The following is a 57,671-nucleotide window of genomic DNA, read 5'->3' as shown; positions in this document are numbered from 1 at the left end:
TTGGAGGACTGCATTTCGAAGTGAAGTTTTAAAAGCGCTATGACTACTGTTAAAGCATTATCGTAATTGTAGTATCTTTCTAAAGATATTATGGCTCTTAAATAAAAAGTATTATCTTCATTATCGTGAATGATTCTATACCTCTTGCAATGATGTTCCTTCGTTTTTAACAGTTCTAAATTCTGATCCAAAATATCTTTGAAACCTTTAACGATCAGTTTACAGGCATATTTGTCTATTTCATAAAGACTTGAAAAAAAATCTCTTTCACCTGAATGAATTGGATATGCTTTGAAAGAATCAATATTAAGATTATTAAGATATTGGTTAGTTGTAAGATTATTGAATTTAATCCCAAAACCTCCATCATAATCAAAATTTAAGTCCTTTAGGTCACTTATCAAGTCTTCTTTAACATATTTTTCATTTATGTTTTTAATCTTTGTGAAAAGTGATTTTGCCCCTTTTATATTTATTCTCGTGATATCATTTTGATCAATATTAAAATACTCTAAAATATCATTGTAATAATCGCTTTTTTTGATCAACTCCAATAATTCATTAATTTGAATTCCATCGTCTCCATTGAAGAAATTTTCTTTTTCAAGGTTTTGTTTTTTAAATTTTTCCATACATAAATTATTTTATTATTGAACTAGATGAGGATTTTAAAACTATTTGATTAAATTTCTACTTTTTATAAATTTTTTTAGATCAGTTTGGAGAATGTTAACTTAGTTTTTATGCTCCAAAAGATTAATTATTATTTGGATGTATTGTATTGTAAACTATCTTGATAGTTTCTAATTTTTTATTAAATTTCTCATAAACATAGTGATATGACATATAGAAAAAATTGGTATACATTCAACTTTAACAAAATATGTAGTTTTACTACTTATTTTGTTAAAGTTATATTATGATTAATCAATTATATTTTAGCCGGATGATCCGACGACTGTTGAATAGTATAATAATACCCTTGTTGGAAAGCCTTTTTGAGATATCATTTTTCTGGCAAAACTAATAAGTCTCAAGAAGCTTATATTACTTTATAGCGAGTTGTTTAATAAAGATATAGACTGAAACGTTAGGTTTTTTATACATAATTTTAAGGTTATAAAAGAATCCGAGGGAATCATAGACTTCGCACCGAATGAAATCCCAAATCCTATTATTCGTATGAAAAAGATCTAGAAGGGAATAGATTTACAGTCTTACCTAAAGAAGTCATTAAGTGGAATTTATTTAAACTTTCGATATTTTAACACATTATGCTTAAAAACTACCTTTTTTGTTAAAGATTAGTGACTTACAAACGACTAATCAATTTTAATCTATAAGTTCGTATTAGAATTCCCATTAATCATTTTTAAAACTAAGTGTGTGTGAAATTTTTTGAAATTTAGAGTCAGAATATTTATAATAACTAGCAAACATTATTAAAATTTTTGACTGTACTTAAATGATTCTTACAGATAAATATTTTATCATTAAAAACTGGGGATATGTTTGAGAGGAATGAGTCCAAAATTTATATTTTTCGAAAAAATTAGTGATTATCATTCTACCTTATTGGAAATGTTTATTAATGTAAATCATACTCGTGCAAATTTTCGTAGCGCTAAATTTTTTACTTTTTGTGGAAAATATGTACCATCCTATAATACGATAGAAGATAAATTTGTAATTATTGTTTTTATAATGATTTTGTAGCAAAGTTAGTGATTTACGAATGTTAGATATTGAATAGTAATTTGGTAGCAAAGATTTTACAGAAAAAATTATTTATTAAAAAATTATATTAACGGGACAAATAATAGAAGAAAGATTTTAAAATTATTGCATTACTATTTTTAATGGTTGTTCAGATGTTATAAACTTGATATTAAAACAGAAAAGTTTTCTGATTGATAAAAAATATTTTATATTTTGTAAGATAATTTTTAATTATGTAAATATTATATGATTTTAATCGCGCATATCTACCAGTATTTAAGCTGTTTTGTGTGATTTAGTCATATATATGAGGAAGTTCGAGGAGAAATTTTGACCGACTATATTGATTATTAAAGAGTAAAATAACATTACAAAGATGATGTCTCAAGGAAAAAATCAAGTAGTTTAAATAAAAAGGTTTTAAATTTATTTTAATCTGACAACGGGGCGGTACATTAACCAAATTTTAATAGTACCTAAAGTTATCGTCCTTTCGGTATTCCGAATTAATTTAATGGGAAGTAATTTCGTATATGAAAAAATTTGCACTTTTATTTAGCTTATTTATTTTTTTATTAGTTTCGTGTTCTAAAGAAGAATTACAAACAGAAAATACAGATTTAGTTGCATCTGAAATGTTAAACAATAAAAAAATTAGACAGAATCCAAATATTTTAAATTCTGATAAGTATCAAAAAATTGATGCTATCAATAAAGAAATAAACAAAAAAGGGATTTTTTATTTTGAAAAACAACAATCTTCTACTTATAAAGTAACTTCAACAAGAGGTTTATGGTATAGTGGAGGAGATTGTGCTACTTACGGTACTATTTATACAGATGATGTTTCAGGAGATACTATTTTTGTACCGGCAAGTGCTGCAACGCAATTACTAATGAATGTTTGTGGTTTAAGCAACGTCGCTAAAATTAAAGGTTAAAAATTATGATCAAAAATATTATTTACTGTACATTAATTATACTTTTAACAATAGGTTGTGCTCAGAAAAAATACCATTTAAAGAAAGATTTAATAAATTCTTCTAATTCTATATCCCTAGACGCGTATGAAAGCAAATATGAAACAAATAGAATAAAATCTAGAATAAATTCAATAGGATATAATAAAATTAGTTTAGATGGTAAAGAATATGATATCACTATGTTTAAATCTATTGTAGATACAATTAAAGATGATTATAGTATCGAAGTAGATAATAGTAAGAAAATCGTCAAAATCATCAGAAAACGTTGATAATAATTTGTTGGTATTTATTTCAAAGTAGTTTTTAGTCAAAAGAAAACTACTTTGATTTTTTATACCGACGAAAAAATTTAAAAGCAACAAAAAGATATAAAGATTAAAATTAAATCTCCTTAAGATTACAGTTTGTCAATATTTCGGGTTTTAAATAAGTAGTGTATGGTTTTATACTTGCTTCTGCAAAAAAAATTAATTATCAAGAATATAACAGCTCAAGTTCTTTGAATCTTTAAGCTACAATATATTCTATAGGATAGAATGGTAAACAAGCTAAAAGTACTAAAAAATTGATCGATTTGGATAACTTAATAAAAGTTATGTTAAATAATTTATAAGGGTGTTTAGTGAAATGATAGATATATTTTTTTGCTATAAAATATCAATATTTAAGTATTTACTGCAAGTAAATATATGCAATTGTTAAAGCATAGGTTATATTTTTAGGTAGATTTAGTTCTAAAATATTAAGGTTAAAGGTTTTTAAAATTTAAAATAAGACTATTGAAATTTTTTAATTTTAAAATTGGGTAAACCGAACAGATAACTACATAATAGCACCTTTTTGACAGAATTTCGTAACTTATTTATGCCTGTACTATATTTCTAATGAATTTTGGATTACTTTAAAGTTTTGTTTCTACATTATATTATGAGTCAAAACAAATGATAACAAAAGGATACTCAATTCTTCAACACCAAATAAGCAAGCCCAGGATCACCTAACAAACGCTCCATTTCAGACTGCATGATCTCTTGAAAATCCTGTTTTACCTGCAAATAATTTCGTTGTACCATTGCGGTATCAATCTTCCGAATTATCGCAATATCTTTATAATTAGCCTCTTCTTTTTTAGCGCATTATGATTTTAATTATTTCACAATGAATCTTTTTTAGATCAATTTTGCAGTTAGGATCATCGGCAACCATTCTGACAAATTTACCTGAACTTAGAGACGAAATTTTGGAAGGAGGGACGGCTGACTCTAATTGTTTGGAACGGCTGATGGAAGTTTTGCCGCTATTTAAAGATATCGATTCTCTGCCCTGCATAATTTTGCCAAAGCGCTCTGACAATTGCTTAGCTGTGTCACCATTAACTTGACCGCTCACAATATTTCCGGTGATGTTCATAATCACATCCGCTTGTTCTCGACCATAATCTTTACGAAGCTGACTGAAGTCTTGAATCCCCAAACAGGTAGCTACTTTATTGCCTTGGGCTGTGGTAATTAGACTGTCTATATTGTTGAGATAGATAGTAGGGAATTTATCAAAGATCAGACTACTTTTTAGTTTTCCTTTTGATTAACGAGTTTTACCAAACGAGAAACATATAGGGACAACACTGCACCATAAATTTGAATTTTCTGGTGATTGTTGCTTATACAGACAATCTTTGGTTCTTTCGGATTATTTATGTCTAATGTAAAGTCATTTCCTAATAAGACATAATACAATTGGGTCGACGAAAGTTGGGCCATTACAAATTTAGTGGAAGCAATTTGTCGCTCCAATTGTTCCATAGCATCTTTTAGATAAACAGAGGAATATTTAGAGATTAGGGTTAAAAAGTAAAGAGGTCAAAAATCTAGTATTAACTTTAGATTTTTGACCTCTTTTCAATATCATTTTGGATTTCTAAATAAGTTTGTACTCAACCGGACTTAATCCATTTCATTAACTCATGTCTGTAAAAATAAATGCGTTTACCTTGTTTATTGACGTGGATTTCCTTTTTTAAATACTTTACTATAGATTGTTGATACCGTTAGATTTAAAAGTTTTGATGCTTTTTGAATGTTTAGAATTTCGTCAATATTTTCTTCTACAATAGACAATCTTATAAAAAAGTTTTTCCAAATGCTCCAATTTATAATCAATTTTATTAATCATTACAGGTATTTGATCAAAAGTAAATGGCTTCATGGTGATCGGTTATTTAAATTTCACGTAAAAGTATTGACTACCGACTTTGGAGATAAAAGATATCCTTAAAAGAGACAGTTTGGCTTTTAATTTCTAATGGTTGCCGCTTACAAGACTATATGAATCCATTAAGGAGAAATGTTTGCTATAACTTTCGGTTTAGTAGCCCTGTCCGATCAGAAATTCCCAAGATAAAAAAATCAGAGGGCTACAAAGGACAGATTGTGATTTACTAGATGTGATGAAGAGTGTGCAAGATACAGAAGACCTAAATAAGTTAGGTGTGCAAGGTGATTTTCAAATTGGATAATTGGTAGTAAGGAAAAGTTGGCTTTTAATCTTTGTTGGGAGTTTGTCAATAAAGGTTCGTACGCACTAATACTTAATTAGGCAATTAGGACAGGCACATATCCTGCCTGCTCTTTTAAATCCTCACATCATGATACAAGTAGAACATAAAGACGGAAAAAATATAACAGTTACCAATTTCCCCGAAGCCTTAAAACAGGCAGACTATTTCACAGATTTTGCCAATACCCATAAATCCTTTAAGCGGTTTGACCAAGATCGGCAAGCCTATTGGTAAGACCTCTATGAGAAGTTACTACTGTTTTTAAAGGTAACCATGGACTAAGTAAAAAAAATCTGAGAAGTCCTAGAGGGAATAGTACAAATGGATCGTTTTGTTTATTAGAATAATTTATTAAAAGACTATTTCTAGCGTAGTTCCATTTTCTGAACTTGAAGTAATTTTTAATTCACCCTGTAATATTTTGGTTCTGTCTTTGATGTTTTTTAACCCTATTCCGTATTTTACTTTTTCAGGATTAAAACCAATACCGTTATCCCAAATGCGAATGGTTATTTTATCTCCTGTCTTTAGTAGCATTATGAAACATCTTTCAGCTTGTGAATATTTATTACTATTTTGTATGGCTTCTTGTATGATTCGATAAATATGTATTTTGTTTGCACTCGTTACGGCCGACCAATCGATATATTTATCTACAGATAGATCAAAGTTAGTATTGTATTGGTTTTGTTGCGCATCGATTAAGGATATCAGAATCTCAGGTAAACTTTTATCGTCAAAAAGAAGATTTTGAGTCAAATCATGGGAAACTTTTCTTATTTCTTGCTCTGTTTTTTCAAGTTCATTTATTAGTTCCTGCTTTTTATTAGGAGAAGTCGATTCTAATTGCATTAAATTAAATCGGGTGGTAAAAACGCTATTTACTATGCCGTCATGTAATTCCATCGCTATGCGGTTTCTTTCTTCATTTCTTGCTTGTTCCGTTTCAGATTGCTGTGCCAGCATCAGCTGATATATTTTTTCATTTGCTTCTTGCTGTTCTTTAATAAATATTAACTCTTTGTTTTTCGATTTTAGACGATATAAAGAGAAAAAGCCCCCTAATAAAATTATTATGATTCCAGACCCAAAAATAATGGAGGTATTTTTTTTGGATAGTATTTCATTTTTTTCCTCTATTAAGTCCGTTTCATAGGCTATTCTAGCAAATTTATTTCGGGTAATTCGCTCCACATTTTGAATGCTATCATTTTCTTTGATGTATAAATTGGAATAATAGATTTTGTTTTTGGAGTCATTTTCAGTTAACAATTTTAAAGATTGAATGATATCGTAATTACTTTTAATTTTTTTTGATAATGAAAGTCCTTCTTTTAAATATATTAATGCTTTAGTAGTATCCTTTTTGTAGAGATAATATTCTCCAATCCTTATTTTACTAGCCACAATACCTGGTAATATTTGAAGACTGTCTCGGATTTTTAAAGATTCAAAAAACAAAGTATCGACGCCGTCATTCAACCCTAATTTCATTTTTGAATATCCAAGATTGCTCACTAACATGGCATATAATTTCGGATAATCATGTTTTAAACTTTTAGTTTTTAGACCCATTTCATATAATTGAATAGCCTCTTCATATTTCCCCATTTTCTCATAGACTCTACCCATATTATTATAACAAGAGGTTCTTGAATTTATAATTTTATCTTGTGGATAATTTTCAATTTCTAATTTATCCAATTGTTTTATAGCTAATCTAAAATATTCCAGAGATTTAGTATAATTATTTAGCTCTTTTAATGAAATGGCAATCGTATTATGACATTCATAAATCAATCTGGTATTGCTAGTTTTTGATAGTAACCTTAAAGCCGCTATTGCTTCAATTTCACTTTCGATATAGTTTCCTGCTTCGTATAATATTCCTGCTTTATAGAGTGAAACTCTACCTGAATTTAAAGTGTCTTTTATTTTAGTGTAAATTTTTTCTGATTGTGAATAGTAGTAAAAAGCACTGTCCAATTGTGTTTTATCCTGATAATACTCTCCTGTATAGTATAATGATTTTGCTATTTGAGTACTATCTTTATCCTTAACAGATAAACTATGAACCTCTCTTGTTGCATTTAGATACTTATCAAGTGAATTATTATCATAATATTTAATAGCAAGTTTAAAGTATGAATTTCTTGTAATAGAATCGTTTTTAGAATTCCGTAATTTTTGGTAAATAACTTCCATGTATTTTTTCTCTTCATCGATTTTCAACGAGTTACTGTCCATCTTTTCAAAAAGCTTTACAATGTCATCACGTTTTTCAAACTCAACTTTCTTGTTCTGACAAGATACCAATAGCAGAACTAAATGAACAATTATAGCTATCTTTAATTTCGTTTTCAATTTTTAAAATTTTATAAATCGAATCAAAAATAAAGATTAAAAACCAGACAATCATATTTAAAATTTATTGTCTGGTTTCTATTGTAATTTCTATCCCTTAGTCTTGTCTTTACTATCATCGCCATTATAAAGGCTGGTCGAATTTGTTATATTCAGTGAGTCTTTAATTTCAACTGAAAGGATTTCAGGATTAATTTTATTTGTAAAGTCTTTGGTTTCATCAATAGCATCTGATGTGCAGGATGATACAATAATAGCTGCAACACAGCTCATAGCAATTAATAGCTTTTTCATAAAAAGTGTTTAAAAAATTAGAAATATTTTACACAGGTACTGATCCAAAATGGAGTACCTTTTTTTAAGAAAAGCTGGGAAATAGCTATTCTGATAATATTGAGAATGACACCGCATAAAGGCAGATTTTCCCCATTCTCAATATTTATTTAAAAGCTTCTGTTGCGTTATAACTGGGGCAAATTAACGGGTAAAAAACCGTGTTGTTTTCTGTTTTTGGGAGGTTATAGTGAACCAGATTACTACAATAGTTTAAGAGTGAATCTAAATGGTGAAACCATGTATTTTGAGAAAGAAATTTTATCAGGACTAAATATTTGTTTTTCTGATAATGGCATCAATATTATCCCTATAGGTTAGTGAGAAGGGTAGAATTTCATTGTAATTAAGGTAGCATTTTGATTTGCTGAAATGTATTCTGGATACATGATTAATGTTGACAATGTAACTTTTATGAATTCGCAAAAAATGGAATGGTAAAGTATTCTCAAAATGCTTTAAAGTCTTATAAGCATTTACGGTTTTGCCATTGTATAATTGAATGTCTGTTGTGTTGTTGTCCGCTTTTAAATAGGCAATATCTTGTAGCGCCACAAATTGATAATCGCTATAGGATTTAATGCAAATAGTTGTGATGCTGGCGGGTGGATTTCTTTTTTCAAACCTAAAAAGACTTTTTCCTAATTGATGCAAGAGCAATGGGTCTACTATATAGTCGGAAAATCCCGATTGAATAGCTTCAAGGGCATAATCTGGAGATGAAGCCAATCCGATAAAATAGGGCACTGTGTCAACATATTGGAATAGTTCAGATATCGTTGTGAATGATAAATTCCCTTCATTAGATTTGATAGGAATTCTTTTCAATACGAGTTGTGGTTTTACTTTTATAATTTGATTTATGGCAGTTTGACTATCTTTGACAATACCAACACAAAAATAATTTGGGAAATTTTCGAAGAGCTCTAAAGTTTCCTTAATTGTGGTTGTGTTATCGTCAATAATGAGAAAAGAAAAACGCATACTGTAGATCTAAAATAAGAGTATTGCAATCTAGACAAGTGCCTATTTTTTTTGTTGCAGAAAAACTACCTATTTTGTTAAAGTTAAATAATCCAATCCATGAATATTTTTTTAGTAGATGATCATCCGATGACTGTAGAAGGCTATAGTAATGCTCTTTTAGCAACTCATTTTGGATTGCGTAACCCTATTTTTACAAAAGCTTATAGTTGTGAAGAGGCCTATGCTACTTTGTTAAAAAAAATATCTCTAAATGAATTATTTGATATAGCCATTATTGATAAAGGCTTACCGGGTTATGATACTAAATCTATCTTATCTGGTAGTGATTTAGCCATTTTAATACGAGAAAAGATGCCTAATTGTAAAATTATTATGATTACTGCCCATACCGAAGTTATCATAGTTTATGATATAGTTAAAAAAGTTCGACCTGAAGGACTGATCATAAAAAACGATATTACACCTGAGAAATTGCAACAAGCCGTAATAGATATCATTGCAGGGGAGCAGTATTATAGTACTATTGTAAAAAGATGCATCAATGAAATATGGAAAAAAGAATTAATGATTGAAGATTATAACCGTCAAATTCTTCTCTATTTGTCAAAGGGCTTTAAAATAAAAGAGCTTGAAAGTATTATACATCTTACTACAAGTACTATTCAAAAACGTATTATCCGCATGAAAAAAGCTTTTGATGTTACAGACGATACTGGTCTGGTAAAAGAAGCCATAAAACAAGGATTTATTTAATACTTCTTCTGAAATTTTAACATATTTTACTCAAAAACAACCTTCTTTGTTAAAGGTTGTTATCGCTGTATCTACATTCTAAATTCTTCTTTATATTTTCGGCAGGGAATTATCTTACATTCGTTTTTTTTATAAACCAAGTGCACGTGGCGGATTGAAGAGGATGATTGAGAGAAAATTTTTATTGAGTAAAAAAAAATATTAATCATTTAAAAGATCAGAAAAGATGTCTTTAAAAGAAAAATTAAAATTAGCAGATTTTGAAAGTAGTTATGAAAAACTTTCAAAAAGTAACCTTTCAAAAATTTTTGGTGGGTCTTCATGTACAACAGGTTCAAGTTCAGGGTGTGATGCTACAGCTGTATGTACTTGTCCTAAAAAACCACCAGTAATAAAGCAGATAGTATCTGACAACTAACTATTTTTGGCAGAGGTTATCATAATCAATGATCACCTCTGTTTTTTTAGCTTAACTTATAAATTCCAATGATAATTTTTTACAAAAATAGAATATGTTTAAATTTAATTTAGATGAGAATATAGATAGTAGTTTTATTGAGGCAGATTATTTCTATTCCATTTACCAGACGAATGATTTTTTGGAAAAAAAAATAGCTACTATGTTATTAGATATTGAATGCTATTTGGAAGATTCCAATTATTTCAAAGAGCAAATAAAAAATCAAATTATAATATTTTTAAAAGATAATTTTTTATCTTTTGTACTTGTTCATGAGTATGAAATTGCAATAAAAAGTTCAATTTTAGAAGAATTGAAAGAAGAGGATAATTTTAAAAATTTTATTATACTTACATCAACTAAAGATTGGCTTGAATATTTTTTTGAGAAATATCCAATAATTGAAACCCGAATTGAAAATTTTATAAATAAAGCTGTTTCATATTTATTATTTTTTTTAAACAAAATTAAATCCGATTATTCCTCTTTTGATTTGAGTTTTCGCATTAAAAGCAAAATAAAAGACGTAAAATTGTTTTTAGGAGATCTTCACAATGAAAATAAATATGTATTGAGAATAGATTTTTCAGAAAATACTTCTTTATTTTTTAAACCAAGAAATTTTTATAATGAGATGTTTTTCGAGAAGGTAGTCAATTATTATAACCAACTTTCGTCAGGAATATGTTTTATTATTCCAAAATCAATTTCAAAAGAAGATTATTGTTGGGTAAGTCAACTTGAATACAAAAACGAATTCAATAAAGAAGAAGAAGTTTCTGATTTTTTTTACAATCAAGGAAAATTATTATTTATATTCCATTTATTAGGTTCGACAGATATTATACCGGATAATTTAATTATTTCTAACAATAATCCAGGGTACTTTGATTTAGAATGCTTAATATCAAAACCAAAGTTATTATTAAAAGAGAGTCTCAAATATATGTTTGAAGAAAGTGTTATGAAAATTGGAATGCTACCTGATTGGATGATAAATAACACTTTTGAAAGAGATATTTTATCATCAACCTTTTTTGCTCTCAATTCGCAAGTAATTAAATCGAAGGTTTGGAAAAAAAACTTGAAAAATTTTGAATATATAAACTCAATTGAAGTCTTTTCTAAAGAAGAAGATAAACATTTACCAAAATTAAATAATAGCCTAATTGAATTAAATGAAAGTAGTATAGATAAAGTAATAGAAGGCTTTACTTATCTTTATGATTTAACAATAACAAAACGAGAGCAAATAAAAATTTTTTTTTCTGCGAATTCAGATTTTCTAAATAATAAGTTTAGAGTTATTTTGCATCCGACTTCAATTTATTCTTTGTTGTATAGAGAAATAAATATACCCGAATATTTACAGAATAAGGCAGATATAGATTCGATCATTGAAAATCTAGTTGAAGTTTCAAAAACGGATAATTATTTGATTGATAAAAATACCTTAGTTCAATCAATTAAAGACCAAATATTTCAACTTGACATCCCATATTATTGGTTTGATGCAAAAGGAATATTGTATGATGGACACAACAAAATTATTAGCAATGATTGGAAGTTTAATTCTACAGAATTTATTATTGAAAGACTAGAAAATTTATCTGATTCTAATTTAAGATTCCAGTCGGAAATTATTCGAAAATCTTGTGAACTTGCTTTAGAAATAAAAGAAGTTAAATTTGGAAAAATTAGTTCAATTGATTCTGATAAAGAATGTTTTATTAAAGGAATGAATTACAATAGCAAATCTGATTTATTGAGGAATAAATTATTAAAATCTGCTATTAAGATTGGAGAAGCATTAAATAACAATCTTTTTGAAAGAAATGATAAAATTAACTGGATCTCTAAAGTTAGAGACCCAGCTGATGGAAGATACAATATTTCATTACTTAACTATGATTTATATGATGGTCAGTCAGGTGTTGCATTATTCTATTTGTATCTCCACAAGTATTCAAAGGTATTAAGTTTTAGAGACAATGCGTTAAAAATATACAATCAGTTAGAAGAGGCTACAAAATCTAGGTTGCAAAGTGATTATTATAAAAATATATCCGAAGAATCTTTAAGTGATTTTCCTATTTCACCATATTCTTATCCAATGAGTTTTGTGTATTTGAGTATTCACATAAAAGAAGTTTTGGGAGATGAGTATGTCAATTGGGATACTATTGATGGTATTTTTGATGAAATATTAACAATTATACCACAAATAAAAAATTGTGATTACTTACTAGGTTTATCTGGTTTAGTAGATTTTTTATTGAATATGAAAAAAGAAATCAATATAAAAAAATTAGCATCTAAAATTGATGAAATAATTGTCATTTCATTGATGAAAATATCAAATGAAGCAGATGTAACATCAAGTTATGCCTCATGGGCATTTAATGATTTTGGAACTGAAGGTAAAAATAGATTGGGTGGTTTTTCACACGGGACTGCAGGTATATCTTATGTTTTATTTAAGGCATCTGTCCTATTGAAAAATGAAGATTTAAAGAAAACAGCAACACTTGCTTTAAACTTCGATAGGAGTTTTTTTGATGATGAAATCATAGGTTGGTTAGATCGACGAGATTTAGGAGAAACTTTTGACTCAGGGTCATGGTGTCACGGATCGGGAGGTATTGGACTTGGGAGATTACTGACCAGACAATTTTTTAATGATGATTTGTTAGAGAAAGAAATTAATATTGCTAAAAACAATCTATTGAAAAAGGGGTTTTTAGGAAACCAATGTATTTGCCATGGAGATTTTGGCAATCTAGAAATACTAAGAGCTTTAAATGATGAAAAGGAGATTGACGATTATGTCTGGAATTATTTAGATAAATTATGTGATGAATTTAGCGAAAACAAAACTTTTAAATGCGGTGATGGAGGACAAATGGAACTATTAGGGTTATTTATGGGTTACAGTGGATTCGGTTATCAAATGTTACGCTTTTATGATTGGAAAAATACTCCTAGTGTCTTATGTTTAGAAACCCCAAATACCTTAAATGATGAATTGCATCAATAACATTATTAAACTTTTAATACTACTTTTTAGTTTACAATCTTTTTCCCAAAAAATTGAAACAAAACTTGCTGGTGGAATTAATGTAAAAGATCAAAATATTAACTCTGTTTTCAATTTATGGAAAAATTACCTATCTGCAAATCCAGATAAGATTTATGACAACCCTTTTTGGAATGATTTAGAGAAAAAGAAATATAAAAGTTATGACTTATTAAAATCAGAAGGTTTTTTAAATCCATCACTTTATGCATTAGAGCCGAATAATATGGTTTTATATATAAAAGAGGCTGGAGATGACTATTTAATTCATTCAATGTATTACTGGATTAATGAAGATAGTACATTTAATCCTTTAGCCATAACAAATGTGGTAGCAAAAAAAGAAAATGGTAATTTTAAATTATATAATTATTTGCCTTTATATACTGTAGGATGGAAAAGTAAGCAAATTGGAATTATTGATTATCATTTTCATGAAGATTATGTATTTGATGAAGATGAGGCTTTAAAAGCTAATAATCTCTTGAAAAAGTTAAATGAATTATTTGATTTGAATTTAATAAATGTAACATATTATATAGCAAGAAACTGTGATGAAATTCACAAAATGAAGGGCTATGACTATATAGTTTCTATGGGGCGAACTCCCAATTTATGTGGTTTTTATGATGATTTAAATAATATTGTTTACTCAAATGCTAAAGTGGGAGAATATCACATGCATGAATTAATTCATGTGATAAATAATAAGTATATAAATGCGAATTACTTATTGTTATCAGGATTGAGCGTATATACTAATGATAAAAACTGTTATCTAGGCAAGCCATTTATATATCATGTCTCAAAAATTCAAAAATATTTAGATATAAATCCAGACACGGATTTAACTAATTTTGAAGATTTACCTCAAGTATTTGGCACAGATTCTTACTATTTTGTTGGTGCGTTAATTACAGATATTATTTTAGAAAAAGGAGGAATAAATCTTTTAAAAGAAGGCTTACAAAGCGGTAAAGAAGATAAATATTTGCTAGACTTTATAATGAATAAAATGAAAATTAATAAAATTGAATTAAATATTTTAATTAAGAATAAGTTGAAATCAACTAATAAATCACAAAAATTCACTTTTCTTATTAATTATTAAAAATAATATTTAATCCATTAAAACATTTCATTGAAAAAATTCCCTAGTTATTTACAAACTGAATTCAAAGATTGTGGGCCAACCTGCTTAAAAATTATTGCAAAGCATTATGGTAAATTACTCAATATTCAGACTTTAAGAAGTTTATCTGAAACTACTCGAGCAGGTAGTAATTTATTACATTTAAGTGATGCAGCCGAAAAATTTGGTTTTAGAACACTTGGAGTAAAACTAAATATTATTAAATTAGAAGAAGTGCCCTTGCCATGTATTTTGCATTGGAATAAAGTACACTATGTTGTACTTTATAAAATAAATAAAAAATATTATGTATCCGATCCAGCTATCGGACTATTGAAATATACTAAAGAAGAATTTATAAAATTCTGGATTGGTAATCAAGCTGATGAATCCAGTAAAGAAGGGATTGTTCTATTATTAGAACCTACTCCAAATTTTTATCAATCAAATTGGGATAGATCTGAAAAACACAAATTTAGCTTTAGTCTATTATTCAAATATATATTGCCCTATAAATCATTTATAATTCAGCTAATTATTGGTTTATTTGCGGGGAGTTTATTACAACTTGTATTTCCATTTCTCACACAAAGTATAGTAGATGTGGGCATTCAAAATCAGAATATTAGTTTCATTTATTTAATATTATTTGCTCAATTATTTTTATTTTTTGGAAAAACTGCATTAGAACTTATTCGAAGTTGGATACTATTGCATCTTTCTACAAGAATAAATATTTCATTGATTTCTGATTTTTTCATAAAATTAATGAATCTTCCTATATCTTTTTTTGATGTTCGCATGATGGGCGATATCATGCAACGTATAAACGATCATCATCGTATAGAGCGTATAATTACAACTTCTTCTTTGAACGTGATGTTTTCAGTCATCAATATGTTCATTATGGGGGGCATTTTAGCATATTATAATTTGAAAATTTTTATCGTTTTTTTTATTGGAAGTTTTTTCTACTTTCTTTGGATTATACTGTTTTTAAAGCGAAGAGAAAAATTAGATTACAAACGATTTTCTGCAGTTTCTCAGGAACAAAGTAAGGTTTTTGAACTTATTAATGGGATGCAAGAAATTAAACTTCACAATGCTGAAAAACAAAAGCGTTGGGGCTGGGAGTATGTACAGGCACAATTATTTAAAGTTTCTATAAAAAGTTTATTATTGGAGCAAACCCAAAATATAGGCTCCAATTTTATTAATGAATTAAAAAATATTATTATCATCTTTCTTTCTGCAAAATTAGTTATTGATGGTCAAATTACTCTAGGAATGATGCTGGCAATAACAAGTATAGTTGGTAGTTTAAACGGTCCAATAATACAGCTAATCGAATTTATTAGGGAGATACAAGATGCTAAAATATCATTAGCCCGATTATCAGAAATTCATGAGAAAGAAGATGAAACGCAGCAGGAAGAAACGCAAACCCATTATATTCCAGAAAACAAGGATATTTTAATAACTGATTTGTCATTTAGATATATTGGAACGGAAAGGAATGTTTTAGATAATCTAAACCTAACTATTCCTGCAAATAAAATTACTGCAATTGTAGGTACAAGCGGGAGTGGAAAAACGACACTTATGAAATTATTACTTAAATTTTATGAACCTAACGAAGGGAATATTAGTATTGGAAACCTTAAACTCTCAAACATAGCTCAAAAAACATGGCGTTCAAACATTGGAGCCGTCATGCAAGAAGGATTTATTTTCAATGATACTATTGCTAGTAATATTGCTATTGGTGTAGATGAAATTAATAAAGAACGACTCGTTTACGCAGCTGATGTGGCTAATATTAAAAACTTTATACAAGATTATCCTTTAAGTTATAATACTAAGATTGGAATGGAGGGTGTCGGAATGAGTACAGGGCAAAAACAACGGTTACTGATTGCAAGAGCTGTTTATAAAAATCCTGAAATGTTATTTTTTGATGAAGCTACTTCGGCACTTGATGCTAATAATGAAAAAGAAATTATGGAAAAATTAGATATTTTCTTTAAAAACAAAACTGTGGTTGTGATAGCGCATCGGTTAAGTACTGTTATGAATGCCGACCAGATTGTAGTCCTCGAAAAAGGTAAAATTGTTGAAATAGGAAGTCATTCAGCATTGGTTGAACAAAGAGGAAATTATTTTGAATTAGTTAGAAATCAATTGCAATTAGGAAATTAACATTTTAGACAAGTTCAATATGATAAATAATTTTTTAATATTTATATAGATAAAATGCCAAAGAATAAAGATATAGAATTAAGAAGTGAAGAGGTTCAAGAAATTCTTACACGTGTTCCGCATTGGATGATTCGTTGGGGTTCGATTGTGATTTTATTGATTTTATTATCACTTTTTTTTGTTTCTTGGTTGGTTAAGTACCCAGATGTAATTTCAACGGAAATAATTATTACAACCAATATTCCACCTGAAAAATTAGTGGCTCGAACTTCAGGAAAAATAGAAACAATTTTGGTACAGGACAAATCCATTGTAAAAGAAAATATACCATTGGCTATTATTCAAAATACGGCTAGTTATAAAGACGTCTTTTTACTAAAAAGTATTGTTGAATCACATTCAAATGGTAAAATATTTGATTTTAAAAAATTAGAAAATGCACAATTAGGAGATATAGAAAGTACTTATGCTCTTTTTCATGCGGCTTACATTGCCAATGAATTAAATACCAATTTGCAACCTTTTCAAGTTGAAGGTAAGGCGCAGAATTTAGAAAACGTTCAAATAAGAGAAAGGTTAAACCTTTTGCAGCAACAAAAAACTCTGAACGAAAATGAATTGCACTTGCAAAAAAGTGATATAAATAGATATGAAACTTTGTTCGATAAAGGGGTTGTGTCGGCGCAAGATTTTGAGATTAAAAAACTGGGGTATCTTCAAGCTGAGAAAGGTTATAAAAACTTATTGAGTAGTATTTCGCAATTAAAATCATCTTTGATCGAAAATAACAAAACCAGTAAAGGAATAAAAATCAACGGAACTAAAGAAGAAGTCAATTTAGAGAGTAGAAAATTGCAGTCCTTTTATCAATTGAAAAAAGTTATTAAAGATTGGGAATTGGCTTATGTGTTAAAATCGTCTGTTACTGGAATGGTTTCGTTTTTACAAATTTGGACAGAAAATCAAACTATATCTGCCGGGGATAATGTTTTTTCTATAATTCCTACAATTAAAAAAGGATATATTGGGAAATTAAAGGCGCCAACATTAAATTCAGGTAAAATTAAAATAGGGCAACAAATTAATATTCGATTGGCTAATTTCCCAGATAGAGAGTTTGGCATTCTTAAAGGACAAGTCAAGAATATTTCGCTTGTTCCAGACCAAGATGGTAATTTATTAATTGATGTTGTATTACTTGACGGGTTAAAAAGTTCCTATCAAAAAATGATTCCTTTTCAGCAGGAAATGAAAGGTTCTGCAGACATTATAACTGAAGATTTACGATTAATAGAACGTTTATTATATCAGTTTAGGGATGTTTTTAGGAGGTCATAAATAGTCCTAATCTTTTATTGTTTTAATTTTATAATTTAATTTTTTTAGAAAATTATCAAATTCTAATTACTCAATTCATTTATATTAAAATATCTATATTTTTTTCTATAGTGCAAATTCCAGTGATATTGACCACCCAATTCCAATTTAAAATGAGCACCTGATTCCAATTCAAAATGACCACCTAATTCCGGAGCAAAATGACCACCCCATTTTTCATTAAAAACTACTCTTTTTCATCTGTTAATTAGTATTCAAATATACTTAAATATTAGCCTTTGTTTATCCCTCTTTTTTTTCTCATGGATTCTCCATGTAATTGCAATTATGCAGGGAGTAAGTATTAAAACCAGCGTAAATCAACTTATAAGTTTGCTTCTAGAACGAATATTTGAGGATGTGCCAAATCAAGAAGTGCTCCATTTCATGGAAGCTGAAAACGAAGGTTTTATCTATAATAATGGTACGGATAAAAAAAACACCTTTCAGGGACAACATAAAAATGAAACTGTTGAAATAATCTTTGATACAATTCACAGCGTGAAAGGTGAAACACATACTGCAACATTGTATCTTGAGACCTTTACGAGAACATACGATCTTTCAAAGCTACTTCCTCTTTTAAACGGTAAACAAAACAGAACAAAAACATATGTAACTAATAATCGAAATAGAATGAAATTAGGATATGTTGCAATGTCGAGACCAACTGATTTTCTCTGCCTAGCTGTTCATAAAGATAGAATAGATATGAACATTGATTGGAATTTATTAGGATATGAAACGGTTGTATGTTATTAATTTTGAGATTTTTAAATGATAAGAAAAAATAAGCGAATGCAAATCAATAATTAAATTATAACTTTAGTTAAGAATAGTTTACCTATTTTAGGATTTGCTCCACTTTTTGTAACGCTTCATTGAAATTGAGTGCTTTGGACTGCGCGTTTATGTACCTGTTTTTAGATTTATCTATTAATTGATTAATGTGGAATAATTCATGATCTAAATTTTGCTCTTCAGCCCACAGTTTAATGCTCATAAGTTCGGCTTGCACCAAATCATAACTATGTTTCGTTTTAGATAAATTTGAAACATAGGCGAAAATAAAATTTCCTAATCCGCTAAACCCTATTTCATCCGAATCTCCGGTATAAATTTTATCAAATAAAGTTTTTAGAATATTAAAATCTTCTACAGCAGTATAATTTGCGTAGGAAGCCTGATTTAATGAAGGCAGCTTGTTTTTGTTTAAAAAGCTGGAAACATATCTCACTGCTGAAATTGAATTCAGTTCAAATAATATCGACAGGGCGGTGGAGCTGTAATAATTCTTTTCATCCTGGATTTCTGTTTCAAGATATTCTGAGGCTTTCTGCCGGCAGAAAGCCTGTTCAATTTTTAGATCCATTAGAATTTTTAGTGAAGACCAGCATTTGTGGCTTGTAACATCCAGGCAAAGATTTTTTAACAGCTCAAAATCTTTTGTAAGATTTACGTATAGCTCAAGTTTCTTTTCAATATTATAATTGTAATCAGGCATTAAGAAATGTTCCCTGATTTTTGTAAATGCTGCGCTTAAATTATGGTCAAGTGCATATTGGATATGAATATTTAAGGGCAGAAAAACCAAGTTTTTAGTATTGATATTGTCTATAATCCTTTGATTAAAAATAGGGTCATCATTAATTTTACGTTTTAGCCAATCAAGCCTGTCGTCACCTTCGTTTGAATTATTTACATCAACGAATTCAATGCAGTTTAAAAGAAACTCCTGGGGCAGGTCAAAATTAAATTTGATAATAAAAAATAATACTGTTTTAAGCTTGGGATAGTCCTCAAGTGCACCGTATCTATCTGCAGTAACATATCGTAATATCTTGTGAAAACGGATTTCCTTTGATGCTTTTTGGCACCATTGATTTAGTCTGTTTTGCTGTTCACTGCTGATTGAAAAATTGTTATGGGTATCATTTAATGCACCAATCTGTGATTTGATTTCATTTATTAAGGTAGCTTCATCTTCCAGAATAGGCTCGATATCTTCAAATTTCACTTCCGTACCCTGCTGATGGATGAGCCTTCTCAGTAAAGAGATTGCAATGTCTCCTTTACTGGCATGACCATTTTTACGGTACCAATCCGTTTCAATTTTTCGAATCATCTCTGAACTTATAGATGATCCGTGCTGTTCAAATAAAGATTTTATTCTTGAAATCAATTCGGATTTATGGAATAACAGGTCGAAATTCTGCTGCGGCAAACTCTTGAATTTTGCAACCAATTCATCATATTCCTTATCAGTTAAAAGCGATTCGTTAAACTTGAATCCTTTCTCCAGCATATTATTGTTGAAGTGCTCGGCAAGAGATCTTTTCCCGTGATTTGCCATTATATTTCTGTAATAATCAAGATTGCTGACTTCCATTGAACCGTCACTAAATTTATTGATAATTAATTCAATAGTATCCTCATTGGTAATGGACGCTAGAAAATGACCGACCCTGTCAAAAGAAAAACGGCTGATTAAGCAATCAAAAGCTTCCAACTGACTGCTGGGCTTTAATTTTAGAATTAAAGTTTTTAAAGCATCTTCTCTAAGGTAAAATTTTGTTGTATCAAGAAGTGAAGTAAGCAGTTCAGTAAGAAAAGATTTTTCCCTGTCTTCAAAATAAAGGCATCTGTTTATTAATTTTTCAATAAAATCATTACTGCTGTAGTCATCTTTTTCATCATCAAAATAATATTTTGCCAAAGTGATAAAATGAGATGATTTTTCTAATCTAAGTATTAATTCTTCAAGCACCCAGCTTGTTCCTCTTATTACTTCGTCCTTTACCGCTCTTTCATTATATCCTTTTTCCAGTAGAAACTCTTGTTTAATAAACCAAAAGAAAGTATCAATTTCTTTGCGGTATTCAATCAAAGAGAGCAGCGATCTATTGAGCTGCTTATTTGTTTCCTGTTTAAAGAGTTCAAAAATTTTATTTAAATACTTGGGATCTTGCTCACATAATTTTTGATCAGCAATACAATCCAGCACATGAGATTTGACCATTTCTGATTTTTTCGGGCTGGTAAGGAAGTTAAAAAAGAGGGTTTTAAGATTTTCTTTTTTATGTTCAGGTATTGTAAAATAGCTTAAAAGTTCCAACGCTGAAATGACTGCCCTAAAATGATTGTTTGGACCCGCTATGAATGAAACCAGATAGTCAAAATTGTCTTCGCAGTCTCCAAATTCGGCAATTTCTTTAATAGAGAAGGTTCCTGATGAAATCCAAAAAGTTTTTTCGATACACTCCGATTTAAAATAGTCCTGAAAGACTTTAACCCTGAAATTTACAGTCCTGCTTTTATCAGCCTTAATAAGCAATTCAGGATTGTTTACACTCAGCCACTCGATTAATGAATCGTATTTATCATCTTCGAGAATATTAATCAAAAAAGTGATTGTATTGAATAGTGTAGGGTGAGTCTTTTCTATTCCCTGAATCGAAATAAAACTTAAGATCTGCTCAAAACTCAGTTCACTGATGGCTGCTGCCGCAAAATACTCCTGATAATTCTTATGGATAAATTTAAAACTGCTTTTATCAAATGAATTTTCTATTAAACCCAGTTTTGCTAATTTTTTATATTTAATTCCAAAAAGGTCTTTGAGCTGCTTTTTATCAACACTTGTCTGTTTTGTCAGTTCTAAAACAAGCGATAATATTTTGTACACTTCCAGATCATCCTGAGGCAGTTCTTCTTTAATATCATTATAAATGCTGGAAATAGAGACAGGTAATTTTTTATGGTTTTCGTAGTATTTACCAAACATATTGAGCATAAAGGGATCCTGAAGTATATCCTTAAAATTGCTTCTGCTGATTTTATTAAATTTGCTTAATGGAATATTGTATTTTTTGTTGAGCAGTTCAAAACTTTGATCTGAATTGAAATTATCCAAATAAAATGCTGCCGGCTCCAAGGATTTTAGTTCATCATTGTAAGCATAGGTTCTGCAGGAAACAATTATTTTAAAACTTATATCCTTATATGCCAATAGATTTTCTATTACCTTGTTTAACCCGTTTTTAAATTCAAATTCATCCAAAGCATCAAGAAGCAGAACAATTTTTTTATTCAAAGCCCAATCGGCCGGTAAAAGATCATCTAGGGTGTCAAATTTTTTGATGCTGGATAAACTTACAAATATGGGGGTGATCTCAAATTTTGAAATGTTTTTCTCGAAGTACTTTGATACATTGATCAGTTCAGTGGTTTTCCCGCTTCCAGGTTCGCCTAACAATAAAACAAGGCTGTTTGTTTTAATTACATCCAAAAGGTTTTTATCCTGAAAGGAGAATGAAAATTTATTTGTTTTTAATTTCCTGCTGATATAAAGTTTAGATTTAGAAACTGATGCCTGTTCCAAATATTCCTTTCGTTTTTGAGACAGCTTGAAGTTTGGAATTTCACCTTTTGAGTAAAGCAGTTTTTCAAAGTAATCCAGAATGCTATTATGAGTATCAGAATCCATTTTAGCATAGACTTCACCCTTATAGACTTTGCAGAATATTTCTTCATTGAGAGACAAGATTTCCTTTATTTTATTATTTGGAGTTAGAATAATAATCTTAAAGGGATTAATTTTATTGAAATAATCTTCCAAATGTTTTGGATTTGAGTCTTGCGTACATTTGCTCAAATCAATTTTTGGAGACAAAAAAATAAATATTGAGTCCTTTTTTTCATAGGCCGATCTATCAAACTGCATTACTTTGGTAAGCAGATGTGCCTGTTCAAGTATGGATTTCTCATAATTTTTACACTCAATATATATACCCCGTTTGAAAAAAGCATTATTTAAAATCGCAACTTCAAATCCTACGTCAAAACCATGTTGAAAACCAGCCTTTTGAATCCAGTTATTATTAACCTGAATTTTTAATTGTTTGAATAAAAACATAAAAAAATCATGTGTAATTTTTTCAAAGCTGCTGCCTTTCTCCTGATTTGTCATAATTAATAATTTTCTCTCAAATATATTAAAATACTCCTTGCTGAGTACTACAATATTGTAGCTAAGCGAGAACATAGCAATACATTTTTTATGTACTTAAGAAAATAGGAGTGTCTTGATAGTATAAAGCGGAAAAACCGAAATCTTTTCGGTTTTTCCGCTTTTAGGCTTTTTCCCTTTTCTGCTTTTTCATCCGGGAAGGAATCTGATAGAGGTTTTTCTGCATGAGCTCCATAATGATTTTATGATGCGACGATTTGTTATTTTTCATACCACGGCACTGGGCTATCTCCATTTTGGAAAGGGAAACCTCGATTGTTTCGACGGGTTTATTGTCAATACGGGCTGAGAACAGCAGGGAATCTTTCTTTTTGAAATATTCATTGGTAAACACGCAATGCCTAAGGCTATCACCCTCTGTCATAAATTCGCCCACATTCTCCAATACCGAAATAGTGATTCCTGCCTCTGAAAAGCAAAGCCCGAAAAACTGTTTTTTCTCTTTAGCATAAACCTCCTGTGCCTGCTGAATTTCAAGGCGCATTTTCTTAAGGTGTTTTTTTCTCTGCAATTGCTGTTTTTTCTCAACCAATCTGTCATGCTCCAAGTTCAAATCAACAGGACAGACGAGCATGGCAGAGGTAATGTCTTTTTTAAACCAACGTAGAAGTTCGATGTAATCCTCCCAAATTTCAAAATCGGAAACTGCATAGTTGTTTTTGAGGCAGATTTTTACCGCCTGCCAATTGCGTTTTATGTGCTGATCGCCCGACTCAAGGTAATAGCGGAGCCATGAAACCTGTCCTGATTTAAGGAATGTTTCAGTGCAGGTATCTTTCAAAAGAGATGAAAGCAATACCTGAGGTAATAATTCATAAAACCCTCTTTTAAAGCCGTTTCGTTTTAAAACATTAAGTACTTTTAAGCGTGGATAAACCCTGTAGGGATTGATTCTGTATTTAGGGGAGTTTTGAAAATCCTTTGGGCGGATTTCAAGGGGCGAATAATACTGCCATGCATCGTAAGCGTGTGAAAAAACATTAGTACTGATTGACATGGTGCGCACTTCACCTTTCGGATTTATCCAATGCTGCATTACTTCGGTATGGGAATAGGTAGGCAGACAGCATTTCTTCATCTGTTTGGTCGAGCAGACAATGCGCACTATTTTAAAATCCGAAAGACAAGTCACTACTGCGCTGTATTCTATTTCCTTGAAATGTAACTGATTGCAAACATGCATTTTAAGTTTTCTTTTACAGTCAGAACAAACGGTAAATTTCGCAGACTGCTTTAGGGATTCGGGTTTACAAGCGTGCCCGCAGTCAAGACAGTGAAATTTTCCACGTGATAAAACGCCCCATTTCAGAAAAATGGTCTTTTCTGCCCATGTGTGTATTTCGGGGGTAATGGGTGCAAGGGATTCGCTTAATGCGACTATCTGTTTTTCTATGGCGGTATGCGGTTTCATAAGTCAAAAAGCGTTAAGGTTTTCTGTGCAGGTTTCGCTGTCTTCAAGACTACAGTTTCGGGTCTTGCTACTTGCGGAGTCATAATAGGGGCAGAATTGAATAGATCAGCCTTTATGGGCTGATTTACCACCACTTTGCAGTTGACAGGGGCAGGCGTACCAATACTGTCATCGTTATAATATTTTACCGCCATGTCAAAGATTTCCTGATTGTCAAAGGGGCACAATCCTGTTTTTTTGACCTCGCCGAAAATGTAATTGAAACAGCTCTCGATGTTTTTGGTTTCTTTGGCAAGATTATGAGCAAAGGCTGAATCGGCCTGCGCAGTTGTATTGAGATAATTCTCTATAGCGGTTTTAAAGTCGTCAGATGGTTTCATGATGGAAAAGTTTGATTAATAGCTATTGTTCAAAGACATCTCTGTAAATGCCGTAGCAGTACTCCTCAAAGCAGAGCCAGCATAAAAAGGTGTAGTGGGGCAGTTTATAGCGGTTTGCTACAGGCTCTCTGAATGCTTCTTCCAAATCATCCTTAATCCCTTCCAAATCTTCAAGGTGTTTGATGTAAAAATCCTTGCAGTCGCTGTGGTAGATAAATTCCCCTATCATACCGCTGATACAGCCCCCACGAGTCAAGTCTTCAAGGAAAGACTTCAATTGCTGTTTTTTCTTTCCGCTATAGCCGTCCAAATGGCTTAAAATGATTTCGTTGAATACATGGCTTACATCGTAATCCGAATACTCGTTTTTGTCTAAGGCTTTCATAATGTGATTTTTTTGCGCTTTGCAATTATTTTTCTACATTAGCTGTATGAACATAATTGAGATAATCGGCGCGTCATCTACCATCTTGGCAATATTTTCATTTTGCAATATCGATATGAAGACAACATGTCAATTTTTTAAAAAATTGATTTTGTTCCTACCGGAGGAATAAAACTGTGTTTTAGCACTTCAAAAAAAAATAATATAAGTAACATAAAAAATACAAGTAATATTATGTTATGATCTGTTCTTCCAGCATTTTAAATAATTTTACCTAAAAAGCTTTTGCATTCTGCTCGTTAAATTGAGCTAATACCGAACATACGTGACCAATATGCTTATAGAACTGTTAAATTAATAGGGGACTATGACAATTGCAGAGAGGATTGCTAAAGTGCTACGGCACGAGCAGGCATCGGTATGGTTCATCAACGACCAGTTCGGGTCCAAAATAATGGTGAAGCTGACCTCGCCTGTAATCAAAGAGATAATAAAGGGTTGTCGTGTGGAATTTCTTTTCGGAAGAGACAGTTCCAAAGATCCGGCTGTATTCCATTATGGGCTAAAGATCCATGACGATCCGTTAAACTTTACGGCAGTTCTTGGAACCAACTGCATGGACGATCAGCATGTTTCGCTGCAAGGGATCATGAACCGAAGCTATACCTACATCCATTTTCACAACGAACTTGGCTTCTGCATGGCAACGGCAAAGCTTGTATTCGCAACGGCGGCCCAGCTCAGGGTGCTCAATATGCTGGGCGCCATTGGGAAGCTCTATTGCGGCAGGATGAATCCAAGGGTTCTTGATTCCATAGACCGTTTTGCTCACAGCATCAAGCTGGAAACCAGAAATGACTCCCTATATGAAATGGAGTCCTTTGCGGTGGAGGTGGAGCTGAGCGAATGGAAAATATGGAAAAAATCAGTCATCACCCATGAAGATACGAACCATTTCAGTATCGACGACAGGGATGAGGGGAGCATTCTTGAAAAGGAAGTCGCTACTATCCTGGATGACCTTTTTAAAGAAAATCTCTACCTAAACCCCCAGATTGCACGTGCCAAGGGCTATAGGGAGCTTACCGACATTTTTGCATTTTATGGCAACGGCCTTTTTCTGATCGAAAGCAAAGCATTGGGCGTTATAGACAGGGTGGCCGGCAAGACCATGGAAAAGAAAGTCAGCGGACTCCAGAAGCAGATATCCTCAGGCATTGTGCAAGTGGCGGGGGCGGCAAGAAAAATCAATGAGGAGGCAAAAATATATGATAAAAAACTGCAGGAGATCAAGTATGAAAAGAGGGAGTTTCCTCACTGCATAGTACTGGTATCCGAACTTTTTGGATTTGGGGACTAGAAGAAGTAATAGTGGAAATATGCAGCGCCATGGTAGAGAAGAGAATTTATCTCAATGTGATGGATCTTTCTGAATTCATGCAGTATGTAGGCCACGCAAGGGGCAGCGCAGACCGCTTCAATCTGATGCTCATCGAGCGTGTGGAGGCGTTTGTAAAGCATGAGACCATCAATATGAAGCTTAATGTCACTTATGAGCAAGACAAATCTGAAACGTAGCGAATTCCAAAATGCGGTTTATTATTGCCGTTTCTGAAGTTAACATAAAAATTATCTTATGTTTTTTGGTTTTACAGCATCAAATCCAGCTGAAATAACAAATACATTAATAATATGAACTCAGCCTATTTATATGTTCGTGTAAGTACGGACGAACAAAAAAGAAAAGGTTACTCCTTGCCAGAGCAGGAGGACAGACTATTGAAGTATTGTAAATATTACGATATCGAAGTCAGAGGCATTTATCGCGAAGATTTCTCAGCGAAGAATTTCAATAGACCAGAATGGAACCAATTATTCTCAGAAATCAAAAAGAAATCATCAGGAGAAGATAAAAATATACTATCTATCAAATGGGATCGATTTAGTCGTAATATTGAATTTGCGTACGAAATGATTGGAAAGCTTCGGAAATCTAAAACAACAGCAAAGGCTATTGATCAGCCAATTGATTTCTCTGTGCCGGAAAGTACTGTTATGCTCGCTGTATATTTAGCAGTTCCAGAGCAGGATTCGAACCAATAAGCTGGAACCCGTGCCTATACTGCATTTTCAACTATTTATAAACTAATGTGCCACGATTTTGCCACAAAACTTAATATGACAATTTTTAAGTAAATTATTGAATTGACTTGTTTAAAATGAATGCTGTAATTCATGTTTTGAAAATCAAAATTAAGTAATTTTATGATAATCCAAAAAGTTTATTTAATATTTTTTCAGTTTAACGCTGATTTAATATTTTTTACTAATAGTGTCCTAAACGTTTTCTTGAATCAATTGTAATAATTTGAAATACAGAAAAATACATTGCTTTTTGATGGAAATGCGTATCGAGCCCAAGAATAAATGTGATTGAAAATAATATTTATTTTGATTAACAACGATTTAATGAATAGAAGAACCGAACAAATGAGTCATTTTCCCATTTGTCCTGACAAGTAATATCATATTTTATAATGTCAATTTTAACGCATCATTCAATCGTAATGCTACATTATCCCAATTAATAATATTAAACAAAGCATCCACGAAATCGGTTCGTTTGTTTTTGTATTTTAAATAATAGGCGTGTTCCCAAACATCTATAACCAATAAAGGAATGGCACCCCATTGCGTTAGTTTTTCGTGGTTTTCGCATTGTAAAATTACCAAACTATCGCTGTATGGTTGATATGCCAAAATTCCCCAACCATTGCCATCTACATTTTTTGAAGTGGCTGCAATTAAGATTTTAAGTTTATCAAAACTCCCAAAACTTTTTTCTATTCGCCGCAACAAATCACCTTGCGGTAACGTGTTTTTATTAGTAAGGTTTGTCCAAAAAATCGAATGTAGTATATGTGATGAAAAATGATGTGATAATTTTTTTGTCCAAAAATCAATGGTTTCCAAATTGTTTTCGTCCAATGCTTTTTTTATCATTTGCAAATCTTTGTTTGCCCCTTTTACCGCACCACCGTGATGAAAAGTATAGTGTAGATGCAAGGTTTCGGCATCCATATAGGGTTCTAAAAAATTTTCACTATACGGAAGCGTTTGTTGAATATAATTGCCGTTTCCATCAACCAATTTATCAATTGAATTGTCCGCTAAATTTTTGGCAAATGCATTATTTGTTGGAAGAATTAGCGAAGCTGCACCTAATAAAGTGCTCGATTTTAAAAACTCTTTTCTGTTCATAGTATTAATTTTATAAAAACCCCAACAACTGCTGCTGCCACGATAATATAAGGTCCTTGAATTTTCTTGATATAAAGTAAAGCAAAAATTGTTGCAATAGCTATTAGTGTTGTTGGAATATCAAAAATACTTCGGGAAGCAATTACTCCAACCTCACCTACCAAAGCCCCAACAACAGCCGCAGTAATAACATCTACAAAGGCTTTGATTGATTTATTCTGCGCAATTTTCTTAAAGGATGGAGCAAAAGTAACCGTAAATAGATAACACGGCAAAAATGTGGCTAAAGCTGCAACCAAAGCACCTGGAAAACCAGCAACTAAATAGCCAATAAAGCCAACAGGAATAACAACTGGGCCAGGGGGAATCATTGCAACTGCAACCGCATCAACAAATTTTTGTTCCGTTAACCATTTATTTTCTATTACTACTCCCGAATGTAAAAAAGGAACTATTGCCAGTCCACTGCCAAATACAAATGCTCCCGCTTTGGCAAAAAAGAGGGCAATCTTCATAAGAGTAGAATTGTCATAGCTCCTAAAGCCCATTTGCAAAAGAAGAATAGAATTTGCCGTTTTATTATTGAACCATTTTGGTGGTGCTTTGACAAACATATATATAATTCCAGCCAATACAAATAACAAAACTTGTTCCAGTTGTGTAACCAATGTCACAACTATGGCAACTACAAAAAAACAGCCACAATAACCAATTCGTTTTAAAAGAGGTTACATTAAATTTGCCGATAGATTTTATCGTTAGTTTATAGGAACTCATTACAATAATACCAATAACAGCTGCACCTACGCCATAAAAAACAGCTTGTATCCAAGACAATCCTCCGTATAACTTGTAAACGATTCCTAAATAGTACCACCATTATGAAAGAAGGCAAAATAAAGGCAAAACCAATCAACGTTGCCCCTAAAAAACCACAATGTACAAATCCAAGGTAAATGGCTAATTGTGCCGCTAACGGACCCGGTGCTAATTGCGCCAGGGCTAAGCCTTCTTTATATTCATCTTCTGAAATCCATTTTTGATCTTCGACTAAATCCCGGTGCATATAACCAACCAATGCTACTGGACCACCAAAACCAATTGTCCCTAATTTCAGGAAATAAAGAAGTAACTCTTTTAAACTATATTTTGGATTTTCTTTCATAAACAAGATGTTCTAAAAGGCTATACCAAATTGGAAACCTACTTTAAAATTGGCCGGATGCTCATTGCCAAATCGTACTGGTAATGGAATAGCAACATAATAGCTACTGTTGGTATTTTTTATTACAGTTTTGTTGAATACTGGAGTTACTCCATATCTGCCATTTGTCTCAAAGGCAACTCTACCCGCAAATGTGTAGTCTTTACCTAATGCTATCAACACGCCAGGATGAAATAATAAATTATTCATTTTACTAGCTAGTCCCATCTTCTGCTTTTATATTGGGTACAATTTCAAATGAGAATCCAATTTTAGAGCTTTTCCAGATGTTAATTCCTGTTGGAAAACCAACGGCGTAATAATCTCTAAAGTTTAAAGAAGTTTGATTTTCAGCGAAAGTTACTACTAGGATGAACTACACCAAAATAGCCCGTAATTTTTGGATAGGTTGTTTGTCCAATAGCAGCTATAGAAAATACTAATAAAGCAGGAAGCAGAAAATGTTTAAAGGGAATCATATAGTTTGTGTTTTATTACAAAACTATAAAGGTTAAATAGGTATAAATAGTATGTTACTTACTTTTTGTATCTGGATTACTTTTTTGTGTATTTTTTCGATAGGAAGAAGGATTTTTTCCTCTACTCTGCTTGAATATTCTCGTAAAATGACTTTGATCTGAAAACCCAGTCATGTAGGCTATTTTAGTAAGCGTATAGCTTGAATTTTGAATAAGAGTAATTGCTTTTTCAGTTCGTAATTTCCTAACATAATCCCCAAAATTAAGATTTTCAAAATACTTTGAAAACTCTCTTGATAAATAGGAAGGATTCAGCTCTAAATCATTAGAGATTTTTTTTAGGTCAAAAGTAAATTGGGTGTCTATTTGATCTGATATACTACCACAAATGAAATTGATCCATTTCTTCCATCAGATGCCCATATCCCTGGACTCGGATAAAATAAAGGTCGTTTAGTGAAATATTGCTTATTAAAAACATTATTCAAACTTGCTTTAATTTCAAATTTGGAATTTATTCTTATCGTTGAATTGAGATCAAATATTCCATATGAAGGAACTAAACCAATTGCTCCGGTTGCTGTTGGCGTAAGTGTATTTAATGCATCGGCAAAACTTGTGGCTGTATAACTATAGAGTCCCGACAAACTTAATTTCCAATAATGAACTGAAATTCCATTTCTGGAAATTATATTTGGTACACTTTCAATTTTGTTGTCTTCAATATTTACATTTGAATTTCCTGTTTTAAGATTTCCTGTTGTGTAGCGACCATCCATAAAGGAGGTTGAACTAAATAATGACATTTCTATTTTTTTATTTAAAACCCAGTTAATCTCAATAAATATTTCAATTCCTTTGGTTAGAGAATTTCCAATATTTGTTCTGTATGTATAAAAATTTCCTTCATTATCAGTTAAAGCCAAAGTTCCAAAACGGTTATTGTATTGAAGTAAAAAACCTGTAACGTCCCACTTTTAAAGATTTCCAATTTCCTCTAAACCTTAATTCTGCATTATATCCTTTTGCATCTTTAATGTTCTCATCTACTTTTTCGTATATAGAATTTGGAACAATGTCTTTGAAAAGCATGGGCCTATATACTTGTGAGAACCCTCCATAAACCTGTGAGAAATTTGTGGGCTTACAGCTAAAACTTGCTGCAAATAACGGAAATTTATGTTGTATACTTGCTGGTATTTCATTTTGAGGGTAATAGTTTATTGTTCCTGACATTTTACTTTCACCAATTTCATGCATTATTAATTCTATATGCGGGCACAGTTTAGCATGTCTAGTCTTGGATGGAGCTCCTGAAAATGACAGAGATCTCATCAACAACTAAATTTTATTTATGCTGGAAAACACCAAATTATCAAGAAAAGAAATGATTTTTGTCTCGTCTTTATTTACCCCAAAATCGGTAAGTGAAGGCAGGTTGTTCATGAAAAAATTCTGAAAATGCGCCATTTCAATGATAGTGGAAGCTAATGATTTAGGGTATTTGTATTTCGGATTGCATTCTGAAATTAAATCTCCAATAACGGCACAAAGATCTTTGTATGGTTTAAAAAAATGGTGTCTATTGTCTTCGCTTACATGCTTTGTTAAGTATGCTTTTGAACCTTCTGAAATAACAATTTGATGCAATAGGCTCTCGTTGACATAACTTGTTTTTTCATCATGTTTTACTGTTGTGGCTAACAATTTAATTACCATTTTTAATCTAATTATGGGGTCACTAATGTTATTGGTATTAAAGCCTATCTGGTATTCAAGCCAACTCCAATACCAAGCTACAATATATAACAGCAAGCGATGTTTGTTTTCAAAGTATCGGTAAATACCCGCTTCGGTTGTACCAATGTCTTTTGCTAATTTTTTAAAGGTGAACGCTTCAAATCCATTTTTATAGATTAATTCAATGCTGTGTCTAATGATTTTTTTGCCTAACTCCGACTGTTCAGGGTTGCGCAGAAATAATGCTTCATTCATTTTTATTTGTAACTGTAACTCCATTTTAATCCTTGTATTGATTGGTCTTCGTATAATAAATTGCTAAAAAGAAGATGTCTCATCTTTCTTTGGCAAATATAGCTAAAAATTATTTTACAATTATTAATGATAGTATTGCTATCATTAATAATATTATATCTATCTTTGTCGCGTTAATCTAAAAGATATAATCATGTTGCTAATTCGTAAATTACAGGAATTGCCAGACCCAATTAATAGTTTTGAATTAATATATTAATATATAAAGGAAATCCAAAAAATTTATCGAATAATTAGAAAAGTAAAAAACTAAAACCTAATAATTAAGTATAAAATGAAAAATCAACAAGTCTTTAAATTAATAGATGGGGTTTTTACTCCGGTAGAAGCAGGGAAAGTATTAACTGCATTAATAAACAGTAAGATTAACCACCATAATCTAGAGGATTTTAGCAATCATATTCGTTTCAATAATGACATCACTCACTCCAAAAAAAGAGTAGTGGAACTTAACGAAGCTAAAGAAAAAATTAAAAATTTAGTGGAAGTTGCAGAAGCAAATGGATTAAATTTGGTTGTAAATAGTACGATTGAAATAAGTTTTAAAGAATAACTAATATGTTTCAAGGTAGAAAACCTCTTATAGCAACCAAGCATAAAAAAGAAAATGTGATTGCACCGATTTTTGAAAAAGAATTAGGCATTATTTGCTTTGTCTCTGATAAATTTGACACTGACATATAGGGAACTTTTTCGGGAGAAATTGTGAGAAAAGATAGTGCATTAACGACTCTTTGCAGTAAATGTCTCCTTGCGATGAAAGAAAATGATTGTGATTTAGGGAGTCCTAAATAAAACTACTACAAAAAGAACTGTTTTATTTAAGAAATAACATAGATGAAAAAAAATGGAATTTAAAATTGGAAGCAGTAATTAAAATAGAAAAATGAATCAATTAGTAATAAAAATAGCTATTTCACTAGTCGCAATGATTGTTTTACTTGTTATGGCTTTAACAACACATGACGTAATTAACAGTGAACTATTTGCGTCTTTTGCCATAATACTTGGAGCATATTCTTCTAATCAGTTATCAAATAAAAACAACCAAAATTATGAATAGAATCGAAAATTTAACACTTATTGACGGTAACTTCTCGGAAGTTGAGGCGAAGGAAATTTTAATTAGTATTTTTTCTTCCAAAATAAATTTCCATAAGATAAAAAATTGGAGTTCACAGGAACGATATGGAGAAGACGATGAAATTGCTCAAAAAAGAATTCCTGAGCTAAAAAATGAGATTGAAAAATTGCAGAAGATACTATCGGAGGCGAAAGCCAAAAACAAGAGATTGTTAGTTAGTTCACAAATAAACATTTCACTTATTGACAATTAGTAATTTATGTTCAAAGGTAGAAAACTTCTTATAGCAACTAAGCATAAAAAAGAAAACGTGATTGCCCCGATTTTTGAAAAAGAATTAGGCGTAAGTTGCTTTGTCTCAGATAAATTTGATACTGACACATTGGGAACTTTTTCGGGAGAAATTGAGAGAAAAGATGGCGCGGTAACGACTCTTCGCAATAAATGTCTCCTTGCTATGAAAGAGAATGATTGCGATTTAGGTATCGCCAGCGAAGGGTCTTTTGGGATGCACCCCACAATTTTTTTTGCCCATGCCGATGATGAATTTTTAATTTTTATTGATAAAAAAAATGAGTTAGAAATTATAGTAAGAGAACTCAGTATGGATACCAATTTCAATGGCAGCGAAATTAAAACTGAAGTCGAGCTACTGGAATTTGCTGCTAAAGTAAAATTTCCATCGCACGGACTTATTTTAAAACCATCGGAAAAGGATATTTCGAAAATAGCTAAAGGAATCACTGATGAAAAGATTTTAAAGGAAAGCTTTAATGAAATGATGAAAGAATTTGGGAAAGTATATGTCGAAACCGATATGCGCGCACTGTACAATCCAACACGAATGAAAGTGATTGAAACAGCGGTATTAAAATTAGTAAAGGCAATTCAGTCGTTATGTCCTATGTGTGAAACACCTGGATTTGTGGTTTCTGATGCCAAAATGGGATTACCGTGTGAATGCTGTAATTCGTCTACGCGTTCTACTTTGAGTTTTATTTATACTTGTAAAAAGTGTAACCATACTTCTGAGGAATTGTATCCACATAAAAAAATGACCGAAGATCCTATGTATTGTGATTTTTGTAACCCTTAAAACGAATTATGACAATGGTTTCAAAAGACATATCAAAAGCTGCCAAGATTTTAGTCCAAGAAGATTTGGTTGCCATTCCTACAGAAACGGTTTATGGGTTGGCTGGAAATATTTACAGCGAAAAAGCCATAAAAGCGATTTTTGAAATGAAACAAAGACCTTTTTTTAATCCTTTAATTGTTCATATTAAATCAATCGAACAATTAGACGAATTAGCAAAAGATATACCGAAAAAAGCTAGATTGTTAGCTGATAAATTTTGGCCGGGACCTTTGACTATGGTGTTGAAAAAACAAGAAGCGGTTCCCGATTTAGTTACTGCAGGAAAAGATTCTGTGGCTATTAGAATTCCAAATCATGCTACAGCTTTGGCATTGTTGGAAGCATTAGATTTTCCATTAGCTGCTCCAAGTGCCAATCCTTTTGGGGCAATAAGTCCAACAAATGCTTTGCATGTTGCGGAATATTTTAGTGAAAAATTACAGATGGTTTTAGATGGAGGCGATTGCCAAAACGGAATAGAATCTACGATAATTGGTTTTGAAAATGAAGAACCGATATTATATCGATTGGGTTCTATTTCTGTGGAAGATATTGAAGAAGTTATCGGGAAAATCCAAATTAAAAACAAAAAAGAAAACGCACCAGATGCGCCTGGAATGTTATCACGACATTACGCACCAGCAACCACCACTTTTTTAGAAAGTGATGTAGCGCAATTCATCAGGGGATTTCCAGATGAAAAAATCGGATTGTTACTTTTTAAGGAAAGGATCGAAAATGCTACTGTTTTTCATCAAGAAATTTTATCCAAAAAAGGAGATTTAAAAGAAGCTACCTCACATTTGTATGCTGCAATGCATCGATTGGATAAAATGGACTTAGATATGATTGTTGCGGAACGATTTCCGGATTTTGAATTAGGAAAATCCATTAACGACAGATTAGAACGTGCAACAAAAAAATAAAAATAAAAGATGAATTTAGATTTACTACTAGATAATTTAACAAATCCGGCTTTATTGTTTTTCCTTCTTGGTATAATTGCCACAAGATTGAAAAGCGATTTAGCAATTCCAGACAATACATCCAAGTTTATTTCTTTGTATTTATTGTTTTCTATTGGATTTAAAGGCGGACAAGAATTGGCGCACAGTGATTTTCATATGGAAATCATTTGGGCAGTCTTATTTGGGATATTAATTGCGGTTGTCATTCCTATTTATTGTTTCTTTATCTTAAAGCAAAAGTTTAGTGTTGAAAATTCGGGTGCAATTGCGGCAGCATATGGTTCGGTTAGTGCGGTAACTTTTGTAACAGCAGTAACTTTTTTGGAAATTCAAAAATATACTTTCAGCGGACATATGGTAGCCGTAATGGCATTGATGGAAGCACCAGCAATAATCATCGGAGTAATTTTAATTAGATTATACAACAAGAAAGAAGTTAGTTCCAGTAAAATGAGTTCTGTCATAAGACATTCTTTAACCAATGGAAGTGTTTTATTAATTCTTGGAAGTTTGGTGATTGGTTTTTTAGCTAGCGAAGAACAAGCTATGGGAATTAAACCCTTTACCACTGATATTTTCAAAGGGTTTTTAGCAATTTTTTTATTAGACATGGGTATTGTAAGTGGAAGAAAATTAGACGATTTCATTAAAAGTGGATGGTCTACCTTGGTATTTGCCATTGTAATACCGCTGATTAATGGGGTAGTAGTAGCTTTTTTAAGTCAACTAGTGACTGATGAGGTTGGCAACCGATTTATTTTTGCCATTCTAGCAGCAAGTGCTTCCTATATTGCGGTTCCTGCTGCCATGAAAATTGCAGCACCAAAAGCCAATCCAGGTTTATTTTTGCCTATGGCATTAGCCGTTACCTTTCCGTTTAATATTACTTTTGGAATGCCTATCTATTTGTCTATTATTCTTCGTTGTTAAAAAATAATAATTGTAATCACTAATAGAATAAAAAAACTATCAACCAAATCAATCAGTTCATTTGTTGTAAATTAGCAATAATAAATTAAACCTTATATAACCATTGAAATTCAAATCATAATTTTACTTTCATCATTAAATAGATTTAGAAGTTATTTTAAAAATTGATATAGTCTAAACATTAAATATATTATTATGAAAAAACACTTTTTGATCGCTATTGCATTGTTATTAATTCAAAATATCACACATGCACAAACAGAAAAAGCTAACAAAAAAAAGGCTAGAACTCTAATGGCAATTGATTCTGTTAAATGGAGGGTTGACCATTATATTGTAAATAGGGATTCTGCTTATGCAAATCCTCGTTACGCACTTAAAAAACTCCAAGGGGGTAACAGACGATTTATTGAGAGCAAAAGTATACGCCCAAGACAAGACATTAGCTTTATCAAAAAATTAGAAAAAGGACAAGAACCATTTGCTACAATTGTAGGATGTTCAGATTCACGTGTTCCAAATGAATTAATTTTTGACCAAGGTTTGGGAGATTTATTTATTATTCGTACAGCAGGTCAAGTTTCTGCGGCTGCTTCTTATGGTAGTATGGAGTTTGCTGTTTTAAAATTAAATACAAAATTAATAGTTGTACTTGGTCATACAGAATGTGGCGCGGTTGATGCAGCAGTTAAACGTCCTGAAAACGTACCTGGTCATATTGTTACGCTTATCAACGAAATAAAAGGAGCAGTTGCAAAATCCTCTCATATTGCTGGTAATGCTACTAATAATGCTGTGAGACAAAACGTAATTGACCAAGTAGCGGATCTGAGAGACTTGGACCCAATATTACACAAAAAATATATTGATGGCGAAATTTTAATAGTGGGTGCCGTATACGATATTCATACAGGGAAAGTAGAATTTCTGGAAGAAACTCTATTAAATCTGCCACAAAATAAGTCTAAACAATAATATTGAACTATATGATTGCCGCTTTAGAAACAACTTGGTATTAGTTACGGACAGTCATATTTATTTTTATTCTAACACTATTTCTACACAATTATACTTATTCGCAAGAACAGAGATTGTCTGACCATAATAGTATTGGCTGGCTTGCCTATACCGGCACCTTAAAAATACATCCAAAAATTGCTTTGCATACCGAATACCAATGGCGCAGAGTAGATGGGCTAAAAAATCCGCAACAAAGTTTGCTGCCAACAGGGGTGAATTATGCCCTGAGAAAGGATGTAAGTTTAAATGCAGGTTATGCTTTTGCCGAAACGGATCCTTATGGCGATTATCCAAATGCAAATGCTTTCTCTGAACATCGCATGTATGAGCAAATAGTTTTGAAAAATCCAATAGGAAAAGTGGAGGTGTCCCATCGGTTTACCTTGGAACAACGGTTTCTTGAAAAATTCATTACTCAAAATGGAGTAACTAACACAGACTGGGTTTTCCTGAACAGGATGCGATACAGGTTAAGAACGGAGATTTCTATATATAAAAATAGTACCGACAATAACAGCGTGAGCATTATTTTATTGGATGAGGTGTTTGTCGGTTTTGGTAAAAATGTCGGAGCGAATGTTTTTGATCAAAATAGATTGGCTGCTTTAGTCGGTTATAAAGTAAATAAAAATGTAAAAATTGAAGCAGGTTATTTGAGTCAGATTTTGCAACAAGGAAAAAGGGTAAATGACAAATCGGTATTTCAATATAACAATGGATTTATGCTTACCACGCATTTGTCTTTTGATGCCGTGAAATAGTCGTGTAGCTTATCTAAAATTAGAAACTTTCAGTAAAATCAAATGTCATTTCTTTGAATATTAGGGATGAATTCAAATAACAACCAAAAGTACCACCTATGCATCAATCTATAGTAATAAAAAATGTTAACATCGTCAACGAAGGTCAGATAAAAAGTACTGACGTTTTTATCCAAAACGGCTTTATCCAAAAAATCGGCAATCTGTCCGGAGAAATCACAAAGGATGCTAAAACCATTGATGGAACCGGCAAGTACCTGTTTCCGGGTATTATAGATGGGCAAGTGCATTTTAGGGAACCCGGACTAACCCATAAAGGAGATCTCTATACAGAAAGTAGAGCAGCTGTTGCGGGCGGCACAACTTCTTTTATCGATATGCCAAATACAGTTCCCAATGTATTGACCACTGAAATTCTAGATGAGAAATTTCGTATTGCCTCAAAAAAATCTTGGGCTAATTATTCTTTCTTTTTAGGGGTTAATAACGACAATTTAGACAGTGTACTTCAAATGGATACGTCTCAATTCATAGGGGTTTCTGATGATGGACTTTATTTTACCAAGAAGGGAAATTTGCTTGCCGATAGTCCAGACACTATGGAAAAACTTTTTTCGAATTGTAAATCCATTATTGCCATTCATTCAGAAATGGAAAAAATCATAGAAGAGAATGAGGAAATTTACAGAGCAGAATATGGTGAAGATGTGCCAATTGCATGTCATCCATTAATTCGCAGTGAAGAAGGATGTTATCAATCTACCAAAAGAGCTATTGCCATTGCCGAAAAACACAAGGCAAGGTTGCATATTCTGCATTTGACCACAGAGGCCGAAACCCATTTGTTCCGAAACGACATACCGCTAAGAGAAAAGAACATTACCACCGAAGTATCGGTTCAAAATCTTTGGTTTTCAGACAAAGACTATCAGCGATTGGGAACCTTGATAAAATGGAACCCTGCCATAAAGACGGAGCAAGACAGAGTAGGTCTTTTGAAGGCTTTGCTGGATGACCGAATTGATATTATCACTACGGACCATGCACCGCACAGCTTGGAAGAAAAGGAAAAGCCATACTTCCAATCCATGTCGGGTGCGCCAATGGTGCAGCATTCCCTGTATATTATGCTTGAATTATACAAGCAAGGGCTTATCTCTTTAGAGAAAATCGCCGAAAAAATGTGTCATAATGTAGCGATACTTTATGGTATCGAAAAAAGAGGCTTTATCCGTGAGGGTTATTTTGCCGATTTGACATTGGTTGACTTGAATTCACCTTGGACAGTTGGTAAAGAAAATATTTTGTACAAGTGCGGTTGGTCGCCATTAGAAGGCGAAACATTTCAGTCAAAAGTGACCCATACGTTTGTTAACGGAAATCTAGTCTATGAGAATGGTAATTTTTCCGAATTCATTCCGGGGCAAAGATTAGAATTCAAGTAACTATTCAGGTCTCAATTATAACTGCTAAGTCGAATAATAAAAAATTGCCGCAAAGACACAAAGGCTCAAAGGAAATAGTTGGAAAAGAATAAGAGATTAAGTTGATTACTTAAATTATCAAATTAAATGACTTGAAAACTTAGCGCCTTTGTGTCTTAGCGGCAAAAAAATGTCTATTATTTGTGGTTACTGAGTAGTCACGAATTCAATTAAAAAAACACAACATAATGAAAACATATTTTATAACAGGAATTGGTACGGATATAGGAAAAACAATCGTGTCAGCCATTCTCGTCGAAGCGCTAAAAGCCGATTATTGGAAGCCTATTCAATCCGGAGATCTGCACCAAACAGATACAATGAAAGTGCAGGGACTTATCAGTAATTCCACTTCTGATTTTTTCCCTGAAGCGTACCGCCTTACAGAACCAATGTCTCCACATGCCGCTGCCGCTATTGATGGCGTTACAATTAATTTAGATTCCATTAAAGTTCCACCAACCAACAATAATCTCATTATAGAAGGAGCAGGCGGTTTGATGGTTCCGCTCAATAATGATTCTTTGGTAATTGACCTTATAGAAAAATTAAAAGTGGAAGTTATTCTGGTCTCCAGAAATTATCTCGGAAGCATAAACCATACACTGCTTTCCGTCGAAGCTCTTCAACGCAGAAACATTCCCATTAAAGGAATAATATTTAACGGGAATCCTGTAAATACCAGTGAGAAATTCATTTGTGAATACACGGGGCTGAAATCTTTATTTCGCATTGATAATGAAGAAACAATTGACAAGCAAACCATTTTAAAATACGCCTCTGAACCAAATATAAAATCACTACTTTAAAATTTAAGTGGGTTTTTATTTCAAACCTTAGTCTAGAGTAAGTTAACCCGTTTGAACGATGGTTGGGTATTTTACCTTTTGGTAAATCAGGTTCGTCAGCAAGCAATGGCGCAAAAAAACGAAATTTGGAAAGTGGGAAATAGAAGCATGAAAAAACTAAATCGCCGAACTTAAGCTGACAATTAAAATGTGGAAAGTGGAAAAATAAAACTTACGCAAAAAAAACAAAGATCCTACAAAATTGTCATAGTTGTTAAACATAAAACATCGACAACATAGGATTAACGTTTTGCTAACCAACAAGCTAATGTTTCTGTATTTTGCTAACAACCAATTAAAAAAAAACAAAAAAACAATTATATTGCTAAAAGGACACATTTTTATAACTAAATTTACTTGTAATAGCAGGACTTTAATAGCGTAAAAGACAACCCTGATAAAATTGACACGGAGGACAAACATAAAATATCGAAAACTTAAGATCAATTTTCGGAGGGCTTTTTGCCGATTTGACAAGCCAACGCTTAAAAATTGAAATAATTAATCTCCAACTTTAATCTGTTAAAAAAAATACTATGAAGAGCGATGATAAATTTTTAAGAATAATTATAGCCATTAATAAAAATATAATTCGTGTTTTAATTGGAATTATGACTTTAATTTTAATATTGGGCACATTACATCTTTACTATTTAGAATTTAAAAAAATTACCGCTCCACCTTATTTATTGATTGATGTTTCCACTTTATTCGAAGTGTTTAATTTGATATTGATTATTGCGGTTGGATATGAGCTTATAAAAGCATTGCTATTAATTATTTCATCCGATACAATTCCTACTATTCCAATTATAGAAATCTCAATTATTGCTATTTCAACTAAAATAATCACACTAGATATACAGCAAACAAATAGTAATACTATTGTAAGTTTAGCTTTGTTAATTGCTGCGCTCGGTCTTGCTTATTTTTTGTTGAAATATTGTAAGACACCACAAAACAAACCCTGAACAAATTTAAGTAGCACCTATTTCTGAATGATTTTAATTGTTTTTTAGATAATTAAGTAACGATAAATGAAGATTTTATGAGTAGCATAGTCCAAAATAAAGAATGGCATTCAGTTTCATACAGTAATGTATTAGAGAGTCTCGATACTTCCTCTGAAGGTCTTAGTACAACAGAAGCTGGGAAGCGCTTGAAAAAGGAAGGACCTAATATCATTTACAGGCAAAGTAGAGAAAGTGCCTTTAAAATTTTGCTGAGGCAATTTCTTAACCCGCTTATATATGTTCTACTTACTGCTACCATCCTTGCTATAACTATGGGCAAAATCACAGATGGTATAGTGGTGTTTTGTGTAATAATTATTAATGCCATTATCGGGTTTGTTCAGGAGTACCAGGCTGGAAAAACCATTCAGGGGCTTCTCCAATTAATTCCGGAAAATGCTACAGTGATTAGAGATGGAAAGCAAAAGAATATTCAGGCTGCTGAACTAGTTCCCGGTGATTATGTATTGCTTCAGGCTGGCGATAAGGTATCGGCAGATATGCGGCTCACATTCGTAAAAAATATGCAGTGTAATGAATCTATCCTTACAGGAGAATCCTTGCCGGTGGAAAAAAACACGGATATTATTGACGCAGATGCAGGAGTTGCTGATCGTAAAAATATGGTTTTTAGCGGCACATTGATTACTTCCGGCACAGCAGAAGGCGTAGTTGTTTTGACAGGCATTAAAACCGAGATTGGTAAAATTTCCGCACTTCTTCAAATTACCACATCAGTCAAATCTCCACTGACAAAATCTCTTGAAAAAATTGCACGGGGAATTACCTATGCCATCATCCTTGTTGGTATTTTAGTTTTTCTAATAGGAATATTTCGTAATTATACATTCATAGATGCAATATTTTTTGCCATTACTCTTGCGGTAGCAGCTATCCCAGAAGGACTGCCTGCCGTAATTACTATTGCATCAGCTATCGGTATTATGCGAATGGCAAAGAGACAAGCTATTATCAAGCATTTATCTGCTGTAGAAACCTTGGGTAGCACCACTGTAATCTGCTCAGACAAAACGGGAACGCTTACCCTTAACGAAATGACCGTTCAGGTACTTTGGAATGGAAAGCAAAAATTCAATGTTACAGGAGTAGGCATTAATACTGATGGTAAAATTTTAAAAAATGATTCCGATGAAGAAGGAACAGATGATGAAATTGGTGAACTTATTAAGGCTGCAGCACTGTGCAATGACGCAACACTTCATAAAAAAGAGGGTCATTGGAAATCAGTAGGAGACCCTACAGAGGTTGCCCTGATAGCAGTAGCTGGAAAGTTTGGAATAAACGAGGACGAACTAAGAAGCAAATGGCGGAGGTTGGATGAATTACCCTTTGATTCCGAAAAAAAAATAATGGCTACGCTCCATCTATCCCCTTCCGGAGAAAAAATGATTTACCTTAAAGGCGCACCTGAATCAGTTATTCCACTTTTATTAAATAGTGAAAATTCATCCATTGTCTTTGACACAGAACAGGTACGAACGGAGGCTTTACAATTAGCAGGAACAGGAATGAGAGTATTGGCTTTCGCTTCCAGAAAGTTGGATAGCGAACATTCATCACTCATTACGGAAGAGGATCTTTGCGATTTTACTTTTTTAGGGATACAGGCCATAAGTGACCCTCCAAGGATGGAAGTAAAAGAAGCGATCGATTCGTGTCATAATGCAGGTATTACGGTGAAAATGATTACCGGAGACCATCCTGCAACAGCCGCAGCAATAGGCAGGGAACTTGGATTTATAAATGCAGACAGGGTTATCACCGGAAAGGAACTTCAGAATTTGAATGCCCAGGAGATTCAAGAGGTAGTAAAAAACACCAATATTTTCGCACGGGTATCCCCCGAAGATAAATTAAATCTAGTAAAAGCCCTTCAGGCCAACGGGGAAGTGGTAGCCATGACAGGAGATGGTGTAAATGACGCCCCAGCACTTAAACGTGCAGATATTGGCGTAGCTATGGGTATCAGTGGTACGGCTGTTGCCAAAGAGGCGGCAGACATTATCCTGGCCGATGATAATTTTGAAAGTATAAAGGCTGCTGTTGAAGAAGGACGCAGAGTATTTGATAACCTTTTGAAATCGATTGTATTTCTTCTGCCTACAAGTATAGGATTGGGATTGGTTATTTTTATTGCCGTGTTATTTTTTCCCTCTGAAGGGGGAATTCTACTCATCCCAATACAGCCTGTTCAGGTATTATGGATCAATCTTATAACTGCCGTTGCCTTGTCATTGCCGCTTGCACTTGAAGCAATGGAACCCAATGTAATGAATCGTCCTCCACGTAAGCCCAATAAACCTTTATTAAGTTCTTTGATAATTTTCAGGATGACACTGGTTTCTCTGGTAATGGCAGGTGGAACAATTGGATTATTTCTTTGGGAATATAATATTGAACTGTCCAGAGGCATGGAACACTCACTGGCCATTTCGGAAGCTCAAACAATGGCTGTAACAGCAATGGTTTTATTTCAGGTGTTTTACCTTATTGATTGCCGATCTCTTAATTTTTCAGTCAATCAAATCGGGCTTTTCTCCAATCCATTTATTTATATCGGAATTGCAACAGTACTGTTTGTTCAAGCCGCTTTTGTTTATTTTCCATTTATGAATCGTTGGTTTCATTCATCTCCATTAAAAGCTGAGGCATGGGGGATGTCAGCCATGGTAGCTTTTTCAATTCTAATAATTATCAGTGTTGAAAAATGGATTCAAAGAAAATATTTTAAAAATGTTAAGATGTAATACTTGTTGTGAAGTACATGTTTTATATGCGAGGAAAAACTTGTTGTCAAGAAGTGTTTTACAAGGAGGAAGAATGGATTGTAGCATAGTAAATGAAATGTTTTGTGAACCAATCAACAAAAACCTAAAACAAGATGGATATGATCCTTATGCCGATGAAATAAAAAAACATAAACACTGAACTCATGAAACTACTTTGGCAATTACTGTGAAACAACACAGCAACAATTTGAACAATTTAGAGGTCATACAGTTTGGAGTATTGAACAAGGTTTTTATGCCGCAACATTTGTGTCAAACTTACAGAGTATTATAGAAAAAAAAATCGAACCGAATATAAACAATAGAATATGAAATATGACTATAATCAATAGTATAGGTATTACAAACTATAAAGGATTCATACAAGCATCAAGTTTTTTCATGCTATAAAATTTTGTTAGGCATTTGCCAAAAAGTTCATTACCTTTAAGAAGCGTTTTCGTTCAATACAGTTTGTACAAGTAAATCCCGAACAGCTTGTAGACGCAGACTGTCAGACCATCGTTATAGAAAAGTATTTTAGTAAGATTCAATAGACAAACATTTTGGTAAACCGTAAAAATCGACCAAATGAATTTGGTAAAACAAGAGGAGTCGAAAAATTAAACAAGTACAAGTATGCAAACGGATTTGAGTTTTTGGATTGGTTTTAACGTATTTGTACTGCTGATGCTGGCATTGGATTTAGGGGTGTTTAACCGCAAAGCGCATGAAGTAAGCATTAAAGAAGCCATGATTTGGACGGGGGTTTGGATAACACTTGCCATGTGTTTCAATGGGCTTATTTATTACTGGCAAGGCGAGGTAAAAGCATTGGAGTTTTTTACGGGTTATGTGATTGAAAAAGCATTGAGCGTAGATAATATTTTTGTATTCGTTTTAATTTTTTCTTATTTCAAAATTCCGGCTATCCATCAGCATAGAATTTTGTTTTGGGGAATTATCGGAGCTTTAATAATGCGGGCTGCATTTATTTTTGCGGGAGTCGCGTTACTCGAAAAATTCCATTGGACGATTTATGTTTTCGGGGCGATACTGATTTATACGGGATATAAGATGCTTAAGCAAAAGGAGATAATAATTGAGCCAGAAAAAAATCCCCTTATAAAATTATTCAGAAGAGTAATGCCTGTTACTAATGAACTGCATGGTGGTAAATTTTTTGTAAAACAAGATGGGAAACGGTTTGCAACGCCTTTATTTTTAGTATTGGTGTTGATTGAAACCACCGATTTGATTTTTGCGGCGGATAGCATTCCTGCAATACTGGCAATCACACAAGACCATTTTATTGTTTATACTTCAAATGTGTTTGCAATACTTGGCTTGCGCTCTTTGTATTTTGCACTGGCGGGAATGATGGATAAATTTCGGTATTTGTCGAAGGGACTTGCTTTGATATTAATATTTGTTGGACTGAAGATGTTGCTGGCTGATTTCTACAAATTGCCAATACAAATTGCTTTGTTGGTAATTCTCGTTATTTTAATCTTGAGCATTGCAGCATCATTGATGTCTCGCAAGAGATGATAATAGATTTAATCGGTCAATTGAATAGTGTTTTGCCATAATAACAATTAACATAAAAGATAATGGATAAAATTCTTGTTACCACCGATTTTTCTTCAAATTCAAAAGCAGGTTTGCGTTTTGCCATTCAATTGGCATCCCAACATAAATTTGAGTTGACTTTTTTTCATTCCTACTACATGGCAAATCTCACGTCGTTAAGCAATCTTGCCTTTGCTGATTATGAAAGGAAAGAAGCGGATAAAATTCAAAAAAAACTAAACCAATTTGTAGCATCGGTTTATAGGGACATGGATGTTGTTTCTATAAATAAGAAGTGTATAATAAATAGTGCTGTTCTTGCGGACAGCAATATCCGGGAATATGCCCAGGAAAATAAATTCAGTTTTATCTGCATCAGCACCAGAGGCTCAGGAAAACTGAAAAAAATATTCGGCACAAACACTTCCAGTCTAATCTCCCATTCAACAGTTCCTGTTATAGCCGTACCCCAGAATTATCGTCGAAGTGAGATAAAGAGCGTTATTTACGCCTCCGATCTTGTAAATCTTGAAAATGAACTGAAAAAAGTAATTGAATTCACGAAGCCATTAAAGGCAAAAGTTGAAATACTCCATTTCAATTTCCCCGCCGAAATAACAACCAACAAAAACACCATAGATGAATTGGTAAAAAAAAATTCAAAGCATAATATTAAACTGCATATCGAAAATATCAATCTGGCCAAGAGTTTAATTTCAAACATAGAGGCGGTAATTAAGCAGTCAAAACCTTCCATGATGATTATGTTCACGCAACAAAACAGAAGTTTTTTCGACAAAATATTTTTCTCCAGTAACTCAGCCAATTATTCCTTTAAAGCCAAAGTACCGTTACTCGTTTTTAATAAAATATAAGTCCAAGAAATGGAGAGATGAAAAGAACGGTAAAATACTCATAGGCAACTTCCCGTAATTTACTGATTTTAATACTTACCAACAACTTTAGGAGAAGATCAGGGTAAGCTTTTATTACTCTAAAACACAAATTCTAAAGTTGTGTAAAAAGTTCTAGTATCAGAAGGTATTATTCCTGGTCCTGGGTAGCCAGTTGCTCTTCTTGTAAAATAACTATTGTTTGTAAAGTTGGTGATTCCAGCTTCCAATTTACAGTTTTTCCATTTGTAGGAGGTGGAGAAATCAGCTACATAATAGGCTGGAATTTGACCAAAAATGCCATACGTATTGTCATTTACATCTGTTTTACTGTTATTAGCTTCCGTAAATTGAGAAGAAACATAGGTAAATTGTACACTCGAAATAAAGTTTTTATACCCAATTCCTGTCTTAATGTTATAAAGCGGAACAAACTCTACCTTATTTCCTTCAATATTTGGTGCGTCTGATTTTAAATATTCCGAATCGGTGATAGCGATATTGGAGAATACATTCCAAGAAAAGTTGTCGTTTTGTTTGAAAAATGTTTTATTTAAACTCCAATCGAACATCGTTTCAAAACCATACGTGACTGCTGTTCCAATATTATCTCGGAATCGTACTATTGCTGCTGAACCATTGGGATTTCTAGTTTCATATTCACCAATTTTATCATCATAATACAATCCGTAAACACTTGCGTCAAAAGTTACTTTGTCGCCTATTTGCCCGCGAATTCCAATATCCGAAGTATAGCCTTTTTCATCTGTAATATTTTCATCAATCACCTGACTTGGACTTACGGTTCGAATATCATTAAAAGTTACAGAGCGATAGTTCTGTGAAACATTTCCATAAAATTCAATTCTGTTTCGTGGTTTATAACTTAATCCAACTCCTACTAAAACAAAGTTTCGGTCTTTTATATTATTCTCAAACTTAGTTTCGTCTAAAATCACATTTCCTGCTAAATCCAGATTTATTTTCCGATAAGAACCTTCTGCTTGTGTTTTTATTTTTTCAAATCTAAAACCTGGAGTAATAGAGAACTTAGGTGTTATTTTAAAGATATTCTCCCCAAAAACAGATACATTCAAGTTCGGATATGTATAATTGGATTGATTTTGATAAAAAGGGAATTCTGCATCGGCAACATTAAAATTGGCATCACTACCGGAGCTTCCCGGACCTTGAATTCCGGAATTTTCAGATTGGTAATATTTGGCTCCAATTAAAAAAGCACTGGTGTTGTTTTTTATTCTGTACCGTTTTAAAAATCGTGCTTCAGCACCCCAATTGACAAATTCCCCTACTATTAAATCTCTTTCCGTTCCTAATACATCAGGATTAGATACTCTATTGGAACGATATCCAACAGCTTTGCGGCTAGCATCTAGCCCAAATAATTGCAGTGAAAAATCGGCATTAGCATTAAATTTATGTTTCAAGCGCAATGCAAATAAGTTCCAGTTTACTGCAAACCAATTCATGGTTCTGTTGCTTTGTGTAGGGTTATCGTTAAACATCACATCGGTCAATCCGCCGGCTTGTTGGGCTAGATAATTAAAATAAGTGTAGTCCAAATGCAAGGAAGTTTTATCGTTTAATTGATAATTTAAATTTCCAAAATAATTTTTACTCTCGAATTCAGAATTGGATCTAAAACCATTTCCTTGCTTGTAATTATAAAAGGTATAGTAACTGAATTTATCTTTTGTACCGCTTAATGAAGTGAAATTGGTAAACAAACCATAAGATCCAATGCTATTTCTTGTTGTAAATTCGAATGGTTTTTTGCTTGGCGTTTTTAATTTAAAATTGACTAATCCGCCAAATTGGGTTCCATATTGCAATGATGCTGCACCGCGAATTACTTGAATTTTTTCGAGAGCCTCGGTAGGTGTTGCATAATAACTTTCGGGATAACCCAAAACATCGGCACTGATATCATAACCGTTTTGTCGGGTATTAAAATTGGATGTTCGGTTTGGATCCAATCCACGTCCACCAATACTTAATTGTAAACCTCCATCTGAACTTTCGTTGATTGTTAATCCTACAACTTGAGCAAATATTTGACGTGCATTGTTGGTTGCCTTGTTTGCCGTAAGTTTGTTTAACGAGATTACTTCGGTTTTCTTTCCGGCATAAATGGCCGTTTCATCAATATCTTTTAATTTATTAAGTGCAAATATTTTTTCTTTTTGTTTATTGATAACTACTTCCGAAAGGTTGGTGATTTTATCTAAAATAATAACAATACTTTCTTCGGATGTTGAAACTGTTTTTTCTAAAAAGGCATAGTTTTCTTTGTAAAAAACGAGTTCATAATTGCCTGGTTTGTCAAACTCTATTGAAAACTCTCCTTTAGCGTTAGATAGGTATTTAGTCCCGGAAGATCTATTATATACTTCAACGGAAGCCAGTATTCTACCATCGTCAGCTGTAGTTATTCCTGAAATTTTATATTAGGAAAAACTATCTATTGTAAACAATAAAAACAGGATGTAACTAAAATCCTTTAATTTCATCGTTAAAAGGTAATATCCAAGTTTTGTGATGGAATGTTTCATTTTCGTTGGTTAAATTTATTGTTGGATTGATATATTTTTGACTTAATCTTCCATTGAGAGCGACGTAGCTTTCTACTCTAACTTCCGGGTTATAAATACCTTGTTTTTGGTAATAATCGTGTAAAAAATGTGCGTATTCCAAAATAAAATCCGGTTGAAAAGACATTTGTTTTTCCTGAAAAGTGGTTAAGAAATGACTGTTATCTACCATTATATTTTCTTTTGTTTTCGCATCGGTAACACTAAATTGTGTATAACCGGCTTTTTCCATAAGCATCACGCGCCACGAAAACCGAAATCCTTCCTCTGTCCAAAATAATTCGTCTGGATACAATACATATCGAAAAGGAAACAGTAGTTGGAAAGTTATAAAAGAGGTTAAAAAGGCGATTTTAATTTTATAAATCCCATTGAAATTCTGAATTTTTTCTTTTCCGTTCTCAAAGAAAGTTATACTGAAATTGAATAATTTTGAAACAGTTAGGAAACACTTTTTATGAAAATCCGCATCAAAAAAGAGCAATGAACTTACAATCATTATAAATGGAAAAACACCAATTGGGAAAAGAATTCTAGTCAAAATATGAAATACTACCACTAAAACAAAAGCGAATAATCGGGCTCTTTTATAAAGTAATAAAAAAGGAATACTTAAATCGTACATCATTCCTGTCCAACTGAAAGCATAATGCACCCAATTCTCGTTTAATAAAGAACCAATTATTGGTAAATTTGAATTATTTGGCAACCATATTTTGAGTGGCATGGCTTTAAAAAGCCAGTCGGAATTGAGTTTTGCTATACCTGCATAAAAATAGACAATTCCTAACAGCAATTTTAAAATATCAATAGTCCAACTCGGGATTTTCTAAAAGGCACTTTTTGGATTTCTATAGGCATCAACAGAAAAATAGGCGTTTGCCGGCAGAAAAATCATTATAAAACTCACAACCGTAATAAAATAATAATGGTTTAGGTAAGTGGTTTTATCCATAAATTCTATTTAGGTAAAGCTCAGGAAAAAGGTAATGATCGATAATTTATATTTGTATCCAATGGCGACAAATAAGGCAGCTAATCCTGAAATAAAAAACAATAAATAAGTATAAATTCCTAAAGGCTTTACCCACTCAAAACCATAATACGTAAAGTGAAATTGGGGTTGGATATAAAATTTATCAATCCAACCGTAACTCACAAATCGTATTAGACTTAAAACCATCATAACGCCAAACGCTAGCCTAAAAAAAGCTAGCGTTGATGCCTCTTGAAATTCTTCTTACACATTTATCGAAAAACCCATAAGGTATGGATGTAGAGTGGTTCCGTTCAACACAGCTTTCATTGTTCGTGCTACGCACGCAACGAAAGCTTAGCTGTTAGGTACTGGCGTTCTCATATTGTCAATTGTCTTTAAGCTCATTTTCTGTTTCTATTTTTGTTGCCAATTTTCGGAACAGTTCAAAATAAAAACCTACTACAAGAAAGTCCCGACCTGTTTCATCATTTATTTTATAGTCGAACTGATGTAAGTACCCCAATTGGATTGTTGAGCCTTTTGAAGGTTTATAGTTCAGTGTCATTTGTATTCTGTTCCGTTCAAAGTAAGGCTCGTTGTCGGTAAAAAACAATTCGTTACTAATGCTTGTCTGAAAAGGTTTGTACCCATTTCGTTCTTTCCCAAATGGATAAGATGCACCTAATCTATAACGAAAACGGTTACGGTAGCCATTGCTCGTCCATCGCAATTCTGCTCTGTATCGTTGTTCTATTTTAAATTTACCGACTGATTGAAAAAGTATTACCTGTGGCCAAAGTCTAAATTCGTCATTATTTTTTGGTAGAACAAAATTGCCTCCTTCTTTATATGTTTGGTAGCTACCTGCTCCTAATGTCAAATTTACATTTTTATGAACTTTGTAGTTTATACCGCCTTTATATTCGTAATAGTGAAAGTCGTTGTAAAATTTTAATGAACGCAATTGTGCTTCGCCAAATAAGCTTAGTTTGTCATTGTGATTGTATTTGATATTTAATATATTCCAAGAGCCTAAATCGAATTGCTGTGCATAAGTTATCGTAGGATAAATCATAAAACTCAATAGAAATAGTATCGTTCGTTTGTTATTTATTAACTTCATTTTTGATAGATTTTTCTACTACCAAAAATGAACTTTTTAATAGTAAGGCATTTGGGATTGTTAATACTCCTCTGTTTGGCGTTTTTATGAAGATAAAAAAGTAAGTAATATCTATTAGCTCACCTTCAGTTTCTTTCCCTTCAAAAGTTATTGCTATGGTATCACCAACTTTTATTGGGTGTTGGAAAAAAAGAATTAGGCAAGCTGTAATATTCGTAAGAATGGACATTTCAGCAAAAAGTGCTACACCAAAAACAGTAAGTAACGAACTTGCAAATATTAAAATGTTTTCTTGCTTAACACTCCATATAGCCACTATGATAATACAAAGTACGACCATTAATATTAGTCTGATTACTTTTAAAACATCATTTTGTTCAGCATTTTTGAAGTATGAGTTTTTAATTGTTAGTTTAACGAAATACATTAAAATTATTTTTACAGCAAAAAAGCTAATTACAGCTATGATTGTTTCAATTATTTGAATTTTATACGTTTCCATTCTTATTGTTTTGTTATTTGTTTTTCTCTATTTTGCCCAGTTAGGTTAATGCTCTCATAAAGCATTTTGGCATTATATAATAAGCGGTCAAGTTCTTGTTCAAAAAACTGTGAAGTGTAGTTGTTCCATTTGTCGGGTTGTTTCATAAGTTCTTTGAAACTATTACTCAATGTGTTTATGTATTCCTTTTTTTGTGAAGCATCATTAATAAATATAGGAGGGTATAAGTCATACATCAACATCCAGTTTTTGGCAATTCTTGTTACACGTCCATTACCATCTACAAAAGGGTGTATTCTTATTAACTCGTGATGAAAGTAAATAGCCCTTATTATAGGGTTTTGAATTGATTGAATTTTATAAAATAGCTCGGAAACCAAATGAGCAACTATTGTTGGCTCGGGACAAATATGTCCGCCTACTTGAACAAGAGTTTGCCTGTATCGGTTGGGGTGAATGGCATTTGTTTCAGGGGAAACTAAACGCAACAGCTGAAATAACTGAACTTCCTTTTCAAAATTGTTTTGTAAAATTATTTCTTCAACAACAAAATCCAGCGATACTTTTAAATTTAATAAATACTCTTTGGCTTCTTCTTCGTTTTGAGCTTCCATTTGGGCATTTTTGATGCCAACGAGTTCTTTAAGATTATGATAGCCTGCTAAATAAATGTCTAAAAGGTCATCGTCAAGGTGGTGCCTACTATAAATAATAAGACGGTAAATTGACTTTATGATTTTGTCAATTTCATCTATTTTATTTTGATTTATTTGAATAATTTCTACTGGTAGTAATTTCATTTTGCAAGCTCGTTATTAGGCATTGTATGGGTTTTTACTTGTATAAAATTTACAATAAAGGAAAATGCCATTGAAAAATAGATATATCCTTTGGGAATTTCAAAATGCAATCCTTCGCCTAACAAAGCGATACCTATCATAATTAAAAAAGATAGTGCCAAAATCTTGAATGAAGGATGCTTTTGTATAAACTCACTTATTGGTTTTGATGCAATAAGCATTATAACGACACTAACAATAACTGCCACATACATTATCCAAAGTTCTTTTACCATACCTACTGCTGTAATAATACTATCAATAGAAAAAACTAAATCCAATATAATGATTTCTAAAAGTAGCTTTCTAAAATTACCGTTTAATGTTTTTGCCTTTTCAGGATTGTTAGCTAATTCTGTTTTGTGGTATATTTCTTTTGTGCTTTTCCATATTAAAAACAAACCTCCTAATATTAATATTATTCCTTTTCCAGAGATGTCTATATTAATTATCGTAAAAAGTGTTTGGTCTAACTTTAATATCCAAGCTATACCAGCTAATAATATAAGCCTAAAAACCACAGCCAAGCCAAGCCCCATATATCGAAGTTTGTTTCTTTGTTCGGGTGGTAGTTTGTCTGTAAGGATGGAGATGAAGATGATATTGTCAATCCCCAAAATTAATTCTAAAGATATAAGGGTAATAAGTGGTATTATGAATTCGCTCATTGGATATTATTGTTTTTTTGTTAAGTCAATATTGAAATTTGCATTTAGTATAAATCCATTGTTCTGCTGAAAAACATTTCTACCATTTACTTCACGCCCAAGTTGAAGGATTTGATTTAAATAACCTGCCTCTAATCGTATATTTTGATTTAATCGGTAACCCATTAAAACACCTAACCTGTTTTGGTCAAAAATATTTTCATTTACGTTTTCACCAAAACCAATAAACACTTCCTCATAAATGGCTAAGTATGGTGTTTTATCTTTTATTTCTTTTCCTTTTAAAGGGACTTGTAAACGAAACATATACCTAAACCTGTTAAGCAAAGGATATTCATCTTCTTTGTTCAAATTGGCATTGGAGTACCTACCAACCCAACGCTGTTCAAGCATAAAACGGTGCGATAAATCCACAATACCTGCTTTGTCAGTTATTGTTGCCATTTGAAATAAGCGATGTTCAGTAAAATCTTTTCCCATTCCATTTATTGGGATTTCACCATAGGGAAAAGTTTCTATCCAAGCATAACCAACTCGTAATTGAATTTTTGGATTGAGTTGATAATTCACCCCAACTCGTAGCAAGCTTTGTTGCCATTCTGTTATTACATCGTTTCTGCGAAATTGATATTCCGTATGCAGTCCAAATTTGTTGTTGAGTTTAAATGTGCCAAAATAATTATACCACCCAATGGAATTACGGTTTGTTATTCTTGTATTTTGGGAAAATGAAGTATTACTTAAGGAAAGAAAAATGATTATAATTATGTATCTTTTTAGCATAAATTGGGAAAGTATTAAAAGGGTTGAGCTAAGCTCAGCCCTTTTAGTTAATTATTTAGTTTGTGGAGTAAAAGGAAGGGCTGATTTATGCACAATAATTCTAAGTTTTCCGTCTTTGCCTTTTTTGAAAACCCAAGTTTTGTCAACCATTACTTCTTTACCGTCTTTACCTGTTACCCATACATTACCCATAGTAATTGCTACAGAACCGTAAATTTGTATGCCTTCGTTTTTCTCTCCAGCATTGTCATATCTTGCTTTAACCCACGGTGTCAATGCAAAGCCTTTGTCGTTCGGATAGTCAGGGTCGCCACCTATAAAATAGGCTAATGCACCCTTTTTGTCGTTTCTAAAAGTTTGGTCGCCATAGGCTAATGTTGGTTTAAAAAATACTTTACCGTTGTCATAATTGTAAGCTGAAGACAGTACTTCATTTGCAAAGGCTTTGTAATCTCCACCCTCTTCTTTCAATTGTCCAATTTTTACCAAAGCATCGCACCAGGCTTGTTGTGCAGCATTTACTTCTTCGTAAGTAATAATCGTTTGTGCTCCTTCTTCAACATAAACCAACCCTAAGTCGTTAATTGTTTTCTGAACGCTTTCGTTTGTCTGAGCAATTACCTTGTTTGCTTCTTCTTTTACTTTGTCTGTTGCTTGGTTGCAGGATGTTGCTAAACCAGCTATTACGATTAAACCGTAAATCATTTTTTTGTTCATTGTCATTCTATTTATTTTTCTTTTGCCTACTTCTTAATGTGGTGTTCGGCTTGTCCACTTGCAAAGATAACTTTTATTGGTTGGGATGCTGTAGTTTTCGTGTGGTTACGCTTGCACCTAACGTCAGGCTGTGAAAAAACCTCTTCAAATCTAGAGAGTATTCGGAGGGCTACCAAAGAACAATCTCAAATATGGGATTCTCAAGAGGTTCTTTTTAGTTTTTTCATGGCCTGACGTTCCGGCGCTTGGCGAGGTTGCGAGCTTCGGAACTACTTATTTTCTTTCAAAGATAAAATTTCTTACGAAACTTAAACGTGAACGTACCACAAAATTCGCAATTGCGAGAAACGGCTGTGCTTGTTGCACACCACAACAAATATATCAAAAAAAACTTGCGAAAAAATAAATAAAATAGTATTTTTAACTATGCCACAGCCCAGTATTATGGAGAGGAAGGACAAGAAAGTATTGATCCTGTTGTGTTTTTCAAAATCTGTTTGGTAGGCTATTTAAACAATATCAATTCGGATAGAAAACTCATAGAATATTGCTCCAATTGTTTAGATGTTCGTTTGTTTATCCGGTATGACATTGATGAAGCCTTACCTTGGCACAGCACAATTAGTAGAACCCGTCAGTTGTATGGCGAAGAAGTATTTTTAACCTTATTCAAAGCCGTTTTAAGGATATGTGTTTCCAAAGGGATGATTCGAGGCAAACGTCAAGCCGTGGATAGCGTTTTTATCAAAGCCAATGCTTCTATGGATAGTTTAGTTGAGAAAGAAGTATTGGAAGATGCCAGTGCTTTTGTAAATGAATTGGAAGAGAATAGCGAGTTCAAAACAACCAGCACCAGAAAGAAACTAGTGGAACAACACCACGCTTGGAAACAAGAAGCCTATAAAGGAATGCCTAATGCCAATCAAAAAGGCGATAGAGTAGATGAATACGGGAATTTAATACGTCCAAAATATGTATCGAATCATACCCATTATTCACTCACAGATTCTGATGCCAGGGTAAGTGTAAAACCAGGAAAGGCAAGACAGTTAAACTATTTTGGACAAATCGCTGTTGACGATGCTCATCACTTAATAACAGGAGCTTGTTCTGATTTTGCAGACAAACGCGATAGTCAATGTTTAGAAAAAAAAGTTGAACTAACAGAGGGAAATTTACAAGAAAACGGCATTGAATTAGAAGAACTTTTAGCCGATGGAGGTTACAGTAGTGGAGAAGCTTTAAAGTATTTGAACCAAAAAAAACATCAATGCCTACATTCCAAACTTTGGGCAATACAAACCTGAGAGAGCAGGATTTATTTTCAACAAAGAATTGCATCAGTACGAATGTATAAAAGCAGGAGGAAACAAAGCTAATTTAGTATTTAAAGGCGAAAAAATCGATAGCAAAGGCTACACCAAACGTACCTATCGCAGTAGTGAGAGCGATTGCAAAAACTGTCCACTACGAGAACAATGCTGCGGAAAAAGCACCAAGTTTAAAAAGATAGACGACAGCATCCACAAAGAACACTACGACAGAATGCACTTAAAACTCACCCAAAATCCACACTATGCCAAGAAAATGGTACGCGTGAGAAGTAAAACAGTAGAACCTGTAATTGGAACATTGGTCAATTTTACCAATATGAAGCGAGTAAATACAAGAGGAATCAAGCAAGCTAACAAACACGTTTTGATGGCAGCATTAACCTATAATTTGAAGAAATATTTGAAGTTTATCACCAAAAAAACAAAAACAAAAGCTGGAGTTGTAAATGAAATACAAACAAAAGCACCCACTTCTGTAAAAACAGCTTTTTATGACTTGAAATACTTGTTTTTAAGTGGCTTATTTTTTAAAAACTACAACTTAAAACCAAAAACAAACCTCGCTTAAATGTGCTTAAACGAGGTTGTTTTTTATACTTATTTTGAAAGTTTAGTTTTTGAATGAGGTTGCGCAACAGCTACGGCTGTTGGCAGATGCCCTTTATTCTTTCTGTTTCCGTTCTGTTTTGCAATCCTTATATAATTAGGTTGCGGGTTTCAATCAATGTAAGTCGGATATATATAATTGCGATAGCAATAAATATAAATCAGGCTAGGTAGTTTTATATTTCTGTTTGTAACATACAATGTTTTTATATCTCCAAAATCTTTACAAATAATACCAAACTAATTTGTTAAAAAGCTTGACCTATGCCGATGTAGAAGAGTTTATCTTCTTTTGACATTCCGTAATCAAATGATAAAATTGTGGACTGATTCCAAGCAATTCTTGCACCTAAACCATACGAGTAACGAATGTTTTTAAAGTTTAGATTTTGCCATTCGTCTCTTACTGTTCCTGCATCAAAAAATGGTGCGACACCGAAAGCAAATCTTTGTTTTCCTAATTTTGTTTCTGCAATTCTATATCTTAATTCAATATTTGTGAACCACATAGAACGTGCTAAAAACCGATTTGCTCGATAACCTCGCAACGATTGCTTTCCACCAAGTGCATTGATGCTACCTTCTGGACTCCATTGGTCTTGAAATTCAAAAAATGGGGTATTCGAGCCAAAAATGTTACCAACTCCAAATCTTCCAGCGACAACAGTTCTTTTTCCAAAAGGTAACTTTTGATATCCTCTTGCTTGAATAAAAAGTTTATTGAAGTCAAATTGTGAGCCAATATATTTGCTAGAATATTCGTTTGCTATTTCAAAATAGTAACCTTTGGTTGGGTCGGGTTCAAAATCTCTTGTGTCATAAATTAATGCGGTTTGTAAAATTGAAATCCAACCACCATTT

General features: G+C 32.4%; 55 protein-coding genes and 3 pseudogenes (1 of these 58 running past the window's edge). 29 read left to right on the top strand and 29 right to left on the bottom strand.

Annotated elements, in window-relative coordinates; all coding sequences use genetic code 11:
• Positions 1 to 632 carry the 5' portion of a hypothetical protein gene (locus DR980_RS15535; RefSeq protein ID WP_113637808.1) on the bottom strand. 589 nt of this gene lie to the left of the window's left edge, so 632 of the gene's 1,221 nt are visible here — the first part of the coding sequence; it begins with the start codon at positions 630 to 632; the stop codon falls past the left edge of the window.
• Between the two features lie 1,620 nt (positions 633 to 2,252).
• Here DR980_RS15535 and DR980_RS15525 point away from each other — a divergent pair.
• Both DR980_RS15525 and DR980_RS15520 read left to right on the top strand, forming a co-directional pair.
• Positions 2,253 to 2,660 carry a hypothetical protein gene (locus tag DR980_RS15525; protein WP_113637804.1) on the top strand — a complete coding sequence of 136 codons (408 nt, stop codon included), beginning with the start codon at positions 2,253 to 2,255 and terminating at the stop codon, positions 2,658 to 2,660.
• A gap of 5 nt (positions 2,661 to 2,665) precedes the next feature.
• Positions 2,666 to 2,974 carry a hypothetical protein gene (locus DR980_RS15520; RefSeq protein ID WP_113637801.1) on the top strand — a complete coding sequence of 103 codons (309 nt, stop codon included), beginning with the start codon at positions 2,666 to 2,668 and terminating at the stop codon, positions 2,972 to 2,974.
• A gap of 859 nt (positions 2,975 to 3,833) precedes the next feature.
• On the opposite strand, the gene DR980_RS16665 is transcribed toward DR980_RS15520, so the two are convergent.
• Positions 3,834 to 4,214 carry a TraM recognition domain-containing protein gene (locus tag DR980_RS16665; protein WP_317047952.1) on the bottom strand — a complete coding sequence of 127 codons (381 nt, stop codon included), beginning with the start codon at positions 4,212 to 4,214 and terminating at the stop codon, positions 3,834 to 3,836.
• A 59-nt stretch (positions 4,215 to 4,273) separates the two neighbouring features.
• Entirely contained in the window at positions 4,274 to 4,507 is a 234-nt protein-coding gene (locus DR980_RS16660) for a hypothetical protein (protein ID WP_315166268.1), read from the bottom strand.
• Between the two features lie 842 nt (positions 4,508 to 5,349).
• Here DR980_RS16660 and DR980_RS16395 point away from each other — a divergent pair.
• Positions 5,350 to 5,496 (top strand): hypothetical protein, encoded by a 147-nt coding sequence (locus DR980_RS16395; protein WP_167400575.1) that lies wholly within the window; start codon positions 5,350 to 5,352, stop codon positions 5,494 to 5,496.
• Between the two features lie 117 nt (positions 5,497 to 5,613).
• Here the strand turns inward: DR980_RS16395 and DR980_RS15510 are convergent, their stop codons facing one another.
• From DR980_RS15510 to DR980_RS15500, 3 genes are all read right to left on the bottom strand, one after another.
• Positions 5,614 to 7,626, bottom strand: a complete 2,013-nt coding sequence (locus DR980_RS15510; RefSeq protein ID WP_146779255.1) for a tetratricopeptide repeat-containing sensor histidine kinase — start codon at positions 7,624 to 7,626, stop codon at positions 5,614 to 5,616.
• A 90-nt stretch (positions 7,627 to 7,716) separates the two neighbouring features.
• Positions 7,717 to 7,920, bottom strand: a complete 204-nt coding sequence (locus DR980_RS15505; RefSeq protein WP_113637797.1) for a hypothetical protein — start codon at positions 7,918 to 7,920, stop codon at positions 7,717 to 7,719.
• A 309-nt stretch (positions 7,921 to 8,229) separates the two neighbouring features.
• The gene (locus DR980_RS15500; RefSeq protein ID WP_113637795.1) at positions 8,230 to 8,943 is read right to left on the bottom strand and encodes a LytR/AlgR family response regulator transcription factor; all 714 of its coding nucleotides are present in this window, start codon (positions 8,941 to 8,943) and stop codon (positions 8,230 to 8,232) included.
• Between the two features lie 99 nt (positions 8,944 to 9,042).
• Here DR980_RS15500 and DR980_RS15495 point away from each other — a divergent pair, with 99 nt between their 5' ends.
• From DR980_RS15495 to DR980_RS15465, 7 genes are all read left to right on the top strand, one after another.
• Positions 9,043 to 9,699, top strand: coding sequence for a response regulator (locus tag DR980_RS15495; protein WP_113637793.1), 657 nt, complete (start codon positions 9,043 to 9,045; stop codon positions 9,697 to 9,699).
• A gap of 226 nt (positions 9,700 to 9,925) precedes the next feature.
• A complete protein-coding gene (locus DR980_RS15490; RefSeq protein WP_113637791.1) occupies positions 9,926 to 10,117 on the top strand; it encodes a hypothetical protein in 192 nt (63 codons plus the stop codon).
• A 94-nt stretch (positions 10,118 to 10,211) separates the two neighbouring features.
• On the top strand, positions 10,212 to 13,196 hold the full coding sequence (gene lanM / locus DR980_RS15485; RefSeq protein WP_113637789.1) for a type 2 lanthipeptide synthetase LanM: 2,985 nt from the start codon (positions 10,212 to 10,214) through the stop codon (positions 13,194 to 13,196).
• The gene (locus DR980_RS15480; RefSeq protein WP_146779254.1) at positions 13,177 to 14,346 is read left to right on the top strand and encodes a hypothetical protein; all 1,170 of its coding nucleotides are present in this window, start codon (positions 13,177 to 13,179) and stop codon (positions 14,344 to 14,346) included. The genes lanM and DR980_RS15480 overlap by 20 nt, the downstream gene beginning before the upstream one ends.
• A gap of 30 nt (positions 14,347 to 14,376) precedes the next feature.
• A complete protein-coding gene (locus tag DR980_RS15475; RefSeq protein ID WP_113637785.1) occupies positions 14,377 to 16,566 on the top strand; it encodes a peptidase domain-containing ABC transporter in 2,190 nt (729 codons plus the stop codon).
• A 54-nt stretch (positions 16,567 to 16,620) separates the two neighbouring features.
• Complete coding sequence (locus tag DR980_RS15470) at positions 16,621 to 17,904, top strand: HlyD family secretion protein (protein WP_113637782.1); 1,284 nt, start codon at positions 16,621 to 16,623, stop codon at positions 17,902 to 17,904.
• A 372-nt stretch (positions 17,905 to 18,276) separates the two neighbouring features.
• The gene (locus DR980_RS15465) at positions 18,277 to 18,705 is read left to right on the top strand and encodes a hypothetical protein (protein ID WP_167400574.1); all 429 of its coding nucleotides are present in this window, start codon (positions 18,277 to 18,279) and stop codon (positions 18,703 to 18,705) included.
• 82 nt (positions 18,706 to 18,787) lie between these two features.
• Here DR980_RS15465 and DR980_RS15460 read toward each other — a convergent pair whose 3' ends face one another.
• The 5 genes and pseudogenes from DR980_RS15460 to DR980_RS15445 all read right to left on the bottom strand — a co-directional run bounded on the left by DR980_RS15460 (position 18,788) and on the right by DR980_RS15445 (position 25,148).
• Positions 18,788 to 21,856: a hypothetical protein gene (locus DR980_RS15460; RefSeq protein WP_146779253.1), complete on the bottom strand. Its 3,069-nt coding sequence runs from the start codon at positions 21,854 to 21,856 to the stop codon at positions 18,788 to 18,790.
• Positions 21,857 to 22,429 (bottom strand): annotated as a pseudogene (locus tag DR980_RS16685) (NACHT domain-containing protein); the annotation flags it as partial. It lies immediately after the preceding gene.
• 646 nt (positions 22,430 to 23,075) lie between these two features.
• Entirely contained in the window at positions 23,076 to 24,383 is a 1,308-nt protein-coding gene (locus tag DR980_RS15455; RefSeq protein ID WP_113637775.1) for a PcfJ domain-containing protein, read from the bottom strand.
• Positions 24,380 to 24,763 carry a PcfK-like family protein gene (locus DR980_RS15450; protein ID WP_113637773.1) on the bottom strand — a complete coding sequence of 128 codons (384 nt, stop codon included), beginning with the start codon at positions 24,761 to 24,763 and terminating at the stop codon, positions 24,380 to 24,382. The genes DR980_RS15455 and DR980_RS15450 overlap by 4 nt, the downstream gene beginning before the upstream one ends.
• A gap of 22 nt (positions 24,764 to 24,785) precedes the next feature.
• On the bottom strand, positions 24,786 to 25,148 hold the full coding sequence (locus DR980_RS15445; protein WP_113637771.1) for a DUF7222 domain-containing protein: 363 nt from the start codon (positions 25,146 to 25,148) through the stop codon (positions 24,786 to 24,788).
• A gap of 367 nt (positions 25,149 to 25,515) precedes the next feature.
• On the opposite strand from DR980_RS15445, the gene DR980_RS15440 reads away from it, so the two are divergent.
• The 3 genes from DR980_RS15440 (at position 25,516) to DR980_RS15430 (ending at position 27,251) form a co-directional block, all read left to right on the top strand.
• On the top strand, positions 25,516 to 26,508 hold the full coding sequence (locus DR980_RS15440; RefSeq protein WP_113637769.1) for a hypothetical protein: 993 nt from the start codon (positions 25,516 to 25,518) through the stop codon (positions 26,506 to 26,508).
• Positions 26,509 to 26,537: 29 nt separating this feature from the next.
• Positions 26,538 to 26,726, top strand: a complete 189-nt coding sequence (locus DR980_RS15435) for a hypothetical protein (RefSeq protein ID WP_146779252.1) — start codon at positions 26,538 to 26,540, stop codon at positions 26,724 to 26,726.
• A 114-nt stretch (positions 26,727 to 26,840) separates the two neighbouring features.
• The gene (locus DR980_RS15430) at positions 26,841 to 27,251 is read left to right on the top strand and encodes a recombinase family protein (protein WP_244199322.1); all 411 of its coding nucleotides are present in this window, start codon (positions 26,841 to 26,843) and stop codon (positions 27,249 to 27,251) included.
• A 429-nt stretch (positions 27,252 to 27,680) separates the two neighbouring features.
• On the opposite strand, the gene DR980_RS15425 is transcribed toward DR980_RS15430, so the two are convergent.
• The 9 genes from DR980_RS15425 to DR980_RS15395 all read right to left on the bottom strand — a co-directional run bounded on the left by DR980_RS15425 (position 27,681) and on the right by DR980_RS15395 (position 32,087).
• A complete protein-coding gene (locus DR980_RS15425) occupies positions 27,681 to 28,409 on the bottom strand; it encodes a superoxide dismutase (RefSeq protein WP_113637765.1) in 729 nt (242 codons plus the stop codon).
• Positions 28,406 to 29,083 (bottom strand): chromate efflux transporter, encoded by a 678-nt coding sequence (gene chrA / locus DR980_RS16580; protein ID WP_233206887.1) that lies wholly within the window; start codon positions 29,081 to 29,083, stop codon positions 28,406 to 28,408. Before chrA ends, DR980_RS15425 begins: the two co-directional genes overlap by 4 nt.
• Positions 29,084 to 29,172: 89 nt before the next feature.
• A complete protein-coding gene (locus DR980_RS16575) occupies positions 29,173 to 29,574 on the bottom strand; it encodes a chromate transporter (RefSeq protein ID WP_233206888.1) in 402 nt (133 codons plus the stop codon).
• 12 nt (positions 29,575 to 29,586) lie between these two features.
• A complete protein-coding gene (locus DR980_RS16570) occupies positions 29,587 to 29,841 on the bottom strand; it encodes a bL27 family ribosomal protein (RefSeq protein ID WP_233206889.1) in 255 nt (84 codons plus the stop codon).
• Between the two features lie 122 nt (positions 29,842 to 29,963).
• Positions 29,964 to 30,092, bottom strand: coding sequence for a hypothetical protein (locus DR980_RS16635; RefSeq protein ID WP_255409050.1), 129 nt, complete (start codon positions 30,090 to 30,092; stop codon positions 29,964 to 29,966).
• Positions 30,093 to 30,146: 54 nt separating this feature from the next.
• A complete protein-coding gene (locus DR980_RS15410) occupies positions 30,147 to 30,425 on the bottom strand; it encodes a helix-turn-helix domain-containing protein (RefSeq protein WP_394335943.1) in 279 nt (92 codons plus the stop codon).
• Between the two features lie 29 nt (positions 30,426 to 30,454).
• Positions 30,455 to 31,018 (bottom strand): TonB-dependent receptor domain-containing protein, encoded by a 564-nt coding sequence (locus DR980_RS15405; protein ID WP_099715203.1) that lies wholly within the window; start codon positions 31,016 to 31,018, stop codon positions 30,455 to 30,457.
• Between the two features lie 13 nt (positions 31,019 to 31,031).
• Positions 31,032 to 31,427, bottom strand: coding sequence for a hypothetical protein (locus tag DR980_RS15400; protein ID WP_099715204.1), 396 nt, complete (start codon positions 31,425 to 31,427; stop codon positions 31,032 to 31,034).
• Positions 31,428 to 31,433: 6 nt separating this feature from the next.
• Positions 31,434 to 32,087, bottom strand: a complete 654-nt coding sequence (locus DR980_RS15395) for a TetR/AcrR family transcriptional regulator (RefSeq protein WP_233206890.1) — start codon at positions 32,085 to 32,087, stop codon at positions 31,434 to 31,436.
• Between the two features lie 334 nt (positions 32,088 to 32,421).
• Between DR980_RS15395 and DR980_RS15390 the strand changes: the two genes are divergently transcribed.
• From DR980_RS15390 to DR980_RS15325, 15 genes are all read left to right on the top strand, one after another.
• Positions 32,422 to 32,700 (top strand): hypothetical protein, encoded by a 279-nt coding sequence (locus DR980_RS15390; RefSeq protein ID WP_099715206.1) that lies wholly within the window; start codon positions 32,422 to 32,424, stop codon positions 32,698 to 32,700.
• Between the two features lie 5 nt (positions 32,701 to 32,705).
• Entirely contained in the window at positions 32,706 to 32,831 is a 126-nt protein-coding gene (locus DR980_RS16630; RefSeq protein WP_262510255.1) for a hypothetical protein, read from the top strand.
• Positions 32,832 to 33,033: 202 nt separating this feature from the next.
• Positions 33,034 to 33,210, top strand: a complete 177-nt coding sequence (locus tag DR980_RS16390) for a hypothetical protein (protein ID WP_158234597.1) — start codon at positions 33,034 to 33,036, stop codon at positions 33,208 to 33,210.
• A complete protein-coding gene (locus DR980_RS15385) occupies positions 33,203 to 33,484 on the top strand; it encodes a hypothetical protein (protein ID WP_099715207.1) in 282 nt (93 codons plus the stop codon). The genes DR980_RS16390 and DR980_RS15385 overlap by 8 nt, the downstream gene beginning before the upstream one ends.
• Before the next feature lie 6 nt (positions 33,485 to 33,490).
• Positions 33,491 to 34,327 carry a DUF6671 family protein gene (locus DR980_RS15380; RefSeq protein WP_099715208.1) on the top strand — a complete coding sequence of 279 codons (837 nt, stop codon included), beginning with the start codon at positions 33,491 to 33,493 and terminating at the stop codon, positions 34,325 to 34,327.
• 8 nt (positions 34,328 to 34,335) lie between these two features.
• Positions 34,336 to 35,295, top strand: coding sequence for an L-threonylcarbamoyladenylate synthase (locus DR980_RS15375; RefSeq protein WP_099715209.1), 960 nt, complete (start codon positions 34,336 to 34,338; stop codon positions 35,293 to 35,295).
• Positions 35,296 to 35,304: 9 nt separating this feature from the next.
• Complete coding sequence (locus tag DR980_RS15370) at positions 35,305 to 36,267, top strand: sodium-dependent bicarbonate transport family permease (RefSeq protein ID WP_099715210.1); 963 nt, start codon at positions 35,305 to 35,307, stop codon at positions 36,265 to 36,267.
• 195 nt (positions 36,268 to 36,462) lie between these two features.
• Positions 36,463 to 37,242, top strand: a complete 780-nt coding sequence (locus DR980_RS15365; protein WP_199074795.1) for a carbonic anhydrase — start codon at positions 36,463 to 36,465, stop codon at positions 37,240 to 37,242.
• Between the two features lie 116 nt (positions 37,243 to 37,358).
• Positions 37,359 to 38,048 carry a DUF2490 domain-containing protein gene (locus tag DR980_RS15360; protein ID WP_158234598.1) on the top strand — a complete coding sequence of 230 codons (690 nt, stop codon included), beginning with the start codon at positions 37,359 to 37,361 and terminating at the stop codon, positions 38,046 to 38,048.
• A 98-nt stretch (positions 38,049 to 38,146) separates the two neighbouring features.
• On the top strand, positions 38,147 to 39,493 hold the full coding sequence (locus tag DR980_RS15355; protein WP_099715212.1) for a dihydroorotase: 1,347 nt from the start codon (positions 38,147 to 38,149) through the stop codon (positions 39,491 to 39,493).
• Between the two features lie 224 nt (positions 39,494 to 39,717).
• The gene (gene bioD / locus DR980_RS15350) at positions 39,718 to 40,341 is read left to right on the top strand and encodes a dethiobiotin synthase (protein ID WP_199074831.1); all 624 of its coding nucleotides are present in this window, start codon (positions 39,718 to 39,720) and stop codon (positions 40,339 to 40,341) included.
• Between the two features lie 575 nt (positions 40,342 to 40,916).
• Entirely contained in the window at positions 40,917 to 41,351 is a 435-nt protein-coding gene (locus DR980_RS15345) for a phosphate-starvation-inducible PsiE family protein (protein ID WP_099715214.1), read from the top strand.
• 77 nt (positions 41,352 to 41,428) lie between these two features.
• Positions 41,429 to 44,161 carry a cation-translocating P-type ATPase gene (locus tag DR980_RS15340; RefSeq protein WP_099715215.1) on the top strand — a complete coding sequence of 911 codons (2,733 nt, stop codon included), beginning with the start codon at positions 41,429 to 41,431 and terminating at the stop codon, positions 44,159 to 44,161.
• 660 nt (positions 44,162 to 44,821) lie between these two features.
• Positions 44,822 to 45,733 (top strand): TerC family protein, encoded by a 912-nt coding sequence (locus DR980_RS15330; RefSeq protein WP_099715217.1) that lies wholly within the window; start codon positions 44,822 to 44,824, stop codon positions 45,731 to 45,733.
• Between the two features lie 62 nt (positions 45,734 to 45,795).
• Positions 45,796 to 46,629 carry a universal stress protein gene (locus tag DR980_RS15325; protein WP_099715218.1) on the top strand — a complete coding sequence of 278 codons (834 nt, stop codon included), beginning with the start codon at positions 45,796 to 45,798 and terminating at the stop codon, positions 46,627 to 46,629.
• A 119-nt stretch (positions 46,630 to 46,748) separates the two neighbouring features.
• On the opposite strand, the gene DR980_RS15320 is transcribed toward DR980_RS15325, so the two are convergent.
• The 8 genes and pseudogenes from DR980_RS15320 to DR980_RS15285 form a co-directional block, all read right to left on the bottom strand.
• A complete protein-coding gene (locus tag DR980_RS15320) occupies positions 46,749 to 48,773 on the bottom strand; it encodes a TonB-dependent receptor family protein (RefSeq protein ID WP_315167353.1) in 2,025 nt (674 codons plus the stop codon).
• Positions 48,774 to 49,158: 385 nt separating this feature from the next.
• Positions 49,159 to 50,445, bottom strand: a pseudogene (locus tag DR980_RS15315) (HTTM domain-containing protein).
• A 178-nt stretch (positions 50,446 to 50,623) separates the two neighbouring features.
• The gene (locus DR980_RS15310) at positions 50,624 to 51,361 is read right to left on the bottom strand and encodes a DUF2490 domain-containing protein (protein WP_099715219.1); all 738 of its coding nucleotides are present in this window, start codon (positions 51,359 to 51,361) and stop codon (positions 50,624 to 50,626) included.
• The gene (locus DR980_RS15305; protein ID WP_099715220.1) at positions 51,345 to 51,863 is read right to left on the bottom strand and encodes a mechanosensitive ion channel domain-containing protein; all 519 of its coding nucleotides are present in this window, start codon (positions 51,861 to 51,863) and stop codon (positions 51,345 to 51,347) included. Before DR980_RS15305 ends, DR980_RS15310 begins: the two co-directional genes overlap by 17 nt.
• Before the next feature lie 2 nt (positions 51,864 to 51,865).
• Complete coding sequence (locus DR980_RS15300; RefSeq protein WP_099715221.1) at positions 51,866 to 52,663, bottom strand: Fic family protein; 798 nt, start codon at positions 52,661 to 52,663, stop codon at positions 51,866 to 51,868.
• Positions 52,660 to 53,370, bottom strand: coding sequence for a TerC family protein (locus DR980_RS15295; RefSeq protein WP_099715222.1), 711 nt, complete (start codon positions 53,368 to 53,370; stop codon positions 52,660 to 52,662). Before DR980_RS15295 ends, DR980_RS15300 begins: the two co-directional genes overlap by 4 nt.
• Positions 53,371 to 53,376: 6 nt before the next feature.
• Positions 53,377 to 54,153, bottom strand: coding sequence for a DUF2490 domain-containing protein (locus DR980_RS15290; RefSeq protein ID WP_099715223.1), 777 nt, complete (start codon positions 54,151 to 54,153; stop codon positions 53,377 to 53,379).
• A 51-nt stretch (positions 54,154 to 54,204) separates the two neighbouring features.
• Positions 54,205 to 54,876, bottom strand: coding sequence for a hypothetical protein (locus DR980_RS15285; protein ID WP_243699488.1), 672 nt, complete (start codon positions 54,874 to 54,876; stop codon positions 54,205 to 54,207).
• A 422-nt stretch (positions 54,877 to 55,298) separates the two neighbouring features.
• Between DR980_RS15285 and DR980_RS16690 the strand changes: the two are divergent.
• Positions 55,299 to 56,772: pseudogene (locus tag DR980_RS16690) on the top strand (IS1182 family transposase); the annotation flags it as partial.
• A 286-nt stretch (positions 56,773 to 57,058) separates the two neighbouring features.
• On the opposite strand, the gene omp85 reads toward DR980_RS16690, so the two are convergent.
• Positions 57,059 to 57,671, bottom strand: a 613-nt coding sequence (gene omp85, locus DR980_RS15265) for an Omp85 family outer membrane protein (protein ID WP_146779251.1), incomplete at its 5' end; no start/stop codon positions are given.

This window comes from Flavobacterium psychrolimnae, from assembly GCF_003312425.1.
GTDB classification, from domain to species: domain Bacteria; phylum Bacteroidota; class Bacteroidia; order Flavobacteriales; family Flavobacteriaceae; genus Flavobacterium; species Flavobacterium psychrolimnae.
This window is presented reverse-complemented; position numbering and strand designations above follow the sequence as displayed.

Bases quoted from the DNA above. Each gene is read 5' to 3' on its own strand.
- DR980_RS15370 (WP_099715210.1), top strand. From the start codon at position 35,305: ATGAATTTAGATTTACTACTAGATAATTTAACAAATCCGGCTTTATTG.
- DR980_RS15380 (WP_099715208.1), top strand. From the start codon at position 33,491: ATGTTCAAAGGTAGAAAACTTCTTATAGCAACTAAGCATAAAAAAGAA.
- DR980_RS15430 (WP_244199322.1), top strand. From the start codon at position 26,841: ATGAACTCAGCCTATTTATATGTTCGTGTAAGTACGGACGAACAAAAA.
- DR980_RS15345 (WP_099715214.1), top strand. From the start codon at position 40,917: ATGAAGAGCGATGATAAATTTTTAAGAATAATTATAGCCATTAATAAA.
- DR980_RS15480 (WP_146779254.1), top strand. From the start codon at position 13,177: ATGATGAATTGCATCAATAACATTATTAAACTTTTAATACTACTTTTT.
- DR980_RS15330 (WP_099715217.1), top strand. From the start codon at position 44,822: ATGCAAACGGATTTGAGTTTTTGGATTGGTTTTAACGTATTTGTACTG.
- DR980_RS15325 (WP_099715218.1), top strand. From the start codon at position 45,796: ATGGATAAAATTCTTGTTACCACCGATTTTTCTTCAAATTCAAAAGCA.
- DR980_RS15495 (WP_113637793.1), top strand. From the start codon at position 9,043: ATGAATATTTTTTTAGTAGATGATCATCCGATGACTGTAGAAGGCTAT.
- DR980_RS16390 (WP_158234597.1), top strand. From the start codon at position 33,034: ATGAATCAATTAGTAATAAAAATAGCTATTTCACTAGTCGCAATGATT.
- DR980_RS15455 (WP_113637775.1), bottom strand. From the start codon at position 24,383: ATGAAACCGCATACCGCCATAGAAAAACAGATAGTCGCATTAAGCGAA.
- DR980_RS15340 (WP_099715215.1), top strand. From the start codon at position 41,429: ATGAGTAGCATAGTCCAAAATAAAGAATGGCATTCAGTTTCATACAGT.
- DR980_RS15295 (WP_099715222.1), bottom strand. From the start codon at position 53,370: ATGAGCGAATTCATAATACCACTTATTACCCTTATATCTTTAGAATTA.
- DR980_RS15490 (WP_113637791.1), top strand. From the start codon at position 9,926: ATGTCTTTAAAAGAAAAATTAAAATTAGCAGATTTTGAAAGTAGTTAT.
- DR980_RS15425 (WP_113637765.1), bottom strand. From the start codon at position 28,409: ATGAACAGAAAAGAGTTTTTAAAATCGAGCACTTTATTAGGTGCAGCT.
- DR980_RS16630 (WP_262510255.1), top strand. From the start codon at position 32,706: ATGTTTCAAGGTAGAAAACCTCTTATAGCAACCAAGCATAAAAAAGAA.
- DR980_RS15310 (WP_099715219.1), bottom strand. From the start codon at position 51,361: ATGAAGTTAATAAATAACAAACGAACGATACTATTTCTATTGAGTTTT.
- DR980_RS15305 (WP_099715220.1), bottom strand. From the start codon at position 51,863: ATGGAAACGTATAAAATTCAAATAATTGAAACAATCATAGCTGTAATT.
- DR980_RS15290 (WP_099715223.1), bottom strand. From the start codon at position 54,153: ATGCTAAAAAGATACATAATTATAATCATTTTTCTTTCCTTAAGTAAT.
- DR980_RS15375 (WP_099715209.1), top strand. From the start codon at position 34,336: ATGACAATGGTTTCAAAAGACATATCAAAAGCTGCCAAGATTTTAGTC.
- DR980_RS16575 (WP_233206888.1), bottom strand. From the start codon at position 29,574: ATGAAAGAAAATCCAAAATATAGTTTAAAAGAGTTACTTCTTTATTTC.
- DR980_RS15505 (WP_113637797.1), bottom strand. From the start codon at position 7,920: ATGAAAAAGCTATTAATTGCTATGAGCTGTGTTGCAGCTATTATTGTA.
- DR980_RS15365 (WP_199074795.1), top strand. From the start codon at position 36,463: ATGAAAAAACACTTTTTGATCGCTATTGCATTGTTATTAATTCAAAAT.
- DR980_RS15520 (WP_113637801.1), top strand. From the start codon at position 2,666: ATGATCAAAAATATTATTTACTGTACATTAATTATACTTTTAACAATA.
- DR980_RS15355 (WP_099715212.1), top strand. From the start codon at position 38,147: ATGCATCAATCTATAGTAATAAAAAATGTTAACATCGTCAACGAAGGT.
- DR980_RS15400 (WP_099715204.1), bottom strand. From the start codon at position 31,427: ATGAGATCTCTGTCATTTTCAGGAGCTCCATCCAAGACTAGACATGCT.
- DR980_RS15435 (WP_146779252.1), top strand. From the start codon at position 26,538: ATGGTAGAGAAGAGAATTTATCTCAATGTGATGGATCTTTCTGAATTC.
- DR980_RS15300 (WP_099715221.1), bottom strand. From the start codon at position 52,663: ATGAAATTACTACCAGTAGAAATTATTCAAATAAATCAAAATAAAATA.
- DR980_RS15440 (WP_113637769.1), top strand. From the start codon at position 25,516: ATGACAATTGCAGAGAGGATTGCTAAAGTGCTACGGCACGAGCAGGCA.
- DR980_RS15385 (WP_099715207.1), top strand. From the start codon at position 33,203: ATGAATAGAATCGAAAATTTAACACTTATTGACGGTAACTTCTCGGAA.
- DR980_RS15470 (WP_113637782.1), top strand. From the start codon at position 16,621: ATGCCAAAGAATAAAGATATAGAATTAAGAAGTGAAGAGGTTCAAGAA.
- DR980_RS16395 (WP_167400575.1), top strand. From the start codon at position 5,350: ATGATACAAGTAGAACATAAAGACGGAAAAAATATAACAGTTACCAAT.
- DR980_RS16660 (WP_315166268.1), bottom strand. From the start codon at position 4,507: ATGGAACAATTGGAGCGACAAATTGCTTCCACTAAATTTGTAATGGCC.
- lanM (WP_113637789.1), top strand. From the start codon at position 10,212: ATGTTTAAATTTAATTTAGATGAGAATATAGATAGTAGTTTTATTGAG.
- DR980_RS15500 (WP_113637795.1), bottom strand. From the start codon at position 8,943: ATGCGTTTTTCTTTTCTCATTATTGACGATAACACAACCACAATTAAG.
- DR980_RS15285 (WP_243699488.1), bottom strand. From the start codon at position 54,876: ATGACAATGAACAAAAAAATGATTTACGGTTTAATCGTAATAGCTGGT.
- DR980_RS15450 (WP_113637773.1), bottom strand. From the start codon at position 24,763: ATGAAACCATCTGACGACTTTAAAACCGCTATAGAGAATTATCTCAAT.
- DR980_RS15390 (WP_099715206.1), top strand. From the start codon at position 32,422: ATGAAAAATCAACAAGTCTTTAAATTAATAGATGGGGTTTTTACTCCG.
- DR980_RS16635 (WP_255409050.1), bottom strand. From the start codon at position 30,092: ATGATTCCCTTTAAACATTTTCTGCTTCCTGCTTTATTAGTATTTTCT.
- DR980_RS16570 (WP_233206889.1), bottom strand. From the start codon at position 29,841: ATGGGACTAGCTAGTAAAATGAATAATTTATTATTTCATCCTGGCGTG.
- DR980_RS15395 (WP_233206890.1), bottom strand. From the start codon at position 32,087: ATGAATGAAGCATTATTTCTGCGCAACCCTGAACAGTCGGAGTTAGGC.
- DR980_RS15445 (WP_113637771.1), bottom strand. From the start codon at position 25,148: ATGAAAGCCTTAGACAAAAACGAGTATTCGGATTACGATGTAAGCCAT.
- DR980_RS15525 (WP_113637804.1), top strand. From the start codon at position 2,253: ATGAAAAAATTTGCACTTTTATTTAGCTTATTTATTTTTTTATTAGTT.